A 41,421-nucleotide genomic window follows, 5' to 3' on the forward strand; every position below is an offset into this window, starting at 1 on the left:
TCTTCGAGGTCTTACAGGCCAGCCGAGATCCGTCCGTTGTTCCTTTCGCCTCCGCGTTTCCCGACCCCCGGCTTTTCCCGCTTCAGCAGCTCAACCGCTCGCTGGCAAACGTCAGTAAAACCGCTACCGCAATGAGTGTGATTGAGAACCTGCCGCCCGGTAACGCTGAACTCCGTCACGCCATTGCGCGCCGTTATGCGCAGCAGGGGATGAACATCTCGCCGGACGAGATCGTCATTACCGCAGGCGCCCTTGAGGCCCTCAACCTGAGTTTGCAGGCGGTGACGGAGCCAGGAGACTGGGTGATTGTTGAAAACCCGTGTTTTTACGGCGCACTGCAGGCGCTGGAGCGTCTGAAGCTAAAAGCGCTGTCGGTCGCCACAGACGTCCGGGAGGGTATCGATCTGAATGCGCTGGAGCAGGCGCTGAACGACTACCCCGTAAAAGCCTGCTGGCTCATGACCAACGGCCAAAACCCGCTTGGCTTTACGCTGAGTGCGGAAAAAAAAGCGCGTCTGGTCGCGCTCCTGACGGAACACAACGTCACTTTGATCGAGGACGATGTCTACAGCGAGCTCTATTTTGGTCGCGAAAAACCGCTTCCGGCCAAAGCCTGGGACCGGGTAGATATGACGCTTCACTGCTCTTCCTTTTCAAAATGCCTGGTGGCGGGGTTTCGCATCGGCTGGGTGGCGGCAGGAAAACACGCGCGCCGCATTCAGCAGCTGCAGCTGATGAGCACGCTTTCAACCAGTTCCCCCATGCAGCTGGCGCTGGTGGACTATCTGGCGACAAAACGCTACGACGCCCATCTGCGCCGCCTGCGACGAACCCTCGCAGAGCGAAAACAGCAGGCGTGGCAGTCGCTTCTGCGCCATATGCCCGCCGGTGTCAAAATCCACCACAACGACAGCGGCTATTTTTTATGGCTGGAGCTACCTGCGCAGCTGGACGCGGGGCTGCTGAGCGAAAAGGCCTTAACGCACCATATCAGCATTGCGCCCGGAAAGATGTTTTCCACCTCTGACGCGTGGACGCCGTTCTTCCGGTTTAATACGTCCTGGGCGTGGGGCGAGCGGGAAGAGCAGGCGGTCATTCAGTTAGGTAAATTAATTAGCACAATGATGGAATAACTTTTCCCCTTTATTTAAATAATCATTTCTTATCCTGACGACGGCACGGCAAATATTTTGCGGTGCCATATCATATGAAATCTGCATACCGGCTTTCGCGGCTAACTCCTTGTCTATAATCCAGTTAACGGGGAATGCGTCCTCGGTCACACCTTGATGAAATTTCCTTAAGCCGAACGGTGCGGCGCATTTGCGCGGTCTACGTTTAATAAGGGAGATATTTTTACGGCACGGCTGCCGCTAAATTTCATTGCGACAGGAGTAACTCTTATGAGCAAAAAATTTGCCCGCAGCAGCCTGTGCGCGCTCGGCATGACTATCATGACCGCGCAAGCCGCAGAACCACCAAAGGCCATTGGCGACGGGGAAGGCCGACTGGATATTATCGCCTGGCCGGGGTACATCGAACGCGGACAGACGGATAAAAATTATGACTGGGTTACCCAGTTTGAAAAAGAGACCGGCTGCGCGGTCAACGTTAAAACGGCGGCCACGTCCGATGAAATGGTCAGCCTGATGGCGAAGGGAGGTTACGACCTTGTCACCGCGTCAGGTGATGCCTCGCTCCGCCTGATTATGGGAAAACGCGTTCAGCCGATTAACCCGGAACTGATCCCCAACTGGAAAACCCTTGACCCGCGCATCGTGAAGGGCGAGTGGTTTAACGTGGGCGGCAAGGTCTACGGCACGCCGTATCAGTGGGGGCCCAATCTGTTGATGTACAACACCAAAACCTTCCCGACGCCGCCAGACAGCTGGAGCGTGGTCTTTACGAAGCAGGATCTGCCGGACGGCAAAACCAATCAGGGACGCGTGCAGGCATACGACGGCCCGATTTATATCGCCGATGCGGCGTTGTTCGTCAAAGCCACTCAGCCGCAGCTGGGTATTAGCGACCCGTATCAGCTCACTGAAGAACAGTATGCCGCCGTGCTCAAAGTACTTCGCGACCAGCATGCCCTGATCCACCGCTACTGGCATGACACCACCGTCCAGATGAGCGACTTCAAAAATGAAGGCGTCGTGGCCTCCAGCGCCTGGCCGTATCAGGCGAATGCTCTGAAGGGCGAGAACCAGCCCGTTGCCACCGTCTTCCCGAAAGAGGGGGTGACCGGCTGGGCGGATACCACCATGCTGCATGCGCAGGCAAAACACCCGATGTGCGCCTACAAGTGGATGAACTGGTCGCTCACGCCGAAAGTGCAGGGCGATCTGGCGGCATGGTTTGGCTCGCTGCCCGTCGTGCCTGAAGGGTGTAAGGCCAGCACGCTGCTGGGTGACAAGGGCTGTGAAACCAACGGCTATAACTATTTTGACAAAATCATGTTCTGGAAAACCCCCATCGCAGAAGGCGGAAAATATGTGCCTTACAGCCGCTGGACGCAGGATTACATCGCCATCATGGGTGGCCGTTAATCATCCGGGAGCAGAACATGACGTACGCGGTAGAGTTTAATGACGTTTCCCGTCTGTACGGCGACGTGCGGGCGGTGGATGGGGTCACCATTGCCGTTCGTGACGGAGAATTCTTCTCCATGCTGGGGCCTTCGGGCTCCGGCAAAACCACCTGCCTGCGTCTGATTGCCGGCTTTGAGCAGCTGTCTGGCGGCACGATATCTATCTTTGGCAAAGAGGCGAGCGCGCTGCCGCCGTGGGAGCGGGACGTGAACACCGTATTCCAGGATTACGCGCTGTTCCCGCATATGTCGATCCTCGATAACGTCGCCTACGGGCTGATGGTGAAAGGCGTCGACAAGAAAAAACGCCACGCGCAGGCTCGCGACGCGCTGGAAAAAGTGGGCTTAAGCTTTGCCGTCGCCCGCAAGCCTTCGGAGCTTTCCGGAGGCCAGCGCCAGCGTGTGGCCATCGCGCGGGCGCTGGTGAATGAACCGCGCGTCCTGCTGCTCGACGAGCCGTTAGGCGCGCTCGATCTCAAGCTGCGGGAGCAGATGCAGTTCGAGCTGAAGAAACTTCAGCAGGAACTCGGCATCACCTTTATTTTCGTCACCCACGATCAGGGTGAAGCCCTCTCCATGTCGGACCGGGTGGCGGTGTTCAATAATGGGCGCATCGAGCAGGTCGATACCCCGCGCGATCTCTACATGCGCCCGCGCACGCCGTTTGTCGCCGGTTTTGTCGGCACCTCGAACGTCTTCGATGCAGGCCTTGCGCATAAAGTCTGCGGCATGGAGGGCAGCTATTCCCTGCGTCCGGAACATATCCGCCTGAATGAGGGGGGTGAGGTTCAGGTGCAGGGCGTCGTCCAGGCCGTTCAGTATCAGGGGGCTGCCACGCGTCTTGAGCTCAGGCTCGCCGACGGTGCCAAACTGCTGGTGAGCCAGGCCAATCTCAGCGATTTCTCGCCGCTAAGCGGCATTGCGCCGGGGCAGGCCGTCACGGCGTCGTGGTCGCGCGAGGCGATGATTCGCCTGCAGGAGGAGAGGTGAAATGGCTATGAGTGTCGCGCACCCTCCCGCCCCGCGCGGCCGCATAAGCCGCATTACGTCACTGTTCTGGCGTAAACCGTCGCTTGGACTGTTCCTGCTTCTGCTTGCACCGCTGATGTGGTTTGGCATTGTCTATTTAGGATCGCTGCTGACCCTTTTGTGGCAGGGTTTTTACACCTTTGACGATTTCACCATGGCGGTCACGCCGGATCTGACCCTGGCGAACATTCTGGCGCTCTTCAACCCGGCAAACTACGACATCATCCTGCGCACGTTAACGATGGCGATTGCGGTGACGATTGCCAGCGCAATTCTGGCGTTCCCGATGGCCTGGTACATGGCGCGATACACCCGCGGCAAGTGGAAAGCGTTTTTCTATATCGCCGTGATGCTGCCAATGTGGGCGAGCTACATCGTCAAAGCCTACGCCTGGACGCTGCTGCTGGCGAAGGACGGCGTGGCACAATGGTTCCTCAACCACCTGGGGCTGGAGCCGCTCCTGACCTCGATCCTTACGCTACCCGCGGTAGGCGGCAACACCTTATCCACCTCCGGGCTGGGGCGGTTTCTGGTCTTCGTCTATATCTGGCTGCCGTTTATGATCCTGCCCGTTCAGGCGGCGCTGGAACGTCTGCCGGCTTCGCTGCTGCAGGCCTCAGCCGATCTCGGCGCGCGCCCGCGCCAGACCTTCCGCTATGTCGTTCTGCCGCTGGCTATTCCGGGTATTGCCGCGGGCTCAATCTTCACCTTTTCCCTGACGCTGGGGGATTTCATCGTACCGCAGCTGGTCGGGCCGCCGGGGTTTTTCATCGGTAACATGGTCTACTCCCAGCAGGGGGCGATCGGCAATATGCCCATGGCCGCGGCGTTCACGCTGGTTCCCATCGTGCTGATTTCACTCTATCTGGCGTTCGTGAAGCGTCTGGGAGCATTCGATGCACTCTGAACGCGCACCGCTGTTCCTGAAAGTGGCAGCGTGGGGAGGCGTCATCTTCCTGCACTTCCCGCTGCTGATTATCGCAGTCTATGCCTTTAATACCGAAGATGCTGCCTACAGCTTTCCGCCTCAGGGGCTGACGCTGAAGTGGTTTACTGCGGCGGCGGGGCGCGGCGATATCATCGAATCGGTGACGTTGTCACTTCAGGTTGCCGCGCTATCCACCGCGATAGCCCTGGTACTTGGCACGCTTGCTGCAGCGGCGCTCTGGCGAAGCGAGTTTTTTGGCAAGAACGCGATCTCGCTATTGCTGCTGCTGCCGATTGCGTTGCCGGGGATCATCACCGGCCTAGCGCTGCTGACAGCGTTCAAAACAATCAACCTTGAGCCGGGGTTTTTCACCATCGTGGTTGGGCACGCCACGTTTTGTGTGGTGGTGGTCTTCAATAACGTGATTGCCCGTTTCAGACGCACTTCCTGGAGTCTGGTGGAAGCTTCGATGGATCTCGGGGCCGACGGATGGCAAACCTTCCGCTATGTGGTGCTGCCCAACCTGGGCTCCGCGCTGCTGGCCGGGGGAATGCTGGCGTTTGCCCTGTCGTTTGACGAAATTATCGTCACAACCTTTACGGCGGGACACGAACGCACGTTACCGCTGTGGTTGCTCAATCAGCTAGGCCGTCCGCGCGACGTGCCGGTCACCAACGTCGTTGCACTGCTGGTGATGCTGGTAACAACCATCCCCATTCTGGGAGCCTGGTGGCTAACCCGCGACGGCGAGAACATCGCCGGCGGCGGGAAATAACATTGATTTGAACAGGACAATGCTATGCAAACACATCTGCTGATAAAGGGTGAACTGGTTGCCGGAGAGGGAGAAAAACAGCCGGTCTATAACCCGGCCACCGGAGAGGTGCTGCTGGAGATTGCTGAAGCGTCAGCGGCACAGGTCGACGCAGCGGTTCAGGCCGCCGACCGTGCTTTTGAGGCGTGGGGACAAACGACGCCGAAAACGCGCGCCGAGTGCCTGCTGAAGCTCGCGGATGCGATTGAAGCGCATGGCGAAGAGTTTGCCCGGCTCGAATCCCTCAACTGCGGAAAGCCGCTGCACTGTGCGCTGGGCGATGAAATTCCGGCAGTGGTCGACGTTTTCCGTTTCTTCGCCGGGGCGGCCCGCTGCCTGAACGGGCTGGCCGCGGGTGAGTATCTTGACGGCCACACGTCGATGATCCGCCGCGACCCGGTGGGCGTGGTTGCCTCTATCGCGCCGTGGAACTACCCGCTGATGATGGCGGCATGGAAGCTGGCGCCTGCGCTGGCGGCCGGTAACTGTGTGGTCATCAAGCCGTCTGAAATCACGCCGCTAACGGCGTTAAAGCTGGCGGAGCTGGCGAAAGATATCTTCCCGGCTGGCGTTCTCAACGTGCTGTTTGGCCGCGGGAAAACGGTGGGCGACCCACTCACCGGACATGAAAAAGTGCGCATGGTGTCGCTGACCGGTTCGATTGCCACCGGGGAGCATATCATCGGGCACACGGCGTCCTCCATTAAGCGCACCCACATGGAGCTGGGCGGTAAAGCGCCGGTTATCGTGTTCGATGACGCCGACCTGGATGCGGTTGTAGAAGGCGTGCGGACGTTTGGTTTCTACAATGCCGGGCAGGACTGTACGGCGGCCTGCCGTATCTATGCCCAGAAGGGGATCTATGCCCAACTTGTGGAAAAGCTCGGTGCCGCGGTCGCCAGCCTCAAAATGGGTGCCCCGGAGGATGAGTCTACTGAACTCGGTCCGCTCAGCTCGGCTGCCCATCTTTCACGCGTCTGTCAGGCGGTTGACGAGGCGAAAGCCCTTGGCCATATCCGCGTGGTGACGGGCGGGAGCAAAAAAGAGGGGGCGGGCTACTACTTCCAGCCAACGTTGCTGGCCGGGGCGAAACAGGACGATGCCATCGTTCAGCGCGAAGTGTTTGGACCGGTGGTGAGCGTCACCGAATTCGACGATGAAGCGCAGGTCCTGGCCTGGGCGAACGATTCGCAATACGGCCTGGCGTCGTCGGTCTGGACGAAAGACGTGGGACGCGCCCATCGCCTGAGCGCACGCCTGCAGTACGGCTGCACCTGGGTGAATACCCACTTTATGCTGGTGAGCGAAATGCCGCACGGCGGCATGAAATTGTCTGGCTATGGAAAGGATATGTCGGTATACGGGCTTGAGGATTATACGGTTGTCCGGCATGTGATGATTAAACACTAGAAAATCATGCCCGGCGGTCTGCATCGCCGGGCGTTTGCTTTACCAGCCACACACCTCGTGCTCATTTTCCGTGTCGTAAGCGCGGACGGTATTCACCAGATCTTTTACCACGTCTGCGGCGACGTCGGGGATGAGCAACTCCATGGGGGCCTCTGTTTCATAATCCACCGAGACGCCGTTGCTGTTGTTGGTCACGGTCACTGTGTACGTTGCTTTACCCACGCGGTTACTCCTTATGTGTATTGACCACTTTGCCGATGCCAGCCCCCTGAAGCGTAACGTCAGGATCGGCAAAAAAGTCGATATTGAAATAGGTATCGTCGGTCAATAGCTCGATGCGGTGCCATTTCTCCGGCGGTGAGATGCCAAACGATCCGGCTTCAATCACCAGCTCCAGATCCGGTTCGGTCGCGTCAGCGTTCGGGAAACCGAAATAGCGCACCGCACCCTGCATCACCGACAAACGGCCATATACGCTGGCTTTCGTATTATGGTGGGTGAAAAGGGCTTTTGGCGCGGTGTCTTTGTTCCAGAATGGCGTGGAGCGGGTATGAACAAAATTCTCAGGGATACGTAGCATAAGGGTTACCTCGTAAATAAAAGCCGCTTAAAGCGACTTCAACACCTCTGGTTCGACGAAAAATTCAATATTGAACAGCGTGTCGTCGCTCATCACCTCGATGTGATGCCATTTCTCAGGGGGAAAAACACCGAAGTGGCCGGCCCTGATAATCAGTGTGCTGTCAGGCTCAGGGACATGTTCATCAGCATAACCCAGGTAGCGGATAGCACCCTGCATAACGGACAGGCGGGGATAAACGCCCGGACGGGTACCCGTGTCGAGATGACGCTGAAAGATCCCGGCGGGGGCGGTTTCTTTATTCCAGAAAGGGGTAGAGCGGGTATGAATACAGCTTTGCGGAATGCGTAGCATATTGCCTCCCATGTATGTCTGCCTTTATTAGACGCCTTTGCGGAAGAGAGAATTTATCAAAAAGTGCATTTAACTTGCATGTTATCAATAAAGATAATGGGTGGCTCCCCCTGTTTGTAATACAAAATACTCAGTTGTTATTAGCCTTAATATTTAAGTGGTTATTATGTAATGAAAAAACTTGATCTGTATCAACATTTGACGCATATTGCGTGCGGTTATTTTTTCGGCTCTGGTATACAGAATGACGTTGTATCAAAAGATGTTGGTTTTTTACGCAGTGATGGCTTCCATCTGTGCATTAATTACCTGGTTCCTTTCTAAAGACCGCAAGCGCATCCGCCTGCTTAGCGCGTTTCTGGTCGGGTCGACCTGGCCGATGAGTTTCCCCGTTGCGCTGCTGATTTCTCTTTTCTGAAGCATCCTTCCATTTTCGAAAGATGAACATAGCATTCCAGTTACGGTAGCTGTATAAATACACAGTGCATCGTAAAAGGAGTGCTTATGAACAGTTTTTACTCGCAGCATGCGGGTTGCACCGTGCGCTGGCATGATTTGCCCGGCTCAGGCGATCCCGTAGTCTTTATCCACGGATTGGGCTGCGCCTCTTCCTATGAATATCCTCGCGTCGTCCGAGACCCTCAGTTTGGCTGGCGCAGAGCTATTCTCATCGATTTACCCGGCAGCGGTTACAGCGATAAGCCTGAACATTACAGCTATAAAACGACTGAACAGGCGCGCGTCGTGGCGGAGTTGATTGACCATCTTCAGCTGGATGCCTTCTGGTTATACGGTCACAGCATGGGCGGCAGCATTGCTATAGAAACGGCGGGGCTGCTGGCACCGCGCGTGAAGGGACTGATGGTGTCGGAGCCCAATTTTCACGCCGGTGGGGGGATGTTTAGCCGCGCTATTGCGGCGCAAACCGAACACCAGTTTGTGGCGCAGGGCTATAATGCCATGCTCCGTAAAGAGACCACCGCCTGGGCCGGGTGCCTGCAAAGCAATGCACCCTATGCCGTCTGGCGCGGCGCATCAAGCCTGGTCGCCGGTGTTGAGCCGGACTGGGAAGCGCAATTTCTGTCGCTGCCTTGCCCGGTGACGTTGATTTTTGGTGAGCTCTCACTGCCGGATGACGATGTGGATAATCTGAAGCTGAAGGGCGTTGAGGTCAAAATCATCCCTGCGGCGGGGCACTCCATGTCGTGGGAAAACCCGTCGGCACTGGCGCAGGCGTTAGCGGAGTGTATGGCGGCGTGATTATCGTCGCGGAATACAGGCCGGGTAAGCGCAGCGCTACCCGGCAAGATAGGCCGCTACAGGATTAAAGCCCGCAGTGCCCGACGTGCGTCAGGCTGAACATCATGCGGGTGCTGATAATCAATGTTTTCGATTGCCCGGCTATAGAGGGCAACCAGCCAGTCGTAAACGTACGCGGTGGCCGCATGAACAGGCTGCTCCCCCAGACGCGTCAGGCGCGGTGCGGCACTGCTGACGACGGGCGTAACAAAGATTGCCTGACCTTTGCGAATGCGGCTTGCGGGGCGTTCTGCTGACGGGGTCTGGTCGTAACCCAGCCAGCCAACGAAATTCCCTATCACCGCATGCAGCTGCGCCGCGCTGCTTTTATCCGCGTCGACAATGCGCTGAAGCTGTTGCGGCAGATTAAGCCGGTAGCTGGTTACCACCAGCACATCCGCGATTTGCTGCAGCACCGCGGGCTCCAGACCAAGACGGGCGGCGGTAGCTTCATTGCGGCTCCACTGGCGCAGATGATTTATCCATACTCTGTGCGCCAGGCGCGCTTTGTCTTTTGTCTGGAATCGTCCTGCGCTTTCCTGGGCGTTATCGGCGAACAGATCGATGGTGTCCGTGAACAGCCCGTTCACCTGCTCCTCGCGCGGCTGCTGAACGGCGAGCAGCGTTTCAAAGGCTTTCAGCGGCGGCAGCAGGCCCTCAAGCAGCTCGCCGTGACGGGCGGCACTGCTTTGCAGCGTGCGCACCATGTTTTCGGCCTGAGCACGTCGCGTACCCGGTTCCTCAACCAGCGGCGCCAGATAGCTTTGCATCAGCGACGCGATCTCCTGCCGCAGCAGGTTTTTCAGCGTGCCGAGACGCTTCTGCCGCTGTGCCGGGAGCGTCGCCTGAGACAACCACTCAATGACGCGCTGCATGCTGTGGCTGTCCAGCGCCTGCAGAGTTCCCCAGCGCAGGCCTGGCTTGCCCAGCAGATGCTGTACGGCTTCATCGAGATTCTGTCGGGTAGTGAAACGAGCGTCATGCGGGGTGATCGCCCACACCAGCCCCGGCAGGGCAGACTCCTCGGCAGGCTGGGTCTCTTTAATCCAGTTAATTAACACTTTTGCTTTTTGGGCCGTCTGCTCGTGCCGCGCTGTCGCGTTGCAGATAACCAGCACATCCGGCTGGAGCTGCTGGCGGTAATGTTCAAACAGCCACTGGCATTTAGCCTGTACTAAAGGATCGGCACTGCCGTATTCAAAGACCGGAATATCAATGATATCAACGTTATCCAGCGCGCCATTCTCAACCGGCAAGACCAGCTCGCGGGTAAGGAAGGCAAGCACGTCGACCGGGATGCTGATGGCGTTGAGCATTTCACCGTTGTTCAGCGGATGAAGCAGCGTCTCCTGAGTTTCCTGCTGGGTTAAGGTACCGTGCGTCAGGAACCCTTCACCAGGCAGACCAAAGCTGTCCACCAGCAGGCTCAGCGGCGCAGCCAGCTCGCTCGCATGGCTGGTCTGATGCAGCACGTGGGCAAGCTTCAGCCACTGCTGGGTTAACTCCTGTTGCTCGCCCCACAGTAGCGACCAGACGCTGGCGCGGGTGCTGAGATCGAGCGATGGCACCAGCTGGGCAAACTCATGCCACAGGGCGTCATCAATTTGCTGTCTCGCGGCGGGTACCGTGCTTTGCCAGAAACGCGAAATCGCACCCACATCCTGCGCCGTGATGCCGGGCACGCTCTGCGGCTGGCGAAGGCCGCGCCATTTCTCCAGACGCGTCTCAATGACCGCCTTATCCACCGCGCGCATCTGCGGGTGCAGCGTCGTGCGGGCAATAAACAGCTGTACCAGTTCGGCCTCTGTGACCAGGCTCAGACGCAGCGGAAACGCCTCATCCGCTACCTCCGGGGTGTCTCGTGTGAAGCGCACGGCCATGTTGGTCAGGGCATGCCCTGGGTTAATATGCGAAAAATAGTCAAAGGTGCGCTGGCCCGGCATCACGTTCAGGCGCCCGTTACCGCTGCCGCACAGCGACAGCAGCAGGTGCGCTTTGGCGCTCTGAGAATGGCCGTAAAGCCCAATGCTGCTCCGGCGGGTCAGGGCGTGTTCAATGGCCTGCTCCCGCGCCTGCGCCGCGTTGATGCGAGCAAGCAGGGCATCAGCATCGTTATCCAGCACAGGGGCGGTCAGGCGCGTCTCATTAATCCACCCGATTAAGGCCTGAGTGGTGGTCGTGGTCGCTGTCATTTCAGGTATACGCTCCCGCTGTCGATCCAGTAGTGGCTACCGCTGTGTCGGCGATCGGCCAGGGTATTCAGTTTGAAGGTTAACGCGTCAGGCGCAACCGGCGTGCCGTCCTGAAGCCAGGCATCGCTGAGCTCGAAGGACTCAGGGCCCTCTAATTTGCTGCCGCCGCAGAGCTTAAGCCGCACGTTCAGCACGCCGTCGCCGGCAATCGCTTTTGCCAGTTCAGCCGAGTTGATGCTGAGCGTATAAAGCGGCGTGGCGGGCCAGCGCGCGTTCGCCAGCTGGCGGAAGCCGAGGGTAACGTTACCGCGCAGCGGGAAGTGCAGACGGGCGTCAAGCTTCGCGCCGGGTTTATCGAGATCGATATCCTGATACCAGACGTTTTCCTCGCGCAGGGTATTGACGGTGTTATCCAGCACGCCCAGATAGCGCACGGTGGAATAGGCGCCAATGTCCGCGGCCTTAAAGTTAAAGCGCGGCAGACGCAGATCGAGCGCCAGGCTGCAGAGCATGGCCCCCACCGCGGCGGTCGATTTCGGATTGCCTATGCGCCCCTGCTGGCTGAAGGGATACCACTCGTGAACCTGATATTTATCCAACCAGACGATGCGGTTGACCGGCACCGGCTGCAGATGCCGAATCAGCGCCTGAACGCCCGGCAGGCAGCCCGGGCGCCCGGTGATGAGCAGAATATCGCAGCTGTAATGGGAAATCGCTTCACACACCGCGTGAAGCGGCGAGGTCAGCGTAAACTGACCGGCCAGCATTGCATCCTGCATTTCGCGGAAGTTCACGTGCAGCGGCACGGCGAACAGGTCGAACGCCTCTGAGCCCGCCGGCAGGGCATGATCGATTGCCTGCTGAAGATAGTTCATCACGTTGCGGGTTGGTTTCTGCGCAAGGAGCTCGCCAAAGGTGGCATGCAGGCCCGCCAGCGGATCGTCAATGTCGCTGGCTTCCCACGCGGAAAGAATGGCGTGGCCAATCGGCATAAAGAGCTGAAGCGCCGTTTGCTGGCGCAGTACCGCCTGGGTATCAATACGCCCGGAGTCGCCGAACAGCGACGCCATCAGCAGTGAGGCGTCCGCAATGCCGGATTTCTGCAGCTGCGTTTGCAGGGCGGGCAGGACATAGCGCTGAATCACGTCCAGCAGGGTATCGTCGCCCGCCACCTTGAACCCTTCGCGGAACAGCAGTTGCGGGGTGATTTTGACGTTATTACCGGAGCCGTCATCAAGCTGGTAGTGGGTTATTGCCATATCCGTGGTGCCACCGCCGATGTCGATAGACGCGACGCGTAATGCGCGGCCCGGCTGCACGCCTGGCTCAGGTTCACGATCCGTGCGGGCGAGTGAGGCGAAAAAGGCTTCCGTCTGGCCGCCAAAACGGGAAATCGCTTCGTTATACAGCCACACCAGCTGACCGCAGCTGGCTTCATCCCACTCCATCTGGATCTCAGGGACCGGCACCACGCTTTTTTCCTGCTGCTTGCGGGTGGCAAAATCTTCATCCTGCGGGTGCCAGCCCATCGCTTTCCAGACGATGGCAATGGCTTCAAACATGCGGCGACGGAAAATCTCGCGCTCCTGCTTCGGCATGGCCGAGGGCAGGGTCAGGATCAGGGTGCGCAGCTGGCGCGGCGAGGCCGGGAAGCCCAGGCGCAGGCGGGTGGCGACGCTGTTGATCTGGCCCAGCGCCTGCGCCAGCAGCTCGCACAGCATGTGCGTCATCAGCGTGCTGCGGCTGTACTGCGGCGAAAAGACCGGCAGCCGCTCGTCCTGCGGCAGCGTAAACAGCGGCTCACCGTCATCGTTCATCAGGTTCATCAGCGGAAACGCCGTGGCGAGCGGTTCACGCTGGGTTTTGCCGTTCATCTGACTAAAGCGCCAGTCCTGCACGACAGGCGTTTCATCCCACAGGTAGCGGCGCGGGCTGGAAATGCCGCTGTTACCTTCGGTTCCCAGGCGCTGCATCGCCAGCTTGCGGGCTTCATCGCCTACGCGAACAATCGACGGCCAGACAAACGCATCTTCGCGACCGCTTTCCACCGAGAAGTGCTGTTTGCCAAAACGCGCTTCGGAGAATTCAAGACGGCTGGTAAAGAGAGGTTCGTTCAGGAACTGGGGCTCGCTTAACGAACGAACCTGCAGCTCGGCGGTCTGCCGAAGCCCGTCGTTTGCATCACCGTGGTCTTCAATAATGACGCCGCAGGTGTGGGTGTTGCCCACGTCGAGGATCAGATCGACCGGAATGGCAGGCGTGCTGAGCGTGTGGGTGACAAATTTCACTTCCGGAATGGTGAGCTGTTCACCGAGCATGGTCAGTACATTGAGCCAGTGGGCCTGATATTCAAAACTGCGCATCGCCTGATGCAGGTCGCGTTCAGAGCGGTTTTCAACGCCGTCGGCATACTGGGTAAATGCCTCGCGCAGCCAGCCGTCAATCCAGGTCTGGTCGAGGAAGCTTTCTACCTCACTATCGCGCCACGCCAGCGCAAAGCGGGTTCCATTCAGAATATCGTTTTCAACCGGCGACAGGGCTGAAGTGGCATGCTCCGCGATCTGGCTGTCGAGCGCGAGGGTGACGCGGTGCGAGTTGCCTGCCGTATCGGGCTTCTCGAGCTTGCGCACCTGAACGCGCGCCCAGTTATCCGGTCCTTCCACAAAGGTCCGCGGCGGGTTGAAGCGCAGGAAGGGCACGGGAAGCCAGACGCCGTCCAGCACGGCAAGGGACTGATGCAGCGGAATGGTGGTTTCCGGTTTAACCACTTCAGGCTGACCGCCGTTCGTCCCCGGCAGGGTATAGCGCCCGTTCACCAGGTCGAAATCGAGTCGCAAAAGGGGGCCGTTCGCGGTTTTACGTACGAAGCGCCCGTTGCTGGCGGTGTCCTGCGGCGTCAGGCCGAAATCCAGGAACTGCACGCCGCTGTTGGCAATAAGCGTGACGCTTTGTTTATAGTCGCAAAGATTTACCAGCATAGGATCAGGCACCTGCTTTCTTGAACGTCAGTGGGACGACGGTGTTGGCGTCATAGCGAGCGCGACATTCTGCGATATCGCTGGCCCCGGCTTTACAGGCGACTTCCGGCATCGGGTAGCGGGAACCGTCGGTGCAGCGGGCATTGCCGCGACTTTTAATCATCAGCTCGCCATTGCTGTGCAGCCCGGAGAAAATCTCCGCGCGGCAGACAATGTTGTCGCCGTGCACGACGCGGGCGAAACCTTTATTGTTCTGGATTTGATAGCGCATTGAGGGCGGCTTGCCGGTGACCGGATCTTTCACGTCGAGAACCGCGCGCCAGGTACCGTTCAGGAAGCGCGTCGACCCGGCTTTCACCTGACCGGCTTCCATCACCATGGCATCTTTCGGGATCGGAACAATTACCACCGGTGCGGCTTCAGGCGCAGGAGCGGGTTCTTTTTCTTTACTGGCGACGACCTCAGCCTGATGCAGGGGGAGATTCATAGCCAGCGGCTCTACCGCTTTGATCGGCTGCGGTGCAATAGCCACGGGCTCAGGAGCCGGTGCCGGAGCGGGCTCTGCCGAAGGGGCCTGTTTTGGCCACAGCAGCGGCGCGGCAACGGCTGCCACAATCACGGCGGCAACCGGCAGGGTCCACAGGGGAACGCGACGTTTTTTCGTGACGGCAACAGGCGCAGGTTCCTGAGCGGGTTGCGCAACAACCGGCGCGGGCTCCGGCTCATACAGTTCTTCCGGCGTAATACGCACGGCGGCGACGGGCGCAATCAGCGGCTCGTCTGCTTTTTCAAAGGTGATGGCCGGTTCGGGAGTGGGCTCTGGCTCGGGCTCTTCAATCACAACGGGGGCAGGCTCGGGGATCAACGCTTCACGCAGGCAGTCGAGGACATCGTCGCGCGCATTTTCGTTCAGGTTTACAAAACCCCAGAAGCAAATAATCGGCTTTCCTGCGACCAGGAAAACAAAATTCTCGCCGGGAAACTGAAACGCTTTCGACAGCAGCGAGCCGAAAAGCTGCTGCGCGGTTTTGGGCGACTGGAGGCATTTCTTGCTTAACGACTCAACGCTGGCAAGCGTGTTTTCCAGATAGCGCAGGGCGCGGTAGCGGTCGTCTTCACTGGCCGCCTTCCAGCTGGTGACGCTTCCCTCAACGGGGGAATACCAGTCCACGCGGTCGCCGCTGTCGTTGACCTGAGGAATAGCCAGACAGTCCACTATGGCCTGCTGTTTGCGCAATCGAAGCGCTTCCCGGATTTGTAACGCTGATTCAAAAACGGCCTGTCCGCCGCCGCCAACGGCCTGAAAATCATCCAGATTACCGCTGCGTAAAAGAGTTTTTGCCACGATTTGATCCCATATACTTCTTCACACCGTTACTTTAACGAAACGAGGAAGCAAACAAACGGAGGAAGAGACGCTAAAAGCGCCGATTTCTTGCGGCATAGATCGTGACGGTTGTGCTTGACGAATAACGTAACTTAAGGCAAATCACCTATTTTTGCACTGGAGGTAAAACCGGCAAAAAACGCGCCTTTAGAATAACCTGATAGTGTTTCGTTATTTGCCAGGTGATAAGGGCTGTGCTGTTATTACTGACCTATATAATAAATCTGTCAGGGTTATAACTATGTCTACAGGGAAAACGCTGCTCGCCCTTGCGCTGAGCGCTCTTTTACCAGCCGGTGCCGCATGGGCGGCAAACAACGACACCCTTATTTACTGCTCCGAGGCATCGCCAGAGTCGTTCAACCCGCAAATCGCCAGCTCCGGCCCGTCGTTCGTGGCCAGCTCTCAGGTTCTGTACAACCGCCTGATCAATTTCGACCCGGTGAAAAATACCCCGGTACCGTCACTGGCGGAATCCTGGACGATTTCACCGGACGGCAAGACCTATACCTTTACCCTGCGCAAAGGGGTGAAGTTCAACAGCAACAAATACTTCAAGCCGACGCGCGACTTTAACGCCGATGACGTTATTTTCTCGGTGATGCGTCAGAAAGACCCTAAACACCCGTACCATAATGTGTCCCAGGGCAACTACGAATACTTCAACGATGTCGGGCTCGATAAGCTGATTCAGGACGTTAAAAAGGTCGACGATTATCACGTCCAGTTCACCCTGAGTGAACCCAACGCCGCGTTCCTGGCCGACTGGGGAATGGATTTCGCGTCGATCCTCTCCGCCGAATACGCCGATGTGATGCTGAAAAAAGGCACGCCTGAGAACGTCGATACCTGGCCGATCGGTACCGGGCCCTATGTGCTCCAGCAGTACAAGGTGGACTCGCTGATCCGCTACGTCGCTAATCCGAACTACTGGGATGGCGAGGTGCCGACCAAACATCTTATCTTCTCCATCACGCCAAACGTGGAAACCCGCCTGGCGAAATTGCAGACCAACGAGTGTCAGATTATTCCTGCGCCGTCTCCGGTTCAGTTTGACGTGATTAAAAAGAACAAAGACCTGACGCTGCACTCTGTCGATGCGCTGAATGTTGGCTATCTGGCGTTTAATACCGAGAAAAAGCCGTTCGATAACGTGCTGGTGCGTCAGGCGCTAAACTACGCGACCGACAAGAAGGCTATCGTTAATGCGGTCTTTATGGGCTCCGGTACGGTGGCAAAATCGCCGATCCCGCCAAATATGCTGGGCTTTAATAAAGATCTGCAGGACTACAGCTACGATCCTGATAAAGCAAAAGCGCTGCTGAAGCAGGCCGGGCTGGAGAAGGGCGCGGAAGTCACGCTGTGGTCAATGCCGGTTCAGCGTCCGTATAACCCTAACTCGCGTCGTATCGCGGAGATGATCCAGAGCGACTGGGCGAAAGTCGGCGTGAAGGCCAAAATTGTCTCCTATGAGTGGGGCGAATACCTCTCCGGCATGCGTAAAGGCGAGCACGACTCCGCGCTGTTCGGCTGGATGTCCGATAACGGCGACCCGGACAACTTTGCCGATGTGCTGCTGGGCTGCAACAGCATTAAAACCGGGTCAAACGCCGCGCGCTGGTGCGATAAGGGTTATGATGCCCTGGTGCAAAAAGCGAAGCTGACCAGCGATCCGGCCGAGCGTGCGAAACTGTACGGCCAGGCGCAGGAGATTTTCTACCAGCAGGCACCGTGGATCGCGCTGGCAAACGGCAAAACGTTCTTTGCAACCCGCAGCAACGTGACCGGATACAGCGTGAGCCTGATGGGCAGCGATTTCTCTAAAGCGAAGCTGAACTAAGCATTTATTGCCGGGTGAGGCGTAAGCCACCACCCGGCAAAAACAAGGAGTGACAATGTCACATTTAAACGAAGTTACCGCCCGCGTGGATGCCGCCATCGAAGAGAGCGTCATCGCCCACATGAACGAACTGCTGATTGCATTGAGCGATGATGCCGATCTCAGCCGTGAAGACCGTTACGCCCAACAGCAGCGTCTGCGTACCGCGATTTCGCACCACGGTAAGCAGCACAAAGAGGAGATGGATGCGCGCCAGGAACAGCTGATCAAGGGCGGCACCATACTGTAATCAAAACTGGCGTCGCGCTACCAGCCAGGCCCCGACGACCAGCATCACCGCGCCGCATACCGGGCCGATCAGCGCGCGCAGGGGAATGCCATGGCTTCTCAGCATGTCAAGGACCAGCCCGCCAATCAGCTGGCTTGCGACCAGCACCGCGATGGTCGTTGCCGCGCCCACGTTCTGGTAGCCGCTGATGCTTGCAAACACAAAAAACGACCCCAGGAGCCCCGGGATCAGCGTCCACCAGCGCACCGTTGCGGCCAGCTCACTGAACCCGGCGAAGCCCTGCTTCAGCAGCAGAATGCTGACAAACAGCACAATGCCGACCAGGGAGTTCAGCAGCATTGCGATAAGAATGGTGGAGGAGGACTGGGTGATACGCACCATTAAGGTGTTTTGCACCACCAGACCGATCCCCGCCGCCACCAGGAACGCCAGCGTCAGCGACTGATTCATGGGATTGCGTCCGGGTCGCTGCGCTCGTCCAGCTGCAGCTGCATAAAGGTTAAGTCCAGCCAGCGGCCAAACTTGGTTCCCACCTGCGGCATCTGCCCCGTAGTCACAAAACCGAGCGTTTCGTGGAGGTGAATCGAGGCCTTATTTTGCGCTTCAATGCCGGCCACCATCACGTGTTTGCCGATGGCGCGGGCCTCATTGATCAGCGCTTTCATTAACGTGCGGCCAATGCCTTTACCCTGATGCTCCGGATGGATATATACCGAATGCTCAACCGTGTGACGAAAGCCGTCGAAGGCGCGCCAGTCGCCGAAAGAGGCGTACCCGGTAACCGCACCATTATCCTCAGCCACCAGAACCGGGTAACCCGCGAGCGTGCGGGCCTCGAACCAGGCGATTCGGTTATCGGTATCAACGGTTTTATCGTTCCAGATCGCGGCAGTATGCAGCACCGCATGGTTATAGATCTCTCCTATCGCAGCGCAGTCTTCTTTACAGGCGTGACGAACGATCATGATTAAACCTCTGTATGTTGTTTACTATAGTATTACGCTATAGATATGATATTACACAACTGTATCGTCAGAGCGCTACGTGAGAATGATTATGTGCCCCATTGAAACGGCGTTCATACGCTTTAGTATGACGTTATGAACACAATAACAGACACAATGAATCAGCGTATTAGCGCCAGAATTCGCCTCGAACGTGAATCACGCGGCTGGTCTCTTAGCGAGCTGGCCGAGCGGGCAGGCGTATCTCGCGCCATGATCCACAAGATAGAGCGCGGCGACAGCAGCCCGACGGCAACCTTGCTTGCCCGTCTGTCAGGCGCGTTTGGGATCAGCATGTCGACCCTGATTGCCAGAGCCGAGATGCAGGAGGGAAAACTTCTGCGCCTGGCGAACCAGCCCGTCTGGCGCGATCCGCAAACCCACTACCTTCGTCGCCACGTTTCTCCCCGTACCGATCTGCCTATCGACCTCGTTCAGATTGAACTGCCCGCGGGGAGCGACGTCCCGATGCCGGCGTCCTCCTACGCGCTCGCGCGGCAGCTGATCTGGCTGCAGTCCGGCGAGCTGGTATTCCAGGAGGGCGATACTCGCCACGAGATGAAGGCCGGAGACTGTCTGGAGCTGGGGCCGCCAAACGACTGCCGTTTTATCAACGAAACGAATGAAACCTGCATCTATCTTGTGGTCCGGCTTAACCAGTCTGCCTCGTAATGTTAAGGCGATAATGCCGATCGTGAGCCAGGCTGTAATGACATTTGTACCAGAAGGAGAATCCGATGAATCAATCTGTTTCGCAAAACCGCCGCTGGGTGCTGGCCTCTCGCCCACAGGGCGCGCCGGTGGCGGAGAATTTTCGTCTGGAAGAGCAGCCCGTTCCTGCTCCTCAGGCGGGGCAGCTGCTGCTTCGCACCGTCTGGCTGTCGCTGGACCCTTACATGCGGGGCCGCATGAGCGATGCGCCATCCTATTCTCCGCCGGTTGAGATTGGTGCGGTGATGGTAGGGGGAACGGTTAGCCGCGTTGAGCAGTCAAACCACCCCGACTTTAAAGCGGGTGAATGGGTGCTGAGCTACAGCGGCTGGCAGGAGTACGCGCTTTCGGACGGCAGCGGCCTGGTCAAGCTGGGCGATAATCCCACCCATCCCTCCTGGGCGCTGGGCATTCTTGGGATGCCGGGCTTTACCGCCTACATGGGGTTGCTGGATATCGGACAACCGAAAGCGGGTGAAACGCTGGTGGTCGCCGCCGCGACGGGCCCGGTTGGGGCGACCGTCGGGCAGATCGGTAAAATTAAAGGCTGCCGCGTGGTCGGGGTAGCCGGTGGGGCAGAAAAATGCCGCCACGCCGTTGAGGTTCTTGGATTTGACGTGTGTCTCGATCACCACGCGGCGGATTTCGCTGAGCAGCTGAAACGCGCCTGTCCGAAAGGCATTGATGTCTACTATGAAAACGTCGGAGGGAAAGTGTTTGACGCCGTGCTGCCGCTGCTGAATACCTCCGCGCGCGTGCCGGTGTGTGGCCTGGTGAGCGGCTACAATGCAACGGGGCTGCCTGACGGACCGGACCGTTTGCCGCTTCTGATGGGGACGATTCTGAAGAAACGCATCCGGATGCAGGGCTTTATCATTGCCCAGGACTACGGCCACCGCATTCATGAGTTTCAGGAAGAGATGGGGCGCTGGGTGCAGGAGGGCAAAATTCACTATCGTGAACAGGTGACGGACGGGCTGGAAAACGCGCCTGAAGCGCTGATTGGCCTGCTGGAAGGAAAAAACTTCGGTAAAGTCGTGATTCGCGTCGCGGGTGACAATAAATAAAAGGCACTATGGCGGGGTTTCCCGCCATATTTATTTGTGAAGATACGATATATTGTCTTTAATTAACGGACATGGCTTTTCGCGCCATCATCCCGGATGAGCCCGAAACCGATAAAAAAAACACATTTTGCATTTTTTGCTGTTTTACGTACTTCCCACCACCAGGCATGACGATACAGGATATATCGGACCAGCGTCGTTTTATTAAAACTGGCGTTTAAAAATAGCATTAAGTTTTAGCTACAGGAATTGAACATGCTTGATTTGGATCACTTAGAAAAAGCCCAAAGGATCAGTCTTACCATGCAAGTTGAACTCAGTTTGAAAGGAGCGTTAATTACAGGCTCCCTTAAACCGGGTGCACGACTGATTACGAAAGAGATCGCCGACAAATTAGGAACCAGCATTACCCCAGTGCGCGAGGCGCTGCTGCGTCTGGTGTCAGCAGGGGCATTACATGCCACGCCAGCACAGGCATTTCTGGTGCCGGAGGTGACGCTGGACCGTTATAACGAAATCAACGCTATTCGCAAGCAGCTTGAACCCATGGCGGTTGCCGCAGCCTGTCAGAATATGTCTGACCAAAAGATCGAGACGTTGCGCAAATTGTCGGAAGCGTTTCATGAGGCCATGCGCAACGGGAACGTTCAGCAGGCATTGCAGGCAAATCGCATCTTCCGCTTTACGCTTTATCAGTACGCGGAAATGCCCACGCTGAATGCATTAATTGAACAGCTTTGGGTGCGCATCGGGCCTTGCATTAACTATCTGCACCAGGAGCTTAATGACATTAAGGAAGCGACGTATCACTATGACGAACTGCTTTCAGCCCTGGAACGCCGGGATGTCGACGCCAGCCAGAAGGCGATTGAAAAATCGATTGATGAAGCGAATACGCTTTTACAGCGACAATATTTTAACTGAGAGATAATTTAACAGAGCGACTATATACCGCGTCTATTTATTTATCTGGTGAATAACTCCTGATGGCATTTTGCCATCAGGATCGTTATTTTCGGTATAAAATAAACTTTACTTATTTGTTACTCGAATCGATAAGACACCGACAGACCCACACCGTAGTTACGGCCAGGCGCTGGCTCGTAATAACGCCCGTTGGATTCGTTGACAATAACCGAGCCAACGTACTCTTTGTCGAACAGGTTATCTACGCGGCCAAAGACGTCCATCCCCCAGTTGCCGTAGTTGAATTTATACCCGGTATTCAGCCCGACCACCGTGTACGATGGCGCTTTCGCCGTGTTCTCGTCGTCGGCCATGATATCGCTCATGTAGCGCACGTCCGAGCCCGCGTACCAGCCTTCTTCAGGCTGCCAGCCAAACGACGCATAGCCCATATTGCGGGCAATGCCCGGCATACGGTTACCGTTACAGTCCGCGTCGCCGCAGACGTTGGTCCGGTAGGTGGCATCAAGGTAGGTCCACGCCATTTTCAGCTTCCAGTTCTCAGCAAACTGCTGATCGAGAGACACTTCGACTCCCTGACGGCGGGTCTTTCCGGCATTTTTATAGCTTGTGCGGCCACCAGAGCTGGCATCCACCACGATCTCGTCATCCGTATCGGTGCGGAACAGCGCTGCCGTCAGCAGGCCATTGCCAATGCGGGTTTTGCTGCCCACCTCATACGTGTTGTTCGTGGAAGGCTGCAGGCCGATATTCAGGCCGCCCTGGTTATCGGCGCGATACGAAAGCTCGTTGATGGTTGGCGTTTCGAACCCACGCCCTGCGGCAGCGTAGAGGTTCCACGCGTCCGTCACCGCATACTTCACGGAGCCCGCCGGGAGCCACTTGTGATAGCTCGCGTCACCGCTGTCGTCGCCGTTGCCCGGCGTAACGTAATGGTCGTTAGAATCAAACCAGACCGAGCTATAACGCACGCCCGCATCCACGGACAGTTTCTGCGTCAGCTGCCAGCTGGTCTGCAGGTAAGGGTCGACGTTCCACATCAGGTTACGTTCGTTCCGGCGTTTATCACCCTTCACGCCGTAATCCGGCACGCCGTTGTTCATCACGAAGTTCTCGTACCCGCGACGATCTTCACTCATATTTTCATAGTTCAGACCGGTGGTGAAGGTGACCGGCACCAGCAGCTCGCCGCGGTGTGTCCAGCGGGTATCAACCCCCTGATAATGACGCTGCATATCGATCACGCCGCCGGAGTGAGAAGGCCTCAGCTGCGGCTGGTAGGGAATCGACTGGTACTGGGTCATTTCACGCTCGCCGGCGTACATCATCACGCTGAGATCGTCCTGAGCGCTAAGCTGGCGGTCGTAGCGCAGCCCCGCCTGAGTCTGCTTGATGGTCTTGCGCGTGTTGTACTGATCGCCGCGCGGGGACTGACGCGGGTTATCCTGCCACTCCTGATAGCTCAGCCCGCCCGGATCGTTTGCTTTCATGTCCACGCTGTTAAAAATCAGCGTTAACTTGCTGGCATCGTCAATGCGTACGCCCAGTTTGGCATTAGCGAGATTCTTCCGCGCGCCGCTGTGGTCGCGGTAGCCTTTAGTGGTGAAGCGGGTGGTGGATACGGTGTAATCCACGTCCCCGGCATGGGTGCCATCGCCCATTGCGCCGGTGGCTTTCATGCCGTAGCGCCATGTCCCGTAACTGCCGTAATAGCTGCTTGCCTCGATGGTCGGCGGCTGCTGCCCGGTTTGCGTATTGATGTTAATCACGCCGCCAGAGGCGTTGCCATACAGGGCGGAGAAGGGACCGCGCAGCACCTCAACGCTGTCAATGCTGGAGAGATCGATGTTGGAGGTCTGGCCCTGTCCGTCCGGCATGGTGGCTGGAATACCGTCGACGTACATGCGAATGCCGCGCACGCCAAACGTTGAGCGGGCACCAAACCCGCGCATCGAAAGCTGGAGATCCTGAGCATAGTTCTGACGGTTCTGAATCTGTAGTCCCGGAACGCTGCCAAGCGATTCGGAGAGATTAATGCGCGGCGCGGCGTGGCGCATATCCTCGCCATTCACGACGCTGACCGCCGCCGGAGTATCAAGCTCTGATACGGTTTGCGGCGTGGCGCTGACGATCATGGTCTGTTCCTCTGCGCTCATCGCGCTTAGAGGCGCAAAAACAACGGGAACCAGCAGCAGCGGGAGAGATGCCTTACGGGCAGATATGATTTTCATGAGTAAAACCGGTTGTGATGTATAAACGAACCAAATGGAACATGTCCATACATGTTAAAGGTTTTGTAAATGTTTTGAAAACTATAACCGCACATTGCGTTAATGAAAGGCAATAGGGAAAAGAAAAACTCCACTTTTAACTTATTAATGATTACTATTCTCATTATCAAAACGGCAATGCCATGACGTTGCCAGCCGGAAGCGATGTCAGCAGTACCCCCAATTTTCAAAAAAGGAATTGTTATGTCTTTACGCCATCTGAGCTCGCCACGCCTGAGTACGTCTCTGCTGTCTGCCGCTTTACTGTTTGCCGGAACCTTCCAGGCGCATGCCGCCGAAGAGATGCTGCGTAAAGCGGTGGGTAAAGGTGCCTATGAAATGGCGGTCAGCCAGCAGGAGAACGCCCTGTGGGTTGCGACGTCGCAAAGCCGTAAACTCGACAAGGGTGGCGTTATCTATCGCCTCGATCCTGCTACGCTTGAGGTGACGCAGGCCATTCATAGCGATCTCAAACCGTTTGGCGCCACCCTCGACGGCGCGACGCAAACCCTGTGGCTGGGTAATACGATCAACGGCGCAGTGACGGCCATTGATGCGAAAACGGGCGACGTGAAAGGGCGACTGGTGCTTGATAGCCGCCAGCGCAGTGAAACCGTCAAGCCGCTGCAGCCGCGCCAGCTGGTGGCGGATGACGCGAGCAACACGATTTACATCACCGGAGTCGGCAAAGAGAGCGTGATTTGGGTCGTGGATGGCGCAAAGCTGAAGCTGAAAGAGACCATTGCCAACACCGGCACATACAGTACCGGTCTGGCGCTGGATGCAAAGGCGAAACGCCTGTACACCACCAATGCAGACGGTGAGCTGGTCACCATTGATACCGCCACCAACAAAATCCTGAGCCGCAAAAAAGTGCAGGACGACGGAAAAGAGCACTTCTATCTGAACCTGAGCCTGGACACCGCCGGTCAGCGCGCGTTCCTGACCGATTCAAAACAGCCGGAAGTGCTGGCGGTGAGCCTGAAAGACGGCAGCGTGATCGAGAAAATCGCCGCGCCTGAATCCCTGGCCGTTCTGTTTAATCCGGCTCGCAATGAAGCCTACGTGACGCACCGTGAGGCCGGCAAGGTGAGCGTGATTGACGCGAAGACCTACAAAGTGACGAAAACGTTCGATACGCCGGTCTACCCGAACAGCCTGGCGCTCTCTGCGGATGGCAAAACGCTTTACGTGACGGTGAAGCAGAAATCTACCCGCCAACAGGAAGCGACCCAGCCTGACGATGTGATTCGTATCGCGCTGTAATATAAAAAAAGGGAAGGCATATGCCTTCCCTTTTTAATACCTGTTTGATGCTTAACGCGAGGTCTCTTCCACCAGCGGCGCGTCGTGTTTTTCATCGTCAGGATGAACCGGCGCGGTGCTGTGAATTTCGTGAACGCGCTTACGCACGCCGAACCAGCCAGCGATCAGCAGCACGGCCAGCAGCGGGATGGTGGCGATGGTATAGGTGCCGTTCGGGTAGTCGAACGCCATCAGCACCAGCACGCTGAACAGGAAGAGCAGGGTGAGCCAGGAGGTCACCGGCGCGCCCGGCAGCTTAAAGCTGATATCTGCGGCTTTGCCTTCTTTAATGGCTTTACGCAGACGCATCTGGCAGACCACGATAAAGGCCCAGGAAGCGATAATGCCGAGTGCGGCCACGTTCAGAACGATCTCAAAGACCTGAGACGGCACCAGATAGTTCAGGAAAACGCCGAAGACATACACCACCAGCGTGGCAAGAATGCCTGCGTAAGGCACGTGCTGCTTGCTCATCTTCGACATGAACTTCGGCGCTGAACCGCCCATCGACATGGAGCGCAGGATACGCCCGGTAGAGTAAAGTCCGGAGTTCAGGCTGGAGAGCGCCGCCGTCAGCACCACGATGTTCATGATGCTGCCCACGTAAGGCACGCCGAGCTTCGAGAAGAAGGTGACGAACGGGCTCTGGCCGGCCTGATAGGCGTTCCACGGCAGCAGCAGAACCAGCAGCACCACGGAGCCGACGTAGAACAGACCGATACGCCAGATCACGCTGTTAATGGCTTTTGGCACCATCGTTTGTGGGTCTTTACATTCGCCCGCAGCGGTACCGACCAGCTCAATAGAGGCAAAGGCAAACACCACGCCCTGCACCAGAACCAGCGCAGGCAGCAGACCGTGCGGGAAGAAACCGCCGTTATCGGTTATCAGGTGGAAGCCGGTAGCATTGCCGTCCAGCGGCTTGCCGCTGCCGAGGAAGACGGTACCGACCACCAGGAAAATCACAATGGCGAGCACTTTGACCAGCGCAAACCAGAACTCCATCTCGGCGAACCACTTCACGCCGATCATGTTCATGGTGCCGACGATCGCCAGCGCGCCAAGGGCAAAGACCCACTGCGGCACATCACCGAACGCGCCCCAGTAGTGCATATACAGCGCAACGGCGGTGATATCGACGATACCGGTCATCGCCCAGTTGACGAAGTACATCCAGCCTGCCACGTAGGCGGCTTTTTCACCGAGGAATTCTCGGGCGTAAGAGACGAAGCTTCCGCTGGAAGGGCGATGCAGTACCAGTTCACCCAGCGCGCGAAGAATGAAGAAAGAGAAGATCCCGCACACCAGATAGACCAGGGCGAGAGCCGGGCCCGCCATCTGCAGACGCGCGCCAGCACCTAAAAACAGACCCGTTCCGATAGCGCCGCCGATGGCGATCATTTGAACCTGACGGTTGCCCATCGCTTTGTGGTAGCCCTCTTCGTGGGAGTTCAACCAGCGACGTTTCGCAGCGTGATGATCGGCTGCGCTTTTATTGCTTGTTTTCATTGAGTTACCTGTTTGCCTGTCTGAACCATTATCGTGATAGTCCTGCCTGGCAGAGCGCAATACAAACGATTGCTTCTGCGCAAACACATGCCGCCTTCCCAGTCATTCTGCGTATGGATAAGGCGAAACATGGCGAGGCATCCTACCTGCAATTGATAAGCGACGCAAAATATAACCGTGCCGAAAGTGATGCACGTCGAAGGAAATCGTGTGGTCAGAGCAGAGGGGGATCACAACACGCTGAATCGTGAAGAGTTTTTAGTCAAAACAATCGCGACGTTGTTTATTTAATCATCAGATTCCCTTAATTATTACCAGATGGTATAAATTTTTACTGCCGCAGGGCATCGAGAAGCAACCTGAACGCGGTTGTGTGCTGTCGACGGCTTGGATAATAGAGGTGATATCCTTCAAACGTGGGGCACCAGGACTCAAGGACCCTGACGAGCCGTCCGTACTGAAGGGCGTCCAGGACCGAGGACTCGGGCACGTAGGCTAATCCGAGGCCACTCTCCGCCGCGTCGATGCGCTGCGACAGATTACTCAGTGTAAGCTGTCCTTCAACCCGCACCCGAAGCTCGCGCCCGTCGCGCTCAAACTCCCAGTCATACACTGCCCCTCGGGTGGGCAGGCGGAGATTGATACAGCGGTGTTCACCCAGCTGCTCCGGCACGAGCGGCACGCCAAAACGAGCCAGGTAATCCGGGGAGCCGACGACCGCCATGCGCATGTCCGGCGCTATCCGCACCGCAATCATATCTTTTGCCACCTGTTCACCCAGGCGTACCCCCGCGTCGAAGCGGCCATCGACGATATCTGTCAGGCCGTTGTCGACCGTCACTTCGACGTTGATTTCAGGATACTGCAGCATAAAAGCCTTCAGTGCCGGCCAGAGCACGGCGTTCATCGCGTGCTCGCCGGCGACGATGCGGATAGCGCCTGCGGGTTTGTCGCGGGTGCTGCAAAGCGCCGTGAGTTCCTGTTCGATCTCCTGCAGATGCGGGCTGAGGCGCGAAAAGAGCTGCTCACCCGCGGGTGTCGGAACCACGCTGCGGGTTGTGCGGGTTAACAGGCGAACGTCTAATCGCGCTTCAAGCTTGCGCATCGCATGACTCAGTGCCGATTGCGAGACGCCCAGCTGCGCCGCTGCGCGCGTAAAGCTGCGCTCGCGGGCCACTACCATAAAGGAGAGCAGGTCGTTGAAATTATCTTTTAGCATTGCGGTTCTATTTATGAATTTGAGTCATGTGTTCTATCTCATTATGTACCCTAATGCTCCAGAATGCTTTGCGCTACTGTTAACGCAACAGTCAACAAGGAGCAAAAGATGAAAATTATCCGCAGCGGTTCATTACCTTCAGCAACAGGCCCGGAGGCCTGGTTTACCGGCGCTGTTCGCATTGACGCGCCCTTTCAGGCGAGCGAACCTGCCAGCGTCGGCGGGGCAACCGTGACCTTTGAGCCGGGGGCGCGCACGGCCTGGCATACGCATCCCCTGGGACAAACGCTGATTGTGACGCAGGGGCGCGGCTGGTTACAGGCGTGGGGCGAAGAGGCGGAAATCCTGAATCAGGGCGATATCGCCTGGATCCCACCCGGCGTGAAGCACTGGCACGGCGCAAGTGCGCAAACGGCGATGACGCATATCGCCATCGCCGAAGCGGTAAACGGCAGCCCGGTAACGTGGCTGGAAAAAGTGACCGACGAACAGTACCCGAACGGCTAACCGCCAAAAACGGCAATCGCCTGCTGCAGGCGCGGTTGATCAAACAGCAGCACCAGACTGGCCAGCTGCAGACGTTTCTCAGGGAATAAATAGACTGCCAGACAGGAGAGTAACACCGCCGCGGTAATACCAGGAAGCATTTCGTTAACAGAATGAAAACGTTATGATTCGGTCTCATTTTCGTAAATACAGGGAGGCTGAGGTGAAAATTAACGTCATCGGAACCAGCGGAAGTGGAAAAAGCACGCTGGCGAAGCAGATTGCGACCGAACTGGCTATTCCCTATATCGAGATGGACAGACTCTACTGGCGACCCGAATGGCAGGGAACGCCGGACGATGAGTTTCAGGAAAAGCTTGAGCAGGTGCTACAGGCGTCGCCAGACTGGGTACTCGACGGCAACTATAACCGCACGCGGCCCGTTAAATGGCGTAATGTAGACGTTGTCGTGTGGGTGGATTATGGGTTTGTCCGCACCCTCTGGCAGGCCGTCAACAGGGCAATCAAACGGGCCTGGCATAAACACGAGCTTTGGCCCGGAACCGGGAACAAAGAGAGTTTCCGGCGCGCGTTCTTCAGTAAAGAGTCGATTCTCATCTGGACGATGAAAACGTGGCGTAACAACCGCACGCGTTATGAAGCCGATCTGCAAAACCCGCAATATGGGCATATCCGCTTCGTCCATATTACCCGCCGCGGGCAGGCGGAAACGCTGATTGCCGCCTTAAAATCTTATTCTTAGTAGGGTTTTATATATCTGATTTCCGGCAAACCAAATGTAAATTAATTGTTTCTCAGTGGTGAAATACGCCTTTAATAATGTCGACATGTTAAGTCAAACGAGAACGCAACATGTCATGGCGAATCAGCATTCTGGATAAAAGCCCCATCGCTGAAAATGAAACGGCTGCCGATGCGCTGGCGCGGACGTTAGCGCTGGCGCAACAGGCAGAAAATCTGGGCTATCACCGCTTCTGGATTGCCGAACACCACAATACCCCGCAACTCGCCAGCCCCTCGCCGGAACTGCTGATTGCCTGGATCCTCGGGCAAACAAAGCGCATCCGTGTGGGCTCTGGCGGCGTCATGCTTCAACACTATAGCCCCTATAAAGTCGCTGAAAACTTTAACGTTCTGGCCGCGCTGGCGCCGGGTCGCGTGGATCTGGGCGTCGGGAAAGCCCCCGGTGGTTTGCCGCTCTCAACCCGCGCGCTTCAGCAGGGCCTGAATCAGCAGGAAAAGGGCAGCTTTGCCGAACAGCTGGACCAGCTCGATCGCTGGATCCGTCCTGAAAACCAGTCGGCGGAAGAGGCCGTTCGTGCCACGCCGTTGCCGCCGGTCCCTGCACAAGGTTTCCTGCTGGGGGCCAGCCCCGAAAGCGCGCTGCTCGCCGCATCGCTCGACTGGCACTTCGTCTTTGCCGCACACCTGAACGGCGATCCGGAGCTGCTGCGCGAGGTGGTATCGATCTGGCGGAAGAACAGCGCGCGGGAGGTGATTGTGGCGGTGCAGGCGGTTGTCGCGCCGACCCAGGCCGAAGCGGACGGGCTGGCGCAGAAGGTCGAAGTGTGGGGCGTTGAGCTGGCAAACGGCCAGCGCGTAACCGTCGCCAGTGAGGAGCAGGCCTACGCCTTTGCCCGTCAGGCGGGGAGCGAGCCGGTACGCATTGCCCGTCAGGCCCAGTCGCTGCTGGCGGGAACAGCTGAGTCGGTGCTGGAACAGCTTAACGCGCTGCACGAACAGTGGGGCATTGACGAATTTATCATCGACACGCCGGTCGCGGAGGGGGCAACGCGCGTCGCGTCTCTGCGTCTGCTGGCCGAGGCGCGTCTTAACAGGGAGGTCACCGTATGAGCTTCGGCGAACAACTGATTGCCTGGCGTCGTGAGCTGCACCGGAACCCGGAGCTGTCCGGCCAGGAAGTGGAGACCACCGCGCGCCTGCGCCAGTGGCTGACGAATGCCGGTATTCCCCCACAGCCTTACGATCTGCCGACCGGTCTGGTGGCGGAAATTGGAACCGGTAGCAAGCTGATTGCGCTGCGGGCAGACATTGATGCCCTGCCAATTGAAGAGCGCAGCGGCGTGCCGTTTAGCTCGCAGCATGCAGGCGTGATGCACGCCTGCGGACACGATATCCACACCAGCGTGATCCTCGGCGCCGCGTTAAAGCTCAAAGAGCGGGAAGCCTCACTTAACGGCAGGGTGCGTATCCTGTTTCAACCTGCCGAAGAGAACTTTGGCGGTGCGAAGAGCATGGTGCGTGCCGGTGCCCTGCGTGACGTCAGCGCCATTTTCGGTATGCACAACGAGCCGGGCCTGCCGGTCGGTGAGTTCGCCACCCGCGGCGGACCGTTTTATGCCAACGTCGATCGCTTCGTGATCCGCATCACCGGCAAGGGCGCACATGCGGCCCGCCCGCACGAAGGCAACGACGCCATTGTGCTGGCGAGCCAACTGGTGACGGCGCTGCAAAGCGTCGCCAGCCGCAACGTCAACACGCTGGATTCGGTGGTGCTGAGCGTGACGCGCATCGCAGGGGGTAACACCTGGAACGTGCTGCCCGAGAGCGTCGAGCTGGAGGGCACGCTTCGCACCCACCGCACGGAGGTGCAGCAGAACGTGAAGGCCCGCGTGGGCGAAATTGCCGCCGGGTTTGCCAGCGCCTTCAGCGCGCAGATCGACATCACCTGGTATGCCGGGCCCACCGCGCTGGTGAACGACGAGCGCTGGGCCGACTTCGCCACCTCGGTCGCGCGTGAGGCCGGTTATGAAACCCGGCACGCGGAACTGCATATGGGCGGGGAAGATTTTGCGGTCTACCTGCAGTCTGTTCCCGGCGCGTTTGTCAGCATCGGCAGCAACAGCCCGTATGGTTTACACCACCCGGCGTTTAATCCTGACGAAGCCCTGATTGAGCCCGCAGCCCGCTATTTTGCACAGCTGGCGGAAAAAGCCCTGCAACACGTTTAATTCTGGAGAGGTAAATATGTCTGCACATCGTCAACTGCGGCTTGGGACCATTTTGCATGGTGCATCGGGCAATATGTCCGCCTGGCGTCATCCGGCGGCGGTCGCGGATGCCAGCATTAATTTTGAATTTGTAAAAGAGACGGCGTTAAAAGCGGAGGAGGGCAAACTCGATTTTTTATTCGTTGCCGACGGTCTTTATATAAATGAGAAATCCATTCCGCATTTTTTAAACCGCTTTGAGCCGTTAACGGTATTATCCGCGCTGGCAAGCATCACTACGCGGCTGGGGCTGGTGGGAACGTTATCCACCTCCTACAGCGAACCCTTTACCACGGCGCGCCAGTTCGCCAGCCTCGATCATCTGAGCAACGGACGTGCGGGCTGGAACGTGGTGACTTCGCCGCTGGAAGGGTCGGCAAAGAACTTCTCGCGCGAAAAACACCCCGAGCATGCGCTGCGCTATCGCATTGCGGATGAGTATCTCGACGTGGTGAAAGGGCTGTGGGACTCCTGGGAAGGCGACGCGTTTATTCGCAACAAAGAGAGTGGTCAGTTTTTTGACCCGGCCAGGCTGCATACCCTCGATCACCACGGTGACTTCTTCCAGGTCGCCGGTCCGCTGAATATTGGTCGCACCCCGCAAGGGCGTCCGATTGTTTTTCAGGCGGGCGCGTCGGACGACGGGAAAAAGCTGGCGGCAAAACATGCCGACGCCATCTTCACGCATCACGAAACGCTCGACGAGGCAAAAGCGTTTTACCGCGACGTGAAGCAGCAGCTGGAAACAAACGGCCGCCGCGCGTCAGATTTACATATCTTCCTGGGCGTCAGCGTGATTGTGGGTAAAGACGCCGATGACGTGGAAAACCAGTATCAAACCACGGCGGCGCTGGTGTCGGTTACCGATGCCCTCAATTACCTCGGGCGTTATTTTGAACATCACGATTTCAGCCAGTATCCGCTCGACGAGCCGTTCCCGGATATCGGTGACTTAGGCAAAAACAGCTTCCGCAGCACCACCGATGAAATTAAGCGAAATGCCCGCGAGCGCAACTTAACCCTGCGCCAGGTGGCGCTTGAGGCCGCATCGCCGCGCCCGCGCTTTTCCGGCACGCCGGAGGAGGTCGCCGACGGTCTGCAGGCCTGGTTTGAAGGCTATGCCGCAGACGGCTTCATCATCCAGGGCGGTACGCCGGATACCTTTCCGCGCTTTATTGACCAGGTGGTGCCCGTTTTACAGGCCCGCGGCCTGTTCCGCACCGACTACCCGGGAACTACGCTGCGCGAAAGCCTTGGCTTAGACCAACCGAAAAACCAGTTCACACAACAATAAAAGAGAACTCCGCTATGCAGAAAACATCGCTTATTCTGGCGCTCGCGCTGGCCTTTACCCCTGCCGTCTGGGCAGAGAATGTGAACATTAACGGCACCGGCGTGAGCATCGAGGCCAATAAAACGCCGATCAATACCGCCAAAAACAGCGATGCAGTGGCGCAGCTGCCGAAAGATTATCGCTTCGCCGTGCCGGGGAAATTTACCGTGGCGGTGGCGGGCCTGAATCAACCGCCGCTGACGGTATTTTCCGACGACAACAAAACGCTGCTCGGGAGTGAAGTTGACGTCGCCCGTCTGGTGGCCGACAGCCTCGGGCTTGAATTGAACGTGGTGCCAACGTCGTGGGAAGACTGGCCGCTGGGCGTGGCGTCCGGGAAATATGATGCCGCCATCAGCAACATTACCGTTACCAAAGCGCGCAAAGAGAAGTTTGATTTCGCCACCTACCGTAAGGACTCCCTCGGTTTCTACGTGAAATCGACCAGCCCGATCGAATCGCTTCAGAAGGCTGAGGACATCGCCGGGCTGCGGATTATCGTTGGTTCCGGGACCAATCAGGAGGCCATCCTGCTGGCATGGAATGCTGAAAACCTGAAGAAGGGGCTGAAACCGTTTACCCCGATCTATACCAAAGACGATGCGGCGCAAACGCTGGCGCTCCAGTCCGGGCGCGCGGATGCCTACTTTGGCCCGAACGTAATTGGCGCATGGAAGGCGGCGCTGAACGGGAAAACTAAACTGGTCGGCAGCGTCGACGGCGGCTGGCCGAAGGCGGCGCACATTGCGGTGACGCTGAAGAAAGGCAGCGGGCTGGTTGAGCCGGTGCAGACCGCGCTGAACGGCGTCATCAAAAACGGCGATTACGACAAAGTGCTGAACCGCTGGGGGGAAGGCGTTGAGCGTATTCCGCAGTCAGAAGTGAATCCTGATGGCCTGGGTGATTAAGGAGGCGCTATGCGTGAACAATTTCGTGACGTTTCACCGGAAGATGCCGAACTTCAGCCCATTATCGAGGGGCTGTTCGGTGAATATGCCGCCCGCTACGGTGACTACTTCTCTAAAGACGCGGAAGTGGAACTCACCGAGTGGTATTTAGCGCCGCGGGGGCTGTTTATCGTTCTGGAGCGTGACGGAAAAATCATCGCCACCGGTGCGTACAAACCCTTCGACGAACGCACCGCGGAAATCAAGCGCATCTGGACGGACAAAACCCTGCGTCAGCAGGGGCTTGCCGGACGCGTAGTGCAGGAGCTGGAGCGCAGGGCGGTGCTGGCAGGTTACAGCCAGATCTACCTGACAACCGGTTTTCGCCAGCCGGAAGCGGTCAGGCTCTATCTCAGCCAGGGCTACCAGCCACAGTTTGATCTGAACCGGGATCCGGAAGAGTACAGCCAGCCGCCGTTTGATGGTCGGCTGCGCTTCACTAAAACGCTGGTACGCGAAGCGTTCAGTAAAACCGCATGAGGAACGACGATGAGCAACGTTGAAACCATTAAGGTGGTCCCGGCGCGTTATCCGCTGCGGACCGTCGGCGCCGCGGTGGCGCTGTTTGTGCTGGCGATCGTGATTCAGTCCGTCGCCTTTAACCCGCGCTGGGAGTGGGCGGTGTTTGCCCGCTGGTTCTTTGACCCGGTTATTCTCGAAGGCGTAGGGCAGACTCTGCTGCTTACCCTGATCGGTACCGCGCTGAGCGTGGTATTGGGCGGCATGCTGGCGCTGGCGAGACTCTCCTCGTCATGGCTGCTGAGCAGCCTGGCGTGGGGCTATATCTGGCTGTTTCGCTCGCTGCCGCTGATCGTGGTGCTGATCATTCTCTACAACTTTTCCTATCTCTACGACACGCTCTCCCTCGGCGTGCCGTTCACCAGCATTAGCTGGGGCAGCTTTGAGACCATTAACGTGCTCGGGCAGTTCTCCACCGCCGTGGTGGGACTAACGCTGGTGCAGAGCGCCTATACCGCCGAGATCATTCGCGGTGGATTCCTCGGCGTCGATCATGGGCAGTATGAGGCCGCCGCCGCGCTCGGCCTGCCGGCCTGGCGACGTACGGTGCGGATAATCCTGCCTCAGGCGTTGCGCACCATTCTGCCGTCCGGGTTCAATGAAATTATCAGCCTCGCCAAGGGGACGGCGATGGTCTATGTCCTGGCAATGCCGGAGCTGTTCTATACCATCCAGATGATCTACAACCGCACGCAGGAGGTGATCCCGTTGCTGATGGTCGGTGCCGCGTGGTACCTGGTGATTACCACCGTCTTGTCCGCTATTCAGTACGGTGTTGAACGCGCACTCGCCCGCAGCGAACGCCGCTCTGCGGTTAATCAGAACCGCGCCGCCCGTCGCACCCGTTCCGTCACCACCACGCCAGCACAGGAGCCTATCCATGCAAGCCTCTCCTGAAGGACATATCTCGATTACCGGCGTCAGCAAGTATTTTGGTCGCCATAAGGCGCTCGACAACGTTTCGCTTGAGATCCCGCCCGGTTCCGTGACGGTCATTCTCGGGCCCTCAGGCTCGGGCAAATCGACGCTGCTGCGCACCATTAACCATCTGGAGCGCGTCGACGAAGGCTTTATTCAAATCGACGGGGACTACATTGGCTACCGTCGTCAGGGCGACAAGCTCTATGAGCTGAAGGAGAAAGAGATCCTCAAGCAGCGCGTCAACGTGGGCTATGTGTTTCAGAACTTCAATCTCTTTCCTCACCTCACGGTGCTGGAAAACCTGATTGAGGCGCCCATCGCGCATAAGAAGCTCAGCAAAAAAGAGGCGGTGGAAAGGGCATACAGCCTGCTGGATGTGGTCGGGCTGCGGGATAAAGCCGATGCCTGGTCTCGCCATCTCTCCGGCGGGCAGCAGCAGCGCATTGCGATTGCCCGCGCGCTGGCGTTACGCCCCCGCGTGATGCTGTTTGATGAACCTACCTCGGCGCTGGATCCGGAGCTGGTGGGAGAGGTGCTGGACGTGATCAAAAAACTGGCCCGGTCCGGCACTACGCTGGTGGTGGTCACCCACGAGATCGGCTTTGCCCGCGAGGTGGCGGATCAGGTGGTGTTTATGGTCGACGGGAAAATCGTGGAGCAGGGCAGCAGCGACGCGGTATTGAACCGTCCGTCGCATGCGCGAACGCGCCAGTTCCTGTCAAAAGTGCTGTAAGGAGCGCAGATGAAATACGGACTTCTGGCGGGGCTGGTCTTCACAACGGCAAGCCACGCCAGCATCGATCTGAAAGCCAACGAGCAGCCGCTGCCGGTGACGGTGGATCGGCAGGCCGTGGCGAAGATCCCCGCCGGTTATAAATTCGTTGAGCCGGGTACGCTGACGGTCGCCGTCTCGATGCTGAACTCCCCGCCGCTGGCGCTGCTGGCCAGCGATAACCGCACGCGGATTGGCAGCGACCCGGATATCGCACGCCTGCTGGCGGGCAGCCTGGGGCTGAAGCTAAAGCTGGTGCCAACGGCGTGGGAAGACTGGCCGCTGGGCATCGCTTCCGGGCGCTACGACGTGGCGCTGGTGAACATTGCGGTGACCGAACAGCGTAAAGAGAAGTTTGATTTTGCGACCTACCGCGTCGATTCGTTGGCGTTTTCGGTGAAGTCCACCAGCGAGATTCAATCAATCAAAAGCGCGGAAGATCTGGCCGGAAAAAAGGTGATTGTCGGCTCGGGCACCAATCAGGAGCGCATCCTGCTGGGCTGGAACGAAGAGAATAAAAAGGCGGGGCGAGCGCCTGCGCTGCCGGTCTATCTCCACGACGATGCCTCGGGCAATCTCTATATCCAGTCCGGCAGGGCGGACGTGTTCTTTGGCCCTCAGTCGGTTTCAGCTTATAAAGCGGCGCTCACCGGCAAAACCCGCGTGGTCGGTTTAGGTCCGAAAAAAGCTTATGTCGCCACCACGACCAAAAAAGGCAATGGGCTGGTGTACGCGCTGCAGGCCGCGCTGAACGGGGCGATTGAGCGCGGAGAGTACCAGAAAGTGCTGGCGCGCTGGGGCGAACAGGGCGAAGCGGTGGCGCAATCGGAGGTCAACCCGCCTGGGATAACCTACTAATGGTGCTCTACACTTAGGATTTTCACTCCTGAGGGGGCAACATGATGAAACTCTATGGCGTACCCGGCTGGGGCTCGGCAATCAGTGAAGTGATGCTGACCCTGGCTGATATCCCTTATCAATTTGTGAACGTTGACGGGTTTGACCAGCCCGGCTCGCAGCGTGAACTGCTGCAAAAACTCAACCCGCTGTGCCAGGTGCCCACGCTGGAGCTGGAAAATGGCGCCATCATGACCGAAACGGCGGCGATTGCCCTGATGGTTCTCGACAGATGTCCCGATCTCGCCCCACCCGTGGGGCAGGCTGAGCGTCAGCAGTTTCAGCGTCTGCTTATCTGGTTCGTGGCGAACGTCTATCCCACCTTTACCTATGCCGATTATCCCGAACGCTGGGTGCCTGATGCGCCGGAACAGCTGCAGAAAAACTGCATTGAGTACCGGAAATCCCTCTATCTATGGTTTGAAAATCAGCTTAAGGCCGCGCCGTTTGCGCTGGGTGAACGGCTGACGCTGCTGGATGTGTATATTGCGGTGGCTCGCACCTGGGGGCCTCGCCATGAGTGGTTTGCGACAAATACGCCGAAGCTTACGGCGATTGCGGATACCGTGTGTCAGCTGCCGGAACTGCACAAGGTGTTAAAGGCAAACAACATTATCTGATAACGTGGAATGCTCACACATAACAGGAAGCCTGCATATGCCACACGTAGATATCAAATGTTTTCCCCGCGATCTTAACGACGAGCAAAAAACCGCGCTGGCGGCAGATATCGCCGAGGTGATAATTCGCCATTTCAACAGCAAAGACGGTTCAGTATCGGTGGCGTTGAACCAGGTAAACCCGGAAGACTGGAAGGCGCAGGTCTGGGATACCGAAATCGGACCGAAGCTGGACGAGTTGATTAAAAAGCCCGGGTATTCATTGTAATCTTTCGCCGGGTGAGGTCATCGTCTTACCCGGTTTCTCCTGCCGCTTACGCCTTCTTTTCGCAAAAAACGATAAAAATAAGTTTTATCTGATCCGTTACACTTAACGTTCACGACCGACATTTCATCAATCCTTAGGAAAGATCGACAACAGAATCAATTAAGGACAGTCAAATTAAAGGATAATTTTCTCATGACAAAATTACCCCGGTTTTCACCTGCTTTTTTCCACCCGCGATACTGGCTAAGCTGGACAGGCATCGCCGCCCTGTGGCTTATCATGCTGCTGCCTTACCCGCTGTTGTTCAGACTCGGACACGCTCTGGGCCGGTTAGCCATGCGCCTTCTACCGCGCCGTGTCGAGATTGCCCGCCGTAATCTGGAACTGTGCTTCCCGCAGATGGAAGCAGAAGCGCGTGAATCTTTGCTGCAGCGAAATTTTGAATCCGTGGGAATGGGGGTTATCGAAACCGGCATGGCGTGGTTCTGGCCTGAATGGCGGGTGCGTAAATGCTTTACCGTGCGCGGTTACGAACATATGGAGCAGGCCAGGGCGCAGGGAAAGGGCGTGGTGCTGGTTGGCATGCATTTTCTGACGCTTGAGCTGGGCGCGCGGATATTTGGCATGCTTAACCCCGGTATTGGGGTTTATCGTCCCAACAATAATGCGCTCCTGGACTGGCTACAAACGCGCGGTCGTCTGCGTTCGAATAAAACCATGCTGGATCGTCATGATTTAAAAGGCATGATCCGTGCCCTGAAGCAGAATGAAATTCTCTGGTACGCGCCGGATCATGACTATGGCAAAGCCAACAGCGTGTTTGCGCCATTCTTCGCCGTCCCGGATGCCGCCACGACGGCGGGCAGCTATATGCTGGTCAAAAGCGCTAAGCCTGCCGTTATTCCGTTTGTGCCGCGCCGCAGAGAGGACGGTACAGGGTACGAGCTGATTATTCTTGAAGATATCAGCGCGTCATTGCAGGGTGCGGATAAAGAGTCTGTTGCAACCCAGATGAACCGGGCGATCGAGCGCGCGGTGCTGATGGCGCCGGAGCAGTATATGTGGCTGCACCGTCGCTTCAAGACGCGTCCTGAGGGCGTGCCGGACAGATATGCCCGTAAAAAAATCTCCGCGCCCCCTCGGGCTGGCTTAACCGACGATGAATTCTCGCAGCAGTCGGGCATGCAGCACTAAAACGCCACGCAAAAGGCTGCTGGAGCTAGTTTCCGGCAGCGCTTTTGGCCTTTAGCAGTATTTCCATCAGCCCGGGAAAACGGGCATCCAGATCCTCCCGACGCAGTGAAATCATATTTTCTCGTCCCTGCGGACGCTGCCAGATGACCCCACTATCGCGCAACACGCGCCAGTGGTGGGTCATCGTGGATTTCACCACGTCCTCCGGGCGCAGCGCGTTACAGCTGAGTTCGCTGCCGTCGGCGAGTCGGCGAATAATCGATAGCCGGAGCGGGTTGCCGAGGGCAAACAGCACATTTTCCAGCAGTATTTGTTCAGTTTCAGGGTGGTTAGGGATCATCGTTTTCCTGCGCGTGATGTCAGATTGAGCTATATCAACAATAGGTCAACCCTTAAAAAATAGTTCGATAATACTCGTACAATAGGACTATTATAGCAAACGAACCAATGCACGACCATCCCGGTCGTCACAAACACGTCATAGTGACTAAGGAAATATCATGCCCCGACCCATTCCTCTCGAACGTTATCGCAACATCGGTATCTCCGCGCATATCGATGCCGGTAAAACCACCACCACTGAGCGCATCCTGTTTTATACCGGGATGAGCCACAAGCTGGGTGAAGTACACGATGGCGCGGCAACCACCGACTGGATGGCGCAGGAGCAAGAGCGCGGGATCACCATTACGTCCGCGGCGGTCAGCTGCTTCTGGCCAGGCATGGACAGAGGCTTTGAGCCGCACCGGATCAACATCATCGACACCCCGGGGCACGTGGACTTCACCATTGAGGTGGAGCGTTCCATGCGCGTGCTCGACGGCGCGGTGATGGTGTATGACTCCGTGGGTGGCGTGCAGCCGCAGTCGGAAACCGTCTGGCGTCAGGCCAATAAATATCACGTACCGCGTCTGGCCTTCGTCAACAAAATGGACCGTCCGGGTGCCGATTTCTTCCGCGTCGTGCGTATGATGCAGGAGCGCCTGAAGGCCAATCCGGTGCCGATTGTCATCCCGGTGGGTGCCGAAGATCATTTCACCGGCGTGGTGGATCTCATTAAGATGCGCACCATTCTGTGGGACGATGCGACGCAGGGTATGGTGTTTACCTATGCCCCCGTGCCGGACGATTTAGTCAGTACCGCCCAGGAGTGGCGGGAAAAAATGGTCTCCGCGGCGGCGGAAGCCAGCGATGCACTGATGGACAAATACCTGGAAACGGGCGACCTGACGGAGGCGGAAATTATCCAGGGGCTGCGCATTCGCACCATCTCGGGCGAAATCCAGCCGATGCTGTGCGGCAGCGCCTTTAAAAACAAAGGTGTGCAGCGCATGCTGGATGCGGTGATTGAGCTGATGCCGTCCCCGCTGGACGTGCCGGCCATTGACGGCGTTGATGAAAAAGGACAGCACGCGGAGCGTCATCCGAGTGATGATGAGCCGTTCTCGGCGCTGGCGTTCAAGCTGATGAGCGACCCGTACGTCGGGCAGCTGACCTTTATCCGGGTCTACTCTGGCGTGCTGCGCAAAGGCGACGCGGTCTATAACCCGGTGAAAGAGAAGAAAGAGCGCATCGGGCGCATCGTGCTGATGCATGCCAACGATCGCCATGAGGTGGATGAACTGCGCGCGGGCGATATCGCGGCCTGCGTGGGGCTGAAGGACGTGACCACCGGTGACACGCTCACCGATCCGAACGCCGTCATTACGCTTGAGCGCATGGAGTTCCCGGATCCGGTGATCTCGCTGGCGATTGAGCCGAAAACCAAAGGCGATCAGGAGAAAATGGGCATTGCGCTGCAGCGTCTGGCGGCGGAAGACCCGTCTTTCCGCCTGCACACTGACGAGGAGTCCGGTCAGACCATTATCTCCGGGATGGGTGAGCTACACCTCGAGATCATCGTCGACCGCATGAAGCGTGAGTTTGGCGTCGAGGCGAACATTGGTCGTCCGCAGGTAACCTACCGGGAAACCCTGCGCAAGGCGGTGAAGGATATTGAAGGGAAATTTGTCCGACAGTCCGGCGGGAAAGGGCAGTACGGTCATGTGGTCCTGAGCCTGGAGCCGCTGGAGCCCGGAAGTGGTTTTGTATTTGAAGATGCCACCAAGGGCGGCGTGGTACCGCGCGAGTATATCCCGTCCGTAGAGAAAGGGCTGCGGGAAGCGATGAACAGCGGCGTGCTGGCGGGCTATCCGGTCGTAGATGTTAAGGCGACGCTGACGTTTGGCTCGTATCACGACGTCGACTCCTCGGAGATGGCGTTCCGCATGGCGGCGATCCTCGGCTTCAAGGAGGGCGCTCGCAGGGCGGATCCGGTGATCCTTGAGCCGATCATGCACGTGGAGGTGGAAACGCCGGAAGAGTACGCCGGGAACATCATGGGCGATCTCTCTTCCCGCCGCGGCATGGTGCAGGGAATGGCAGAGCAGTACGGAAGCCAGATTATCCGCGCCGATGTGCCGCTGGCCGAGATGTTTGGCTACGCCACGACGCTGCGTTCGATGTCCCAGGGACGCGCGACGTACACGATGGAATTCCACCATTTTGCGGAGGCACCGCGGAATGTTGCGGATGAGATTATTGCGCGGCGTGCGAAGTGATACGGTCGGTTTCCTACAAATAATGCCTGCACGGACAACCCCTCTCCCTTGAGGGTGTACAGTCCGGGGACATGGTAGACAGGTGTTCGGGGACATGGTGAACACTTTTTAACATCCTTTACCCATGGTG

39 protein-coding genes and 1 pseudogene (1 of these 40 only partly in view) are annotated in these 41,421 nt (G+C 57.6%); 27 read left to right on the top strand and 13 right to left on the bottom strand.

The annotated features are described in order from the left end of the window. The 6 genes from IM303_RS08540 to patD all read left to right on the top strand — a co-directional run. Nucleotides 1-1,133, top strand: partial view of a PLP-dependent aminotransferase family protein gene (locus IM303_RS08540; protein WP_048959047.1) — the 3' portion only. Its footprint begins 277 nt before the window's first position; the window shows 1,133 of its 1,410 coding nt (coding positions 278-1,410); its start codon lies off the left edge, out of view; it ends in the stop codon at nucleotides 1,131-1,133. Between the two features lie 270 nt (nucleotides 1,134-1,403). Then, a complete protein-coding gene (gene ydcS / locus IM303_RS08545) occupies nucleotides 1,404-2,549 on the top strand; it encodes a putative ABC transporter substrate-binding protein YdcS (protein ID WP_028013307.1) in 1,146 nt (381 codons plus the stop codon). A gap of 17 nt (nucleotides 2,550-2,566) precedes the next feature. Further along, the gene (locus tag IM303_RS08550) at nucleotides 2,567-3,580 is read left to right on the top strand and encodes an ABC transporter ATP-binding protein (protein WP_048956123.1); all 1,014 of its coding nucleotides are present in this window, start codon (nucleotides 2,567-2,569) and stop codon (nucleotides 3,578-3,580) included. A gap of 1 nt (nucleotide 3,581) precedes the next feature. Next, complete coding sequence (locus tag IM303_RS08555) at nucleotides 3,582-4,526, top strand: ABC transporter permease (protein WP_041909766.1); 945 nt, start codon at nucleotides 3,582-3,584, stop codon at nucleotides 4,524-4,526. Next, complete coding sequence (locus tag IM303_RS08560; RefSeq protein WP_041909768.1) at nucleotides 4,516-5,322, top strand: ABC transporter permease; 807 nt, start codon at nucleotides 4,516-4,518, stop codon at nucleotides 5,320-5,322. Before IM303_RS08555 ends, IM303_RS08560 begins: the two co-directional genes overlap by 11 nt. Nucleotides 5,323-5,346: 24 nt before the next feature. Then, complete coding sequence (patD, locus tag IM303_RS08565) at nucleotides 5,347-6,771, top strand: aminobutyraldehyde dehydrogenase (RefSeq protein ID WP_048999931.1); 1,425 nt, start codon at nucleotides 5,347-5,349, stop codon at nucleotides 6,769-6,771. Nucleotides 6,772-6,810: 39 nt separating this feature from the next. On the opposite strand, the gene IM303_RS08570 is transcribed toward patD, so the two are convergent. The 3 genes from IM303_RS08570 to IM303_RS08580 are packed head-to-tail and all read right to left on the bottom strand — an operon-like array spanning nucleotide 6,811 to nucleotide 7,705. After that, nucleotides 6,811-6,993, bottom strand: a complete 183-nt coding sequence (locus IM303_RS08570) for a DUF1869 domain-containing protein (protein WP_003856955.1) — start codon at nucleotides 6,991-6,993, stop codon at nucleotides 6,811-6,813. Nucleotides 6,994-6,997: 4 nt separating this feature from the next. Further along, nucleotides 6,998-7,351: a DUF1971 domain-containing protein gene (locus tag IM303_RS08575; protein WP_028013302.1), complete on the bottom strand. Its 354-nt coding sequence runs from the start codon at nucleotides 7,349-7,351 to the stop codon at nucleotides 6,998-7,000. Between the two features lie 27 nt (nucleotides 7,352-7,378). Beyond that, nucleotides 7,379-7,705 carry a DUF1971 domain-containing protein gene (locus IM303_RS08580; RefSeq protein WP_048999948.1) on the bottom strand — a complete coding sequence of 109 codons (327 nt, stop codon included), beginning with the start codon at nucleotides 7,703-7,705 and terminating at the stop codon, nucleotides 7,379-7,381. Between the two features lie 244 nt (nucleotides 7,706-7,949). Between IM303_RS08580 and IM303_RS08585 the strand changes: the two genes are divergently transcribed. Both IM303_RS08585 and IM303_RS08590 read left to right on the top strand, forming a co-directional pair. Continuing rightward, nucleotides 7,950-8,123, top strand: coding sequence for a GhoT/OrtT family toxin (locus tag IM303_RS08585; protein WP_014883956.1), 174 nt, complete (start codon nucleotides 7,950-7,952; stop codon nucleotides 8,121-8,123). An 86-nt stretch (nucleotides 8,124-8,209) separates the two neighbouring features. Continuing rightward, the gene (locus tag IM303_RS08590) at nucleotides 8,210-8,965 is read left to right on the top strand and encodes an alpha/beta fold hydrolase (protein ID WP_048999928.1); all 756 of its coding nucleotides are present in this window, start codon (nucleotides 8,210-8,212) and stop codon (nucleotides 8,963-8,965) included. 56 nt (nucleotides 8,966-9,021) lie between these two features. Here the strand turns inward: IM303_RS08590 and IM303_RS08595 are convergent, their stop codons facing one another. From IM303_RS08595 to IM303_RS08605, 3 genes are read right to left on the bottom strand one after another with little or no spacing between them, the layout of a single operon-like run. After that, nucleotides 9,022-11,196: a virulence factor SrfC family protein gene (locus IM303_RS08595; protein WP_193052032.1), complete on the bottom strand. Its 2,175-nt coding sequence runs from the start codon at nucleotides 11,194-11,196 to the stop codon at nucleotides 9,022-9,024. Next, entirely contained in the window at nucleotides 11,193-14,174 is a 2,982-nt protein-coding gene (locus tag IM303_RS08600) for a virulence factor SrfB (protein ID WP_193066957.1), read from the bottom strand. Before IM303_RS08600 ends, IM303_RS08595 begins: the two co-directional genes overlap by 4 nt. Before the next feature lie 4 nt (nucleotides 14,175-14,178). Continuing rightward, nucleotides 14,179-15,519 (bottom strand): SrfA family protein, encoded by a 1,341-nt coding sequence (locus tag IM303_RS08605; RefSeq protein ID WP_048999922.1) that lies wholly within the window; start codon nucleotides 15,517-15,519, stop codon nucleotides 14,179-14,181. Nucleotides 15,520-15,802: 283 nt separating this feature from the next. Between IM303_RS08605 and IM303_RS08610 the strand changes: the two genes are divergently transcribed. Together IM303_RS08610 and IM303_RS08615 are read left to right on the top strand one after the other, a co-directional pair. Continuing rightward, nucleotides 15,803-17,401, top strand: a complete 1,599-nt coding sequence (locus tag IM303_RS08610; RefSeq protein WP_028013296.1) for an ABC transporter substrate-binding protein — start codon at nucleotides 15,803-15,805, stop codon at nucleotides 17,399-17,401. Nucleotides 17,402-17,456: 55 nt separating this feature from the next. Next, entirely contained in the window at nucleotides 17,457-17,690 is a 234-nt protein-coding gene (locus IM303_RS08615; RefSeq protein WP_048999920.1) for a YdcY family protein, read from the top strand. On the opposite strand, the gene IM303_RS08620 is transcribed toward IM303_RS08615, so the two are convergent. After that, the gene (locus IM303_RS08620) at nucleotides 17,691-18,140 is read right to left on the bottom strand and encodes a DMT family transporter (RefSeq protein ID WP_048956113.1); all 450 of its coding nucleotides are present in this window, start codon (nucleotides 18,138-18,140) and stop codon (nucleotides 17,691-17,693) included. Next, nucleotides 18,137-18,655: a GNAT family N-acetyltransferase gene (locus IM303_RS08625; protein ID WP_048999919.1), complete on the bottom strand. Its 519-nt coding sequence runs from the start codon at nucleotides 18,653-18,655 to the stop codon at nucleotides 18,137-18,139. The genes IM303_RS08620 and IM303_RS08625 overlap by 4 nt, the downstream gene beginning before the upstream one ends. Nucleotides 18,656-18,790: 135 nt before the next feature. Here IM303_RS08625 and IM303_RS08630 point away from each other — a divergent pair, with 135 nt between their 5' ends. The 3 genes from IM303_RS08630 (at nucleotide 18,791) to IM303_RS08640 (ending at nucleotide 21,396) form a co-directional block, all read left to right on the top strand. Then, entirely contained in the window at nucleotides 18,791-19,366 is a 576-nt protein-coding gene (locus IM303_RS08630; RefSeq protein ID WP_028013292.1) for an XRE family transcriptional regulator, read from the top strand. Between the two features lie 65 nt (nucleotides 19,367-19,431). Further along, the gene (locus IM303_RS08635) at nucleotides 19,432-20,472 is read left to right on the top strand and encodes an NADP-dependent oxidoreductase (RefSeq protein ID WP_028013291.1); all 1,041 of its coding nucleotides are present in this window, start codon (nucleotides 19,432-19,434) and stop codon (nucleotides 20,470-20,472) included. Nucleotides 20,473-20,727: 255 nt separating this feature from the next. Next, nucleotides 20,728-21,396 carry a GntR family transcriptional regulator gene (locus tag IM303_RS08640; protein ID WP_028013290.1) on the top strand — a complete coding sequence of 223 codons (669 nt, stop codon included), beginning with the start codon at nucleotides 20,728-20,730 and terminating at the stop codon, nucleotides 21,394-21,396. A gap of 119 nt (nucleotides 21,397-21,515) precedes the next feature. On the opposite strand, the gene pqqU is transcribed toward IM303_RS08640, so the two are convergent. After that, a complete protein-coding gene (gene pqqU, locus IM303_RS08645; RefSeq protein ID WP_041909791.1) occupies nucleotides 21,516-23,630 on the bottom strand; it encodes a TonB-dependent receptor PqqU in 2,115 nt (704 codons plus the stop codon). A gap of 243 nt (nucleotides 23,631-23,873) precedes the next feature. Between pqqU and IM303_RS08650 the strand changes: the two genes are divergently transcribed. Beyond that, nucleotides 23,874-24,935, top strand: coding sequence for a YncE family protein (locus IM303_RS08650; RefSeq protein ID WP_192971134.1), 1,062 nt, complete (start codon nucleotides 23,874-23,876; stop codon nucleotides 24,933-24,935). Nucleotides 24,936-24,986: 51 nt separating this feature from the next. Here the strand turns inward: IM303_RS08650 and ansP are convergent, their stop codons facing one another. Both ansP and IM303_RS08660 read right to left on the bottom strand, forming a co-directional pair. Beyond that, a complete protein-coding gene (gene ansP, locus IM303_RS08655) occupies nucleotides 24,987-26,483 on the bottom strand; it encodes an L-asparagine permease (RefSeq protein ID WP_028013287.1) in 1,497 nt (498 codons plus the stop codon). A 331-nt stretch (nucleotides 26,484-26,814) separates the two neighbouring features. Continuing rightward, the gene (locus IM303_RS08660) at nucleotides 26,815-27,702 is read right to left on the bottom strand and encodes a LysR family transcriptional regulator (protein WP_192971133.1); all 888 of its coding nucleotides are present in this window, start codon (nucleotides 27,700-27,702) and stop codon (nucleotides 26,815-26,817) included. Between the two features lie 108 nt (nucleotides 27,703-27,810). On the opposite strand from IM303_RS08660, the gene IM303_RS08665 reads away from it, so the two are divergent. After that, nucleotides 27,811-28,209, top strand: a complete 399-nt coding sequence (locus IM303_RS08665) for a cupin domain-containing protein (protein WP_045260619.1) — start codon at nucleotides 27,811-27,813, stop codon at nucleotides 28,207-28,209. Here the strand turns inward: IM303_RS08665 and IM303_RS08670 are convergent. After that, nucleotides 28,206-28,349 (bottom strand): hypothetical protein, encoded by a 144-nt coding sequence (locus tag IM303_RS08670; protein ID WP_154818592.1) that lies wholly within the window; start codon nucleotides 28,347-28,349, stop codon nucleotides 28,206-28,208. The genes IM303_RS08665 and IM303_RS08670 overlap by 4 nt on opposite strands. A 62-nt stretch (nucleotides 28,350-28,411) precedes the next feature. Here IM303_RS08670 and IM303_RS08675 point away from each other — a divergent pair, with 62 nt between their 5' ends. The 11 genes and pseudogenes from IM303_RS08675 to IM303_RS08730 all read left to right on the top strand — a co-directional run bounded on the left by IM303_RS08675 (nucleotide 28,412) and on the right by IM303_RS08730 (nucleotide 38,691). Beyond that, nucleotides 28,412-28,951 carry an AAA family ATPase gene (locus IM303_RS08675; RefSeq protein WP_028013284.1) on the top strand — a complete coding sequence of 180 codons (540 nt, stop codon included), beginning with the start codon at nucleotides 28,412-28,414 and terminating at the stop codon, nucleotides 28,949-28,951. Between the two features lie 110 nt (nucleotides 28,952-29,061). Continuing rightward, the gene (locus IM303_RS08680; RefSeq protein WP_192987007.1) at nucleotides 29,062-30,063 is read left to right on the top strand and encodes an MsnO8 family LLM class oxidoreductase; all 1,002 of its coding nucleotides are present in this window, start codon (nucleotides 29,062-29,064) and stop codon (nucleotides 30,061-30,063) included. After that, nucleotides 30,060-31,181 carry an amidohydrolase gene (locus IM303_RS08685; protein ID WP_028013282.1) on the top strand — a complete coding sequence of 374 codons (1,122 nt, stop codon included), beginning with the start codon at nucleotides 30,060-30,062 and terminating at the stop codon, nucleotides 31,179-31,181. The genes IM303_RS08680 and IM303_RS08685 overlap by 4 nt, the downstream gene beginning before the upstream one ends. 16 nt (nucleotides 31,182-31,197) lie before the next feature. After that, a pseudogene (locus tag IM303_RS22240) lies at nucleotides 31,198-33,461 on the top strand (NtaA/DmoA family FMN-dependent monooxygenase). A gap of 9 nt (nucleotides 33,462-33,470) precedes the next feature. After that, entirely contained in the window at nucleotides 33,471-33,980 is a 510-nt protein-coding gene (locus tag IM303_RS08700) for a GNAT family N-acetyltransferase (RefSeq protein ID WP_192987004.1), read from the top strand. Nucleotides 33,981-33,989: 9 nt separating this feature from the next. Continuing rightward, on the top strand, nucleotides 33,990-34,916 hold the full coding sequence (locus IM303_RS08705; RefSeq protein WP_047368635.1) for an amino acid ABC transporter permease: 927 nt from the start codon (nucleotides 33,990-33,992) through the stop codon (nucleotides 34,914-34,916). Next, nucleotides 34,900-35,673, top strand: coding sequence for an amino acid ABC transporter ATP-binding protein (locus tag IM303_RS08710; protein WP_023292311.1), 774 nt, complete (start codon nucleotides 34,900-34,902; stop codon nucleotides 35,671-35,673). Before IM303_RS08705 ends, IM303_RS08710 begins: the two co-directional genes overlap by 17 nt. Before the next feature lie 9 nt (nucleotides 35,674-35,682). Beyond that, nucleotides 35,683-36,570 carry an ABC transporter substrate-binding protein gene (locus IM303_RS08715; protein WP_088205498.1) on the top strand — a complete coding sequence of 296 codons (888 nt, stop codon included), beginning with the start codon at nucleotides 35,683-35,685 and terminating at the stop codon, nucleotides 36,568-36,570. Nucleotides 36,571-36,611: 41 nt separating this feature from the next. After that, on the top strand, nucleotides 36,612-37,229 hold the full coding sequence (locus IM303_RS08720) for a glutathione S-transferase family protein (protein ID WP_192987002.1): 618 nt from the start codon (nucleotides 36,612-36,614) through the stop codon (nucleotides 37,227-37,229). A 37-nt stretch (nucleotides 37,230-37,266) separates the two neighbouring features. Beyond that, nucleotides 37,267-37,497, top strand: coding sequence for a tautomerase PptA (gene pptA, locus IM303_RS08725; protein WP_192987000.1), 231 nt, complete (start codon nucleotides 37,267-37,269; stop codon nucleotides 37,495-37,497). A gap of 192 nt (nucleotides 37,498-37,689) precedes the next feature. Beyond that, nucleotides 37,690-38,691, top strand: coding sequence for a Kdo(2)-lipid IV(A) acyltransferase (locus IM303_RS08730; protein ID WP_192986998.1), 1,002 nt, complete (start codon nucleotides 37,690-37,692; stop codon nucleotides 38,689-38,691). 25 nt (nucleotides 38,692-38,716) lie between these two features. Here IM303_RS08730 and IM303_RS08735 read toward each other — a convergent pair whose 3' ends face one another. Next, entirely contained in the window at nucleotides 38,717-39,031 is a 315-nt protein-coding gene (locus IM303_RS08735; RefSeq protein ID WP_041909805.1) for a helix-turn-helix transcriptional regulator, read from the bottom strand. A gap of 160 nt (nucleotides 39,032-39,191) precedes the next feature. Here IM303_RS08735 and fusA point away from each other — a divergent pair, with 160 nt between their 5' ends. Beyond that, nucleotides 39,192-41,291 carry an elongation factor G gene (gene fusA, locus IM303_RS08740; RefSeq protein WP_193359829.1) on the top strand — a complete coding sequence of 700 codons (2,100 nt, stop codon included), beginning with the start codon at nucleotides 39,192-39,194 and terminating at the stop codon, nucleotides 41,289-41,291. Nucleotides 41,292-41,421 lie beyond the last annotated feature (130 nt).

This window comes from Enterobacter cloacae complex sp. P38RS, assembly GCF_014930775.1.
GTDB classification, from domain to species: Bacteria; Pseudomonadota; Gammaproteobacteria; order Enterobacterales; family Enterobacteriaceae; genus Enterobacter; species Enterobacter bugandensis.

What these genes read in the sequence shown, in the direction of transcription:
- ydcS (WP_028013307.1), top strand. Translation starts at nt 1,404, where the DNA reads ATGAGCAAAAAATTTGCCCGCAGCAGCCTGTGCGCGCTCGGCATGACT.
- IM303_RS08550 (WP_048956123.1), top strand. Translation starts at nt 2,567, where the DNA reads ATGACGTACGCGGTAGAGTTTAATGACGTTTCCCGTCTGTACGGCGAC.
- IM303_RS08555 (WP_041909766.1), top strand. Translation starts at nt 3,582, where the DNA reads ATGGCTATGAGTGTCGCGCACCCTCCCGCCCCGCGCGGCCGCATAAGC.
- IM303_RS08560 (WP_041909768.1), top strand. Translation starts at nt 4,516, where the DNA reads ATGCACTCTGAACGCGCACCGCTGTTCCTGAAAGTGGCAGCGTGGGGA.
- patD (WP_048999931.1), top strand. Translation starts at nt 5,347, where the DNA reads ATGCAAACACATCTGCTGATAAAGGGTGAACTGGTTGCCGGAGAGGGA.
- IM303_RS08575 (WP_028013302.1), bottom strand. Translation starts at nt 7,351, where the DNA reads ATGCTACGTATCCCTGAGAATTTTGTTCATACCCGCTCCACGCCATTC.
- IM303_RS08580 (WP_048999948.1), bottom strand. Translation starts at nt 7,705, where the DNA reads ATGCTACGCATTCCGCAAAGCTGTATTCATACCCGCTCTACCCCTTTC.
- IM303_RS08585 (WP_014883956.1), top strand. Translation starts at nt 7,950, where the DNA reads ATGACGTTGTATCAAAAGATGTTGGTTTTTTACGCAGTGATGGCTTCC.
- IM303_RS08590 (WP_048999928.1), top strand. Translation starts at nt 8,210, where the DNA reads ATGAACAGTTTTTACTCGCAGCATGCGGGTTGCACCGTGCGCTGGCAT.
- IM303_RS08595 (WP_193052032.1), bottom strand. Translation starts at nt 11,196, where the DNA reads ATGACAGCGACCACGACCACCACTCAGGCCTTAATCGGGTGGATTAAT.
- IM303_RS08600 (WP_193066957.1), bottom strand. Translation starts at nt 14,174, where the DNA reads ATGCTGGTAAATCTTTGCGACTATAAACAAAGCGTCACGCTTATTGCC.
- IM303_RS08610 (WP_028013296.1), top strand. Translation starts at nt 15,803, where the DNA reads ATGTCTACAGGGAAAACGCTGCTCGCCCTTGCGCTGAGCGCTCTTTTA.
- IM303_RS08615 (WP_048999920.1), top strand. Translation starts at nt 17,457, where the DNA reads ATGTCACATTTAAACGAAGTTACCGCCCGCGTGGATGCCGCCATCGAA.
- IM303_RS08620 (WP_048956113.1), bottom strand. Translation starts at nt 18,140, where the DNA reads ATGAATCAGTCGCTGACGCTGGCGTTCCTGGTGGCGGCGGGGATCGGT.
- IM303_RS08625 (WP_048999919.1), bottom strand. Translation starts at nt 18,655, where the DNA reads ATGATCGTTCGTCACGCCTGTAAAGAAGACTGCGCTGCGATAGGAGAG.
- IM303_RS08630 (WP_028013292.1), top strand. Translation starts at nt 18,791, where the DNA reads ATGAACACAATAACAGACACAATGAATCAGCGTATTAGCGCCAGAATT.
- IM303_RS08635 (WP_028013291.1), top strand. Translation starts at nt 19,432, where the DNA reads ATGAATCAATCTGTTTCGCAAAACCGCCGCTGGGTGCTGGCCTCTCGC.
- IM303_RS08640 (WP_028013290.1), top strand. Translation starts at nt 20,728, where the DNA reads ATGCTTGATTTGGATCACTTAGAAAAAGCCCAAAGGATCAGTCTTACC.
- pqqU (WP_041909791.1), bottom strand. Translation starts at nt 23,630, where the DNA reads ATGAAAATCATATCTGCCCGTAAGGCATCTCTCCCGCTGCTGCTGGTT.
- IM303_RS08650 (WP_192971134.1), top strand. Translation starts at nt 23,874, where the DNA reads ATGTCTTTACGCCATCTGAGCTCGCCACGCCTGAGTACGTCTCTGCTG.
- ansP (WP_028013287.1), bottom strand. Translation starts at nt 26,483, where the DNA reads ATGAAAACAAGCAATAAAAGCGCAGCCGATCATCACGCTGCGAAACGT.
- IM303_RS08660 (WP_192971133.1), bottom strand. Translation starts at nt 27,702, where the DNA reads ATGCTAAAAGATAATTTCAACGACCTGCTCTCCTTTATGGTAGTGGCC.
- IM303_RS08665 (WP_045260619.1), top strand. Translation starts at nt 27,811, where the DNA reads ATGAAAATTATCCGCAGCGGTTCATTACCTTCAGCAACAGGCCCGGAG.
- IM303_RS08670 (WP_154818592.1), bottom strand. Translation starts at nt 28,349, where the DNA reads ATGCTTCCTGGTATTACCGCGGCGGTGTTACTCTCCTGTCTGGCAGTC.
- IM303_RS08680 (WP_192987007.1), top strand. Translation starts at nt 29,062, where the DNA reads ATGTCATGGCGAATCAGCATTCTGGATAAAAGCCCCATCGCTGAAAAT.
- IM303_RS08685 (WP_028013282.1), top strand. Translation starts at nt 30,060, where the DNA reads ATGAGCTTCGGCGAACAACTGATTGCCTGGCGTCGTGAGCTGCACCGG.
- IM303_RS08700 (WP_192987004.1), top strand. Translation starts at nt 33,471, where the DNA reads ATGCGTGAACAATTTCGTGACGTTTCACCGGAAGATGCCGAACTTCAG.
- IM303_RS08705 (WP_047368635.1), top strand. Translation starts at nt 33,990, where the DNA reads ATGAGCAACGTTGAAACCATTAAGGTGGTCCCGGCGCGTTATCCGCTG.
- IM303_RS08710 (WP_023292311.1), top strand. Translation starts at nt 34,900, where the DNA reads ATGCAAGCCTCTCCTGAAGGACATATCTCGATTACCGGCGTCAGCAAG.
- IM303_RS08715 (WP_088205498.1), top strand. Translation starts at nt 35,683, where the DNA reads ATGAAATACGGACTTCTGGCGGGGCTGGTCTTCACAACGGCAAGCCAC.
- IM303_RS08720 (WP_192987002.1), top strand. Translation starts at nt 36,612, where the DNA reads ATGATGAAACTCTATGGCGTACCCGGCTGGGGCTCGGCAATCAGTGAA.
- pptA (WP_192987000.1), top strand. Translation starts at nt 37,267, where the DNA reads ATGCCACACGTAGATATCAAATGTTTTCCCCGCGATCTTAACGACGAG.
- IM303_RS08730 (WP_192986998.1), top strand. Translation starts at nt 37,690, where the DNA reads ATGACAAAATTACCCCGGTTTTCACCTGCTTTTTTCCACCCGCGATAC.
- IM303_RS08735 (WP_041909805.1), bottom strand. Translation starts at nt 39,031, where the DNA reads ATGATCCCTAACCACCCTGAAACTGAACAAATACTGCTGGAAAATGTG.
- fusA (WP_193359829.1), top strand. Translation starts at nt 39,192, where the DNA reads ATGCCCCGACCCATTCCTCTCGAACGTTATCGCAACATCGGTATCTCC.